This window comes from Extensimonas perlucida (genome assembly GCF_007655255.1).
In the GTDB taxonomy this organism is placed as follows: Bacteria; Pseudomonadota; Gammaproteobacteria; order Burkholderiales; family Burkholderiaceae_C; genus Extensimonas; species Extensimonas perlucida.
On sequence record NZ_VMYE01000007.1, the window covers coordinates 110,840 to 160,684 of the forward strand.

Here is a 49,845-nt window from a genome sequence, read left to right on the forward strand (position 1 = left end):
GTGCGCGCCAGCGCGAAGAGCCGATGCCGCCCTGCACGAGCGTGCATGCGCTGCTTGCGCCACACTGAAAAAACCCACCACCCCCGAAAGGAGCCGTCCCATGGAACCCCAGCTATCACCACAAGCGCAGGCGCTTGCTCTGCGCATCGCTCGCGAACAAGGCGACGCCGACTTCGAACTGAGCGACTGGCTCGCAAACCGCACCTACCCGTTAGAGCTGCTCGAGGCCGCCGCGCGCGGCGACGTTCAGGCGCTCGCCACGGTTCGAACCGAAGCAGGGCTTCCGATTTTTTCCTGAGAGAACCACATGACCACCGACCACGACACCCAGGACGCACACCCACCAATCCCAGCGCCATCGTTCCTTGCCGACCCGCAAATCTGGCAAGGCCCGCACCGCCTTTGGCTGCTGTACGACCGCGCGACAAAAACCTACGGATCGCTCATGCAGGCGTCCGACGGCGCAGTCTGGAAGCTCATGACCCCGGTCGAAGAATCCACTCTGGCCCGCTCGCTGCAGGCCGCGAACGCAGATATTCACGCCGCCCTGCGCGAGCACGCCAAAGCATCGAAAAGCCATTGAAATCAATGACTTGCGTGCTACAATGCCACCAGTTTCGAGCCGCTCGTGAGGGCTCTTGATGGTGATCCGGCATGGCTTCGCGCTGCCACCACCAGCAAGATGCACCCGAGCTGGTGGGAGCGCCGCAAAGGCGACTGGACAGAAACGCAGCCGACCCGGCAACGGGTTGTTTTGCGCCTGGCCAGTCGCTTTTTTCATGGCCTGGCGCTACCCACACAAGGAGCCCGAATTGAACCGCTCACCCCCGGCGCTAATGCAGCCCATGCGCCGCTTCCTCGAGCTGCAGGCCCAGCCCCAGTCCGCCGCGAACGACCGCGCGCTGACCTTCAGCTTCTCGTCCGAGCAGCCAGTGCAACGCTGGTTTGGCGACGAGGTTTTGAGCCACGCCCCCGGCGCTGCCGACCTCAGCCGCCTGAACGACGGCGCAGCTCTGCTCTTCAACCATGAGCAATCCGACGTCATCGGCGTAGTCGAGTCCGCCCGCATCGACACCGCAGCCCGCAAGGGCGTTTGCACTGTGCGCTTTGCCAGCACGCCACGCGCCGATGAGGTGCTCGGCATGGTGCGCGACGGCATCCTGCGCAACGTGTCGTTCATGTACCGCGTGGACAACTACACCGAGTCGCCCGACGGCAACTACACCGCCACATCCTGGACACCGCTCGAGGTTTCCATCGTCACCGTGCCAGCCGACCCGTCTGTCGGCATAGGCCGCGCACATCAACCCAATCCACGAAAGCCAACCATGAACAACCCCGAAACCACCACCACCTTGACCCGCTCGCAACGCCGCGCACTGACCGCCGACAGCCTTGCAGCTCAGGCCGCCGTCGAGGAAGAGCGCGCCCGCGTTGCCGAGATCACGGCCCTTGCCGCCGCGCACAAACTCCCCGAAGGCCTCACGCGCAGTCTCATCGAGGACGGAGCTTCGGTTCAGGAAGCGCGCGCCGCCGCGCTCGAGCTGATCCAGTCCCGCTATCGCGCACAGAGCGCCGCATCGCGGTCTATGCCCGTGCCCGAGTTCGTCGACCCGTACCAAGAGCGCGGACAGTCCTTCAGCTTGTCCCGCGCCATCTTGGCCGCAGCAACCGGTGATTGGCGCGCTGCTGGCTACGAGCGCGCAGTTTCCGCCGACCTTGCCAAGAAGCGCGGCAAGGACTCTGCTGGCCTGTTGGTGCCGACAAGCGTGCTTGGCCAGCGCGACGGCTACTCCACGCAGAGCGGCCCCACAGGCGGCGCGCTCGTGGCGACCAACCTGCAGGCAAGCGCCTTCATCGAAGTTCTGCGCAAAAAATCCCGCGTCCTTCAGCTTGGCGCCACCGTGCTCTCTGGCCTGGTGGGCAACGTAGACGTTCCCCGCCGCACTGCTGCAGGTCCTGCGCAGTGGATTGCCGAGGGTGAGGCGCTGACGCCTGGTCAGGGCGGCTTCGACGTGGTGAGCTTGCGCCCGAAGACCGTCGGCGGCTTGTCCTTCTTGAGCAGAAATTTGCTGCTGCAAGGCACGCCTGACGCTGAAATGCTTGTGCGCGCCGATATGGTTGCCCAGCTCGCCCTGGCCATCGACCACGCTGCACTCGCAGGCACCGGACAGAACGCCGAGCCGCTTGGCGTCCTCAAACTGCCTGGCGTGGGCTCTGTCGTAGGCGGAACCGCTGGCGCTGCGGTCACGTTCGACCACCTGATCGCGCTGCATGCCCAGGTGGCTGCTGCAAACGCTGACGGCGGTCAAATGGCCTACCTGATCAACTCTGCAACGCTTGCCGCCCTGATGCGGAGCAAGGCCACCACTGGGCAGTACCTTTGGTCTGGCCTAGGCGGCGCACAGGGCGAAAACTACGCGCCTGCAGGCACTGCGCCTGGCGCAGTGCAGCAGGGCACCGGGTACAGCTTCATGGGCCTGCCGCTGGCAGTGAGCAACAACGTGCCGTCCGACCTCACCAAGGGCGCAGCAACCGGCTTGAGCGCCCTGGTCTTCGGCAACTGGTCGGACGTGCTCATTGGCGAGTGGGGCGTGCTCGAAATTCTGCCGAACCCCTACGCGGCAGGCATTTACGAGGCTGGCGCTATCCAATTGAGAGCGCTGCAAACGATCGATGTTGCCGTGCGCCACCCGCAGAGCTTCGCGGTCATGACCGACGCGATCACAGCCTGATCCGTCGTACCGCAGCAACGGAACCCGCCCGCCGTGGCGGGTTTTTTTATGGGCGCACGCTTTGTCAAAAGGTAAGGCATGAGGTAAGACCGTAGCCTGCGCCAAAAGAAAAACCCCAAGTAAATCAATCACTTGGGGCTACATCCTGGCGGAGAGGGCGGGATTCGAACCCGCGGTGGGGATTAGCCCACACACGCTTTCCAGGCGTGCGACTTAAACCGCTCATCCACCTCTCCAAAAAGTTCTCTATTGTAGCAGTCAGCGTGCGGAAGGCTCCCCACAATTTGCTGCTTGTGGTGGTGGGCTTTGACGTCAGCAATGACGTGCTTCCTCATGCATTTTCGCCAGCAGCCAGGCGCTCGAGTGCTGCGTAGACGTCTTCCGCCACGAGCCTGTCGGACTTTGGGCGTCGAAAGCGAGAATGCGCCCCAGCGAGGTCAGTTTTTGCCGGATTCGCCGCCCCATAGTGGTGTCCGCGCTATGGGGCAAGAAGACGATAAAAAATGGGCCGCTGCGGCGCATTCGCAGCCGACGATTCCAAAGCCCGACAGGCTCCGAGGCTTCCACCCAGATTGTCCATTAGGCGGTGCTGCACACCTGCGCGGGTGCTGGTGGACGGCTGCCGGTCATTTTGGCCCCTGCTTCGGCGTCCATGGCAACGGCGATGGACTTCTCACCAGTGACCAAACTGCCACGCCAGCCGCCTCGCCATCATCCCGCGTCCTAATGAACAATCTGGGTTCAAGTCATTGACGAAAAATGACGGGGAACGATCATCCGCGTCCTAATGAACAATCGGGGTAAATCTGCTCGAAGCAACCCGGACGTGGCCGTGTACGCCCGCTGGAATACGATAGCGGCTTGCCGTGCGCTGAGGACTTGTTCCTGCCGCTCGCCCAGAGCCGCATGGCGCAAGGGGCAGGGCGGGGGCCTGTTGGCCCGTGTCCCGGCGCCGCCCCAATCGTCCGTACGCTTCGTCTGATGCCACATTCATCCGCCTCTGATTCCGCGCCCCCTGCCGAGCCTCTCACGGCGTCCGCGCCCGAACTCCTCGCACCCTGGCGCCGCTTTCGCGGGCTCGCGCCGTTTTTGCGCATGAGCGTCGCGGACGAAGACCTGCGGCCGCTGGCGCAGGCGCTGCTCGCGCAGGTGGATCGTTCGCCGGGCGACGCAACGCTGTGGCTGAACCTGTCGCTCGTCATGCAGTGTCTCGAGCAAGCCGAACTGGGTCTGGCCATGCAGGCGCAGGCGCTGGAATTGCAGCGCGTCTATCGCATCCACGCGACGTGCACGCCGCCCACGCGGCGCCTGCTGATGCTCATGGTGCCGGGCGACCTGGCTGCGAACACGCCGCTCGAGTGCCTGCTCGAGGGCAGCGACATCGAGCTGATCTTCTACTACCTGGGCAGCGCCGCGCAGCCGTTCGCCGCGCCCATCCCCGAACACGACGCGGTGCTCGTGGCGCTGGGCGACTCGGACGAAAATGCGCCGCTGCTCACGGCGCTCGAACAGGCGCTGGCGCAATGGGGCCGTCCGGTGCTCAACGCGCCGGCGCTGATTCCGCGCACGCGGCGCGACCGGCTCAGCGCGCTGCTGCAGGGCGCGCCCGGCGTCAGCATGCCGCCCATCGTGCAAGTGCAAAGGTCAAAACTCGCTGAAGTGGCCGCGCAGCGGGCGCAGGCAGCTACACTTTTTGCAGATTGCGCGTTTCCGCTGATCGTGCGCCCCGTGGGCTCGCAGGCCGGGCGCGACTTGGCGCGCATCACGCAGCCGCAGGAGCTGGCGGAGTACCTCGCGCGCGTGCCGGAGCCGGCGTTTTTCGTCGCGCCCTTCATCGACTACCGCAGCGCCGACGGCTTGTACCGCAAGTTTCGCATCGCCATGGTCGATGGCCGGCCCTATGTGAGCCACATGGCCGTGTCGGCGCACTGGATGGTGCATTACGTGAACGCGGGCATGTACGAGGACGCGGCCAAGCGCGCCGAGGAGGCCCGCTTCATGGACGACTTCGACGCCTTTTGCGCGCACCACCAAGCCGCGTTCGCGGCGATCCAGGAGCGCCTGCCGCTCGACTACTACTGCATGGACGCGGCGCAGGCGGCCGACGGGCGCCTGCTGGTCTTCGAGATCGACCACATCATGGTGGTGCACGCGATGGATTCTGCGGCGCTGTTTCCGTTCAAGCAGCGCCACATGGCCAAGCTGCGCGCGGCGGTGCGCGACTTGCTGCTGCGCCGCACGGGTGCGCTGCCAGGGGCGGCGCTTTCGGCCCCACCTGATTCTTCTGCTCCATCGCCCCAGCCATGAACCGCAACAGCCTCAATTTTTCCGGTGGGCCCGGTGCGCTGCCCGAGAGCGTGCTGCAACAAGTGCAGCAAGCCGTGCTCGAAGTGCCCGAGGTGGGCCTGTCGATTCTGGGCATCAGCCACCGCTCGGACTGGTTTGCCGCGGTCATCGCCGAGCTCGAGCGCAACATGCGCACGCTGCTCGCGCTGCCCGATGACTACCACGTGCTGCTGCTGCAAGGCGGCGCGACGCAGCAGTTTTCCATGGTGCCCATGCTGCTGCTGCACGGCGCAACGCAGCCCGCCGAATACCTGCACACGGGCTATTGGAGCGGCAAAGCCGTGCGCGCGGCGCAGCAGCACGGCCCGGTGCGCGTGCTCTGGAGCGGCGAGTCGGCGCAGTGGCGCCGCCTGCCGCGCGACGAGGAGCTGGCGTTTTCGCCCACGGCGCCGTACCTGCACTATGTCTCGAACGAGACCGTGGAGGGGCTGCAGTTCCACCGCGTGCTCGGCCTCGACGAGGTGCCGCGCGTGTGCGACATGTCCTCGGACTTCCTCTCAGCGCCCTGCGCGGCCGAGCGTTTTGCGCTGATTTACGCGCACGCGCAGAAAAACATCGGCCCCGCAGGCGTCACCGTGGTGCTGGTGCGCGACGCGCTGCTGGATCGCGCGCCCGAAGGTTTGCCCGATTTTCTCGACTACCGCACGCACGCCGCGGCGCACTCCAACTTCAACACGCCGCCGGTGTTCGCGATCTACGTGGTGCTGCTCGTGACGCGCTGGCTGCTGCACGAAGTCGGCGGCCTCGCGCGCATGGCCGAGATCAACCAGCGCAAGGCGCAGACGCTCTACGACCTCATTGATACGCACCCCGGCGTGTACCGTGGCCGCGCGGCGGTGGCCGACCGCTCGCGCATGAACGTGGTGTTCGAGCTGCCCGATGCGCAGGCCACACAGCGCTTTTTGGCCCAGGCGCAGGCAGCGGGCTTTTCCGGCTTGGCCGGACACCGCGCGCTGGGCGGCATCCGCGCCTCGCTCTACAACGGCCTCACGCTCGAAGCCGTGCAGCGCCTCGCGCAGTTCATGGAAGACTTTGCGCGCCGTGGCTGAAGCAGTTGTCAATGGGGGCACGCGGGCCCGGTGTGGGCGTGCCGATCGCTCGGGCTGCCATCGGGACTGCGATGAGGACTGCCAATGGGACTGCCATTGGGGCAACGACGCGGGCCGCTTCCCGTGCTGGCTGAAGGGACGCACATGAGCGCGCGCTGCGTCATGGTGCTCGGCACTTCGAGCGGCGCGGGCAAGAGCTGGCTCGCCACGGCGCTGTGCCGCCATTACGCCCGGCAGGGCCTGAAGGTGGCGCCGTTCAAGGCGCAGAACATGAGCAACAACGCGCGCGTGGTGCCCGACTTGGCCGGCGGCATGGGCGAGATCGGCGCGGCGCAATACTTTCAGGCGCTGGCCGCGCGCGCCGCGCCCGAGGTGCGCATGAACCCGCTGCTGCTCAAGCCCGAGGCCGACACGCACAGCCAGGTGGTGCTGCTCGGGCAGGTCAGCGCCGCACTCACCGCGCTGCCCTGGCGCGCGCGCAGTGCGCAGGTCTGGCCGCAGATCGCCGCTGCGCTCGACGCGCTGCGCGCCGACAACGATGTGGTCGTGATCGAGGGCGCGGGCTCGCCCGCCGAGATCAACCTGATGGACAGCGACATCGTCAACCTGCGCGTGGCGCGCCACGCGGACGCGCGCTGTCTGCTTGTGACCGACATCGACCGCGGCGGCGCGTTCGCGCACCTGTACGGCACCTGGGCGCTGCTGCCCGAGGCGGATCGCGCGCGCCTCCACGGCTTCGTGCTCAACAAGTTCCGCGGCGACGCAGCCCTGCTCGCCCCCGCGCCCGCGCAGCTCGAGCGCCTGACCGGCGTGCCCACCGTGGCCGTGCTGCCCATGCGCTTTGGCCACGGCCTGCCGGAGGAAGACGGCGTGTTCGACGACCGGCCCGTGGCCGCCGCACCGCCGTCCGCTGGTTTACAAGCAAAAATGGCATCTAACGCAGGTGTAGCAAGCGCTAGCAGCTACTTAAAAGATAGTTTTACACATTGCACACCGCGCCGCATCGCCATCGTCGCCTACCCGCGCATCAGCAACCTCGACGAATTCCAGCCGCTCAAAAACCTGCCCGGCGTGCAACTGGTCTGGGCTCGCACACCGGCGCAGTTGCACGGGGCCGACTGGATCGTGCTGCCCGGCAGCAAAGCCACCGCGGCCGACCTGGGCTGGCTGCGCGCGCAGCACCTGGACGCCGCCATCGCCGCGCACGCAGGGCAGGGCGGGGCGGTGCTGGGCATTTGCGGCGGCCTGCAAATGCTGGGCGAGGCGCTGATCGACCTGCACGGCGTCGAAAGCCAAGCCGGCATCGACGGCAACGCCCCCGGCCTCGGCCTGCTACCCTTGGTCACGAGCTTTGCCCCGCACAAAACCGTGCGCCGCACGCAGGCGCGCTTCGGCGCCGCCACGGGCGCCTGGGCGCCACTCGCCGGCGTGCCCGTGGCGGGCTACGAAATCCACAGCGGCCAAACCGCGCAACACCCCGCCATGGCCGCGAAAGGCGACCTGGCGCACGCGCTGATCCCCCGCATCGCCTGGCAAAACGCCGCAGGCAACGTGCTCGGCGTGTACCTGCACGGCCTGTTTGAGGATGCCGGCGTGCTGCAAGCCCTGTTCGGCGCGCAGGCGCCCACACTCGACGCGGCATTCGAGCGCCTCGCGGATGAGATCGAGCGCGCCTTCGCGCCAGGGGTGCTGCAGGCGCTCATCGCGCCATGAAAATTGGGGTCAGATTCCAATTATTTCCACGTCCGCCCGCAGCGCCAGAAATTGGAATCTGACCCCAATTTCTGACCCCAATTTCCCCTTTTTGGAAAGTGGAATCCTATGATCAAACTCGAAGGAGCAGCCCTGCAAGCCGCCTTGGCCCAGGTGCCCGCCTGGACGTTCGATGCCGAACGTCACGCCATCCGGCGCACGCTGCGCTTTGTGGACTTCAACGCGGCCTTTGGATTCATGGCGCGCACTGCCTTGGAGGCCGAACGCCAAAACCACCACCCGGAATGGTGCAATGTCTATCTCCGGGTGGAAATCCTGTTTTCCACACACGACGCCGGCGGTCTGACCGAGCGCGACATTAGCTTCGCGCGCTGGGTGGACGCGACTGCCTTGGCCATGGGGGCAAGCTGAAATTGGGGTCAGATTCCAATTAATTTTCGGTCGCCTGGCTCTGCCAGAAATTGGAATCTGACCCCAATTTCCCAACGTGTTGAGCCCAGCTTTTTCCTAATGAAAAGGGCCTGCAGTGCAGGCCCATCAAGCGCGAATAGCTATTGTTGCAGGGGCTTCAGGCGGCCCCTCACATGCCCACGTAGTTCGGCCCGCCGCCGCCTTCGGGTGTGACCCAGACGATGTTTTGCGTCGGGTCCTTGATGTCGCAGGTCTTGCAGTGCACGCAGTTTTGCGCGTTGATCTGCAGGCGCTGGGCGCTGCCGCCCTTGGACTCGTCCGGCACGAATTCGTACACACCGGCCGGGCAGTAGCGGCTCTCGGGGCCGGCGTATTTGGCCAGGTTGATGTTCACGGGCACGCTCGGGTCTTTGAGCGTGAGGTGCGAGGGCTGGTTCTCCGCGTGGTTGGTGTTGCTTAAGAACACGCTGGAGAGCCGGTCGAAGGTGAGCTTGCCGTCGGGCTTGGGGTACTCGATGGGGGTGCACTCTGCCGCGGGCTTGAGGTAGGCATGGTCGGGCTTTTCGCGGTGCAGCGTCCAGGGAATATGGCCGCGCAGCACGAATTGCTCAAAACCGTTCATCAGCGTGGCCGTGGTCAGGCCGTATTTGAACCAGTTCTTGAAGTTGCGGTCTTTGTTGAGCTCGGTGTGCAGCCAGCTTTCTTCGAAGGCCTTGGGGTAGGCGGTGAGCTCGTCGTGCTGGCGTCCGGCCACGATGGCGTCGTAGGCCGCTTCGGCTGCGAGCATGCCGGTCTTGATCGCCGCGTGGCTGCCCTTGATGCGGCTCACGTTGAGGTAGCCCGCGTCGCAACCCACGAGTGCGCCGCCCGGGAAGACGGTCTTGGGCAGCGAATTGATGCCGCTTGCGTTGATGGCGCGCGCGCCGTAGCTCAGGCGCTTGCCGGGTTTGATGCCTTTGGCTTCGTCGCCTTCGAGGTACCAGCGGATGTTGGGGTGCGTCTTCCAGCGCTGGAATTCCTCGAACGGGCTCAGGTAGGGGTTGGTGTAGCCCAGGCCCGTGACGAAGCCCAGCGCCACCTTGTTGTCCTCCATGTGGTAGAGGAAGGCGCCGCCGTAGGTTTTGTTGTCCATGGGCCAGCCGGCAGTGTGCATGACGAAGCCCGGCTTGTGGCGTGCGGGGTCGATCTCCCACAGCTCTTTGATGCCTATGCCGAAGCTCTGCGGGTCGCAGCCCGCGTCGAGCGCGTAACGCGCGATCAGCTGCTTGCCCAGATGGCCGCGCGCGCCTTCGGCAAAAATGGTGTATTTGGCGTGCAGCTCCATGCCAAGCTGGAAGTCGGGCGTGGGCTCGCCGTCCTTGCCTATGCCCATGTTGCCCGTGGCCACGCCCTTGACCTTGCCGTCCTCGGTGTAGAGCACTTCGGCTGCGGGAAAGCCCGGGAAAATCTCCACGCCCAGCCCTTCGGCCTGCTGCGCGAGCCAGCGCGTGACGTTGCCCAGGCTGATGATGTAGTTGCCGTGGTTGTGCGCAAACGGCGGCAGGAACATGTTGGGCACGCGAAACGAGGACTTTTCGCCCAGGAAGACGTAGGCGTCGTCGGTCACGGGCTGGTTCAGCGGCGCGCCCAGCTCCTTCCAGTTGGGGAACAGCTCGGTCAGGGCCCGCGGATCCATGATGGCGCCCGAGAGGATGTGCGCGCCGGGCTCAGAGCCCTTTTCGAGCACGACCACCGAGACGTCGGTGCCTTTTTCGGCGGCCAGCTGCTTGAGGCGGATCGCTGTGGACAGGCCCGCCGGGCCACCGCCCACGATCACCACGTCGTATTCCATGGCTTCGCGCGGGCCATACTGGGCGAGGATTTCTTCGTTCGTCATTTGTTTTGCGGGGCGTTGTTGAAAGGGTTGCAAAACCAGGCGCTCAGGTGCGCCAAGGGAAAGGAGGATGCAGAAAAGGCCGCCATTGTATTCCCAGCGGCCATGTATTGAACAAACGTTTGGTTAGTTTGCTGCGTGTGTGAGCGTCCTTTTCAGGCAGCAGCCTTCGGCAGCAGCAGCCCCTGCGTTTCGATGAAGGCCACCACTTCGGCCAGCCCCGCGAGGGTCTTGAGGTTGGTGAAGACGTAGGGCTTGAGCCCCTGCGCGCTGCGGCGCATGCGCTCGGTGTCGGCCTGCATCACGGCCAGGCTCGCGCCCACGTGCGGGGCCAGGTCGGTTTTGTTGATCACGAGCAGGTCGCTCTTGGTGATGCCGGGGCCGCCCTTGCGCGGGATTTTCTCGCCCGCGGCGACGTCGATCACGTAGACCGTGAGGTCGGAGAGCTCGGGACTGAAGGTGGCCGCGAGGTTGTCGCCGCCGCTTTCGACGAAAACCACGTCGGCATCGGGAAAGGCGCCGAGCATGCGGTCTATGGCTTCGAGGTTGATGGAGGCGTCTTCGCGGATCGCCGTGTGCGGGCAGCCGCCGGTCTCCACGCCCAGGATGCGCTCGGGCGGCAGCGCGCCGCTCGCGGTGAGCAGGCGCTGGTCTTCCTTGGTGTAGATGTCGTTGGTGATGGCCACGAGCTCGTAGCGCGTGCGCATGGTTTTGCACAGCATTTCGAGCAGCGTGGTCTTGCCCGAGCCCACGGGGCCACCGATGCCGACGCGCAGCGGCGGGAGTTTCTTGGTGCGGCCGGGGATGTGGTGTAGAGCAGTCATGAGCGGAAAAGGCGTGAATACTGGGTTTCATGCTGCGCCGAGAGGATGGCGAGCATGGGCGTGAAGGCCTGGCGCGCCCCGTCGGGCAGCGCGGCAGCCTGCGCCGCCGCGTCGGGGATCGCGACGGCCAGGCGCGCGAGGATGCGCTGGCCCGCGCTTTGGCCCAGCGGCATGGACTTGAGCGCGGCCTGCACCATGTTTTCGGCCCAGCCGAAAGCGTAGGCGCACAGAATCTCGCGCACCGGCGCCTGCGTGCGCGCCGCGGTCAGCGCAAAGGCCACGGGGTAGCTGGGCGGCAGCTGGGCCAGCGCGGCGATTTGCTCTGTGATGTGTGGCGGCGTGGCATCGGGCGGGTGCTGGTTGCGCAGCCACTCGCTGAGTGAGCGGCCCATTTGCTCGGTTTGCAGGCGCAGCTCGCTGCTTTCGCGCGTGTGCAGCACCCAGTCATTGAGGGCGCGCACCTGCGCCAGGTCGCCGCGCCGCCACGCGCCCACGGCCCGTGCGAGCACGGCCATGTCGCCGCGCGCCTGGCCCAGGTGCAGCTGGTCGAGCAGCCAGTCACCCACGGTGGCCTCGTCGCGCAGCAGGCCGTGCTCGACGGCGCTCTCCAAGCCCTCGGAATACGAAAAGCCGCCCACGGGCAGCGCGGGCGAGGCGAGCCAGATCAGCTGCAGCAGGCTCGCCGCCGGCAAGGGGCCGGGGCGCTCGCGCAGCCGGCGCGGGATGGCAGGCGGAAGAGGCGACGGGACAGGCTCAGTGCGCATGGCCGTCGTTGGCGTGGGCTGCATCGCGGCCGTGACCGTGAGGGTGGTCATGGGCCTGGTCGTGGTCTTGTGCGTGCGCCTGATCGTGGGAATGCTCATGGGAATGGCCATGCCCCGCCGCGTGCGCGGCGCCGTGGCCATAAGCGCCCGCTTCGGGCTCGAAGGCTTCATTGCGCTCCTGCACTATCAGGTGCATGGCGCGCAGCATTTGGGCCAGCACGGGGTCGGGCTCGATCTGCAGGTAGTCGGGCCGCAGTTCGACGGGCACATGGCGGTTGCCCAGGTGGTAGGCGGCGCGCAGCAAGTCCAAGGGTGTGCCATGCGCCAGGCAGGGCGTGATGCGCAGCACCGGCTGCGGCGCGGCCAGCACGCGTACGAGCGAGCCGTCTTCGGCCACCAGCACGTCGCCGCCGCGCACCACGCTGCCGCGCGGCAAAAACACCGCGAGCGCGCGGCCCGCAGAGTCGGTGGCGGCAAAGCGGCTTTTCTGGCGCACGCCCCAGTCGAGCGCGACGCTTGCGGCGCGGCGCAGCAGCACGGGGGCCAGGCCTTGGCCTTGGGGGAGCAGGCGGGAGACGGTGAGCATGGCGGGTGGGTTTGGTTAATATAACGATCGTTCTAACATCGAGGCTGCACCATGATCTCTCTCAAACTGACCCAGATCGGCAACTCCGTGGGCGTGATTCTGCCCAAGGAGGTGCTCGCGCGCCTGAAGGTGGGCAAGGGCGATACACTGTTCGTGACCGAGGCGGCGCATGGCGTGATGCTGACGCCGTACGATCCGCAGCTCGACGAGCAGCTCGAGGCCGGCCGTGCATTCATGCGTGAATACCGCGATACCTTTCATCAGCTTGCCAAGTGAGCGCTCGAGCCATGGCTGGCTGGAAGTGGGTGCACCGCCAGGCTTTGTTGCTGTTGCATGAGGAAAGCCTGGCCGAACATGGTGGCGCGAGCGGCCTGCGTGACGAGGGGCTGTTGGATTCGGCGCTGGCGCGGCCCTTGCACCTGGCGCTGTATGGGCAGCCGGACCTTGCAGCGCTTGCGGCGTCGTATGGCGTGGGCCTGGCCGCAAACCATCCGTTCGTCGATGGCAACAAGCGCGCAGCTTTGTTGGCCGTCGGTCTGTTTTTGCACGTGAACGGCCAGCGCCTGCACGCCACGCAGGCCCAAACCACGCTGACCATGCTGGCCGTGGCCAGCGGTGAACTCGATGAGGCGGGTTTTGCTGCTTGGTTGCGTGCGCATATCCGGCCGCGTTGATCGGTCAAAACAAAAGTTGTTGGCAGTAAAGCGGCTGCTCTGGTGCATGCCCCCGCCGAGCGCAAGGCACGCAGCTTGGCTCGGATCATGGCCAGCATGTCGTGCGAATGCGTACAATGAAGCTGTACGTAAAAAGAGGTGCATGATGACCATAGAAACCACTTACAGCCAGGCCCGCGGGCAGTTCAAGGCGCTCATGGATCGCGCGCTGCAAGACCGTGAGATCGTGCTGGTGCGCCGCCGCTCGGGGGATGCCGTGGCGATGATTGCCGCAGACGAGTTGCAAAGCCTGATGGAGACTGCGCATCTGCTGCGCTCGCCGAAAAACGCGCAACGCCTGCTCGAAGCCCTCGCGCGAGCGCGTGCGGGCGAAGTGGCGCCGACGAGCCTGCAAGCCTTGGAGCAGCAGTTTGGCCTCCAAAACTGAACCGGAGCGTGTCGCGGTCTTCCAGCCCGAGTTCCTCGAAGACCTGAGTTATTGGGTTGCCACGGAGCGCCGCACCGCCAAGCGTTTGCTGGAGCTCGTCAAAGCCACCCTGCGCGATCCTTTCGTGGGCATAGGCAAGCCCGAGCCTTTGAAGTACCTGGGGGCGGACCTGTGGTCGCGCCGCATCACGCAGGAGCACCGCTGCGTGTATCTGGTGAAAGCCGACAGGATCGAATTTCTGCAAGGGCGCTACCACTATTGATCTATTGATGTCTGCGTGCCGGGATGCGCACCAGATCAAAAAGCCCGTCTCAAAACAAAAAATACCGCTGCGCCAGCGGCAGGCTGTGCGCGGGCTCGCAGGTGAGCAGTTGGCCGTCGGCGCGCACGGCGTAGGTTTGCGCGTCGACCTCCATGCGCGGGGTGTAGGCGTTGTGCACCATGTGCGCCTTGCGCAGCGCGCGGATGCCGCGCACGGCCACGAGCGGCTTGGCCAGGCCGTAGCGCGCGCCTATGCCCGCGGCCAGCGCGGCCTGCGAGACGAAGGTGAGCGAGCTGCGCGCGAGCGCGCCGCCCAAGGCGCCGAACATGGGGCGGTAGTGCACAGGCTGCGGCGTGGGGATGGAGGCGTTGGGGTCGCCGATGGCGGCCATGGCGATGCTGCCGCCCTTGAGCACGAGCGCGGACTTGACGCCGAAGAACATGGGCTTCCAGACCACCAGGTCGGCCCACTTGCCGGCTTCGACGGAGCCGATCTCGTGTGCCATGCCGTGCGCGAGCGCCGGGTTGATGGTGTATTTGGCGAGGTAGCGCTTGACGCGGAAGTTGTCGTTGCGCGCCTCGCGTTCGACGGGTTCGGCACGCTCGGGCGGGGGCGCGAGCCAGCCGCGCTGCTGCTTCATCTTGTGCGCGGTCTGCCAGGTGCGCAGGATGACTTCGCCCACGCGGCCCATGGCCTGGCTGTCGCTGCTCATCATGCTGATGGCGCCCAGGTCGTGCAGGATGTCCTCGGCGGCGATGGTTTCCTTGCGGATGCGGCTCTCGGCAAAGGCCAGGTCTTCGGCAATGGCCGGGTCGAGGTGGTGGCAGACCATGAGCATGTCCACATGCTCGTCGAGCGTGTTCACGGTGTAGGGGCGCGTGGGGTTGGTCGAGGAGGGCAGCACATTCGCCTCGCCCACCACCTTGAGGATGTCGGGCGCGTGGCCGCCGCCCGCGCCTTCGGTGTGGAAGGTGTGGATGGTGCGGCCCTTGAAGGCGGCCACGGTGTCTTCGACGAAGCCGCTTTCGTTGAGCGTGTCGGTGTGGATCGCGACTTGCGTGTCGGTGTCCTCGGCGACGCCCAGGCAGCAGTCTATGGCCGCGGGCGTGGTGCCCCAGTCTTCGTGCAGCTTCAAGCCAATCGCACCCGCGGCGATCTGTTCGCGCAGCGCGCCGGGCAGGCTGGCGTTGCCCTTGCCCAGAAAGCCCAGGTTCATCGGCAAGGCGTCCGCCGCCTGCAGCATGCGTTCGATGTGCCAGGGGCCGGGCGTGCAGGTGGTGGCAAAAGTGCCCGTGGCCGGACCCGTGCCGCCGCCCACCATGGTGGTGATGCCGCTGGCCAGCGCTTCTTCGACTTGCTGCGGGCAGATGAAGTGGATGTGGCTGTCCATGCCGCCCGCGGTGACGATGCAGCCCTCGCAGGCGATGATTTCGGTGCCCGGGCCGATGACGATGTCCACGCCCGGCTGCACGTCGGGGTTGCCGGCCTTGCCTATGGCCGCGATGCGCCCGCCGCGCAGGCCAATGTCGGCCTTGACGATGCCCCAGTGGTCGAGGATCAGTGCGTTGGTCAGCACCGTGTCCATGGCGCCGCCGGCCTCAGGGCCGTTGCCCGCGCCGTCGCGCGTGCGCTGGCTTTGCGCCATGCCGTCGCGTATGGTCTTGCCGCCGCCGAACTTGACCTCCTCGCCGTAGCCGCCGGCGCGCAGCGTGTAGTCGGCCTCGACTTCGACGATCAGGTCGGTGTCGGCCAGGCGCAGGCGGTCGCCCACGGTGGGGCCGAACATCTCGGCATACGCGTGTCGCTCCAGGGTGGCCATGGGGTTTGCTCCGTAATGTGCTTATGTTTCGATAGCTGCTTGCGCTTGTATAGTCGGCGCAAAGTGCCGATTTGGCTTGAAATTGTTGACCCTCACAGCGCCCCTTGCACCAGGCCGCGAAAGCCATAGACCTGGCGCGCACCCGCGTATTCGACGAGCTCCACGGTGCGCTGCTGGCCGGGCTCGAAGCGCACCGCCGTGCCGCTGGCGATGTTCAGCCGCATGCCGCGCGCGGCGGCGCGGTCGAACTGCAGCGCGGCGTTGGTTTCGGCAAAGTGGTAGTGCGAGCCGACCTGGATGGGCCGGTCGCCCACATTGCGCACCACCACGGTGCACGTGCGCCGGCCGGGGTTGAGCAGGTGCTCGCCGGGGGCGGGGAGGATTTCGCCGGGGATCATGCGCGCTCCTGCATCCGGCTCACTTGCCGCTCCGGTGCCACCACAGCACCGCGCCGACTGCGAGCGCGAGCGCCACGAAGCCCCACAGGTCGGTGGCGTGCCAGTGGGGGCCGAGCAGGCCGTGGCCTTCATGGGCAAAAGCGGCTCCAGCGCTTGTTGCAAAAGCGCAAGCAGCTATGGATTTAAGAGTTTTGTGCAAAGGCATGGCGGTCTTTCGGCAGGGATTTGCGAAGGCTTCAGACGATGGGCTGGTGCACGGTGACGAGCTTGGTGCCGTCGGGGAAGGTGGCTTCGACCTGGATGTCGGGGATCATCTCGGCAATGCCTTCCATGACGTCCGCGCGCGTCAGCAGGCCGCGGCCTTCGCTCATGAGCTGCGCCACGGTCTTGCCGTCGCGCGCGCCCTCCATCACGGCGGCGCTGAGGTAGGCCACGGCCTCGGGGTAGTTGAGCCTGAGGCCACGCGCCTTGCGCCGCTCGGCCAGCAAGGCGGCGGTGAAGAGCAGCAGCTTGTCTTTTTCGCGGGGGGTGAGTTCCATGGTCGATATTCGCGGCCAGCGAGGCCGATGTCGGTGGGGCAGGTATGGTTCTGTCGCAATTCCAGCAAGCGGCGTGCCCGGCACAGTTGCGAAGGGTCGCCGGAGTGTGGGGCGAGCCTGGCTTTGATGCCGCCGCCTTTTGCGCTGCTCGAAGTCGCAGACTCGACGATGCGGCTGCGCAATGACTTCGGTGCTGGATTATTTTTGCGCGATGCGGTTGCGCTTCATACCGAAGCCGGATACGCAGGCATTGCGCGGTTGATGCACTGCGGTGGTGATTTTTGGTGGGCGAGTGCTTGAATATGCCCGAATTTGGTGCGGAGTCCAGGGGGTTTGCGAGTGGAGAAACACGATCAAGTGTGCCGCGTCGTTCATCCGCCGTCCCTGGAACTCGCGGGGCCAGATAGCGGAGTGCTTTTCTGGCGGAAGCGGTGAGATTCGAACTCACGAACGGTTGCCCGTTGCCGGTTTTCAAGACCGGTGCAATCGACCACTCTGCCACGCTTCCTGCGGTTTTTGCTGCCACTCACCCATGGGGTGAGCGAGGCGGCGATTCTACTGTGCCCGGGTGGGAGGGCGCAGGCCGCAGGGGCGGGCGATCTGCCCGACAATCGGTGCCATGAAAAACACTGCGGTTTTGCAATTGCCCGTGGCCCCGGATGTGAACGACCCGCGGCCCTTGATCATCTACCACGGGCGGCGCTGTCCCGATGGTTTTGCGGCGGCGCTCGCGGCCTGGCTGTTTTATGGTGCGCGGGCCGAGTTTCTGGGGCTCGATCATGGGGACGTGCGTTCGGTGCAGGACTTGCCCGCGCTCGAAGGGCGCGCCGTCTATGTGCTCGACTTTGCGTTTGCGCCCGAGCTGATCGCGGCAATCGAGGAGCGTGCGGCGCGGCTCGTTTTGCTCGACCACCACAAGAGCGCCGCCGACCAGTTGCGCAGCTACGTGTGCCGCTGCGGCGTGCTGCATTTCGACCTGCACAAGTCCGGCGCGCGCCTGGCGTGGGAGTTTTTCCAGCCGCAGGTGCCGCTGCCGGCGCTGGTGCGCTACATCGAGGATCGTGACATTTGGAAGTGGGAGTTTCCGGAGAGCGCGGCCTTTCTTGCTGCGCTCGACCTGGAGCCGCAGGATTTTGCGCGCTGGCGGGAGATCGCCGCGTTCACGCCCGAGCAGCTCGCGGCCTTCACGGCGCGCGGTGCGGCCATGGACGAAAAATTCCGCAAGCTCGCAGCCGACATTGCCGAGGGCGCGCAGCCGCTGGTGTTCAATGGCATCGAGGGGCTGATGGTGAATGCGCCGGGCATGTTCCACAGCCTCGTGGGCGACATGCTGTCGGCGCGCTCGCAGACCTTTGCGCTGCTGTGGAGCGCGAGCGACAAGGGTGTGAAGGTGGGCTTGCGCGCGCAGCGCAACTTCGACTGCATCCCGCTGGCCGAGAGCATGGGCGGCGGCGGCCACGCGCAGGCGTGCGGCTTTCGCATGGGCGTGGAGCGGCTGCCGGAACTGCTCAGCGGGCGCTTCGAGGCCGGGCATCGTGCGCCGCAGCGGGTTGAAATCAGCGCTGCGTCACCGAAATAGGCTGGGGCAGCGCTTCGCGGGTTGATTCCTCAGTCGCCGCAGCGGAACCTACGCGCCGAATACCGCTCTCATTGGCCTCAATGGCTTTTCGTTCGTCCCATCGCTTACCGAGGACACAAGAAAGAAGGTTCACGATGTTCCCAGCGCTTTGGAAAAAGTTTTCTGCTCTGGCCCTGGTTGCCATGTTCGCTGGCGCGGGTGCCGGCTTGCTTGTGCCGGTGAGCACGGCGCAGGCGCAGCCGGGGGCGGCAGCGCGTGGCTTGCCGGACTTCACCGATCTGGTCGAGCAGGTGGGGCCGTCGGTGGTCAACATCCGCACCTTGGAACGGGTGTCGCCGGGGTCGAACATGGCCATGGACGGCATGGATGAAGACATGCTGGAGTTTTTGCGCCGCTTCGGCTTTCCGATCCCGAACGCGCCGCGCCAGCAAAAGCCGCAGCGCCCGCAGCCGCAGGAGGAGCAGCCCGTGGGTCTGGGCTCGGGCTTCATCCTGAGTGCAGACGGCTACGTGATGACGAACGCGCATGTGGTCGAGGGCGCGGACGAAGTCATCGTCACACTCACCGACAAGCGCGAGTTCAAGGCCAAGATCATCGGCAGCGACAAGCGCACCGACGTGGCGCTGGTCAAGATCAACGCCACAGGCTTGCCCGCAGTGAAGGTTGGCGACGTGAACCGCCTCAGGGTCGGCGAGTGGGTGATCGCGATCGGCTCGCCCTTCGGGCTCGAAAACTCGGTCACGGCAGGCATCGTGAGCGCCAAGCAGCGCGACACGGGCGACTACGTGCCTTTCATCCAGACCGACGTGGCCATCAACCCCGGCAATTCGGGCGGGCCGCTGATCAACATGCGCGGCGAGGTCGTGGGCATCAACAGCCAGATTTACTCGCGCTCGGGCGGCTACATGGGCATCTCGTTCGCCATCCCGATCGACGAGGCCATGCGCGTGAGCGAGCAGCTGCGCACCTCGGGGCGCGTGATCCGCGGGCGCATAGGCGTGCAGATCGGGCCAGTGACCAAGGACGTGGCCGAGTCGATAGGCCTGGGCAAGCCCATGGGCGCGCTGGTCACGGGCGTGGAAGCGGGCTCGCCCGCGGACAAGGCCGGTATGGAGCCGGGCGACATCATCACGCGCTTTGATGGCAAGGTGATCGAAAAAGTCAGCGACCTGCCGCGCCTCGTGGGCAGCACCAAACCGGGCACGCGCAGCACGATCACAGTGTTCCGCCGTGGCAAAACCAAGGACTTGTCCGTGCTCGTGGCCGAGGTCGAGCCCGACGAGTCCGTGGCCCAGCCGAGCGAACGCGAAGGCAAGCCCTCATCGGCGGCGCAGCAGCTGGGCCTCACGGTGCGGCCTCTGACCGAAGCGCAGAAAAAAGAACTCAAGCTGCGCGGCGGCGTGCTCGTGGCTCAGGCCGAGGGCCCCGCGGCGCGCGCGGGCCTGCGCGAGGGTGACATCATCCTCGCGCTGGCGAACGTCGAAGTCCTGAGCGTGAAGGACTTCGAGGCCGTGCTTGCGCGCGCCGACAAGGGCAAACCGTTGAACGTGCTGTTCCGCCGCGGCGATTGGGTGCAATACACCTTGATCCGCCCAGCGAAGTGAGGGCGGCGGGCGAACGCCCGCGGGGCGTCTTGGGGTGATTGGGGGCGCTGGCCTAAAATGCAGCGCCCCAAGACGCATCGGCTGCAGTAACGCCGCAGCGCACAAGGGACAGTTCAGGGCGCGCCGCACCGGACGCGCCTTTTTTCTTGCATTTCTCGATGAACCACATTCGCAATTTTTCCATCATCGCGCACATAGACCACGGCAAATCGACGCTGGCGGACCGGCTGATTGCGCGCTGCGGCGGCCTGTCCGAGCGCGAGATGAGCGAGCAGGTGCTCGACTCGATGGACATCGAAAAAGAGCGCGGCATCACCATCAAGGCGCAGACCGCCGCGCTGCAATACCAGGCGCGCGACGGGCAGCTCTACCAGCTCAACCTGATCGACACGCCCGGCCACGTGGACTTTTCCTACGAGGTGAGCCGCTCGCTCTCGGCCTGCGAGGGCGCGCTGCTGGTCGTCGATGCCTCGCAGGGCGTGGAGGCGCAGACCGTGGCCAACTGCTACACCGCGCTCGATCTGGGCGTGGAAGTGCTGCCCGTGCTCAACAAGATGGACTTGCCGCAGGCCGACCCAGAACGCGCCAAGGAAGAGATCGAAGACGTGATCGGCATAGACGCCTCCGAGGCCATTCCGTGCTCGGCCAAGACCGGCATGGGCATCGACGGGATTCTCGAGGCCATCATCGCCAAGGTGCCGCCGCCGCGTGGCAACCCGCAGGGCCCCTTGCGCGCGATGATCATCGACAGCTGGTTCGACAGCTACGTGGGCGTGGTGATGCTCGTGCGCGTGGTCGATGGCGAGCTCAAAAAGGGCGAGCGCATCAAGCTCATGGCCACGGGTGCCGTGTACGAGGCGAACGGCCTGGGCGTGTTCACGCCCGCGAACCAGCCGCGCGAGGCGCTCAAGGCCGGCGAGGTGGGCTACGTGATCGCGGGCATCAAGGAGCTCAAGGCCGCGCGCGTGGGCGACACCATCACGCTCGAAAAAAAGCTGCCCAACAACGCCGGCCCGGCCGAGCAGCCTCTGCCGGGCTTCAAAGAAGTCAAGCCGCAGGTGTTTGCGGGCCTGTACCCGACCGAGGCTTCCGAATACGACGCACTGCGCGACGCCCTCGAAAAGCTGCAGCTCAACGACGCCGCGCTGCAGTACGAGCCCGAGGTTTCGCAGGCGCTGGGCTTTGGCTTTCGCTGCGGTTTTCTGGGCCTGCTGCACATGGAGATCGTGCAGGAGCGCCTGGAGCGCGAGTTCGACCAGGACCTCATCACCACCGCGCCCAGCGTGGTCTATCAGGTGGTGCGGGGCGACGGCGAAGTCCTCATGGTCGAAAACCCCTCGAAAATGCCCGAGCAAGGCCAGATCCGCGAAATCCGCGAGCCCATCGTCACCGTGCACCTTTACATGCCGCAGGACTATGTGGGGCCGGTGATGACGCTGGCGAACCAAAAGCGCGGCGTGCAGATCAACATGGCCTACCACGGCCGCCAGGTCATGCTGACCTACGAGATGCCGCTGGGCGAGATCGTGCTCGACTTCTTCGACAAGCTCAAATCCGTGAGCCGCGGCTACGCGAGCATGGACTACGAGTTCAAGGAATACCGCCCCTCGGACGTGGTCAAGGTCGATATCCTGCTCAACGGCGAGCGCGTCGATGCGCTCTCCATCATCGTGCACCGCTCGCAGGCGCAGTACCGCGGGCGCGCCGTGGTGGCCAAGATGCGCGAGATCATCAGCCGCCAGCAGTTCGACGTGGCCATCCAGGCGGCCATAGGCTCGAACATCATCGCGCGCGAAACCGTCAAGGCGCTGCGCAAGAACGTGCTGGCAAAATGCTACGGCGGTGACATCACGCGCAAGCGCAAACTTCTCGAAAAACAAAAAGCAGGCAAGAAACGCATGAAACAGATCGGATCGGTTGAAGTGCCCCAAGAGGCTTTCCTGGCCATTTTGCAGGTGGAAGACTGATGCCGTTCATGCAAACACTCACCGCTCTCGTGCTCGCGGCCTTTGCCGGCTACATGGGCGCCTGGTACTTTGGCGCCCTGGAGGGCGACTTCGAACTGCTGCTCTTTCTGGCCACGGTGGTCACGGCCGCATATTGGCTGGCCGAGCGCTTTTACTTCCTGCCGCGCCGCCGCCGCGCCGCGCAGGCGGTAGCCAGCACGGCAGCGCAGCGCCGCGCCGAGCTCGACCGCCTGGGTATCGAAAAGGTGGACCTCGACGTCGAGGAAACCCAGCGCAAGCTGCTGCGCCAGCCCTGGTGGCTCGACTGGACGGCGGGCTTGTTTCCGGTCATCGCAGTGGTGTTTCTGCTGCGCTCGTTTCTGTTCGAGCCCTTCAAGATTCCCTCGGGCTCGATGATTCCCACGCTGCTCGTGGGCGACCTCATCCTCGTGAACAAATACACCTATGGCGTGCGCCTGCCCGTGGTCCGCACGCGCCTCACGCAGGGCACGGCGCCGCAGCGCGGCGACGTGATGGTGTTCCGCTATCCGCCCAAGCCCAGCCTGGCCTACATCAAGCGCGTGGTCGGCGTGCCCGGCGACGAGGTGGCGTACCTCAACAAGCGCCTGACCATCAACGGCCAGCCCATCAAGACTGCGCCGCTGCCCGATTTTTTCGACGCGGATGCGATGCGCTACTTCCCGCAGTTCGAGGAACACCTGGGCGCGCGCCCGCACCGCATGCTCAACAGCCCCGAGGCGCCCGCCTTCGTGCAGGGCGCGAGCCAGTTCGCCTACCGCGACAACTGCCGCTACAGCATCGAGGGCGTGGTCTGCAAGGTGCCGGCAGGGCATTACTTCATGATGGGCGACAACCGCGACAATTCGCTCGATTCGCGCTACTGGGGCTTCGTGCCCGAGGCGAACATCGTGGGCAAGGCCGTCCTCATCTGGATGAACTTCAGCAGCCTCAAGCGCATAGGCACGTTCGACTGACTGGTTTGCAACCATCGATATGGAGGGAAGATATATGAAATTGCATAGCGCCAAGCGCCCGTACCGCCAGCGTGGAATCACCTTTTTTGGTTTGATTATTCTGGTGCTGTTCATCGTTGCGGCATTTGCGATCGGCAGCCAGTCGGTGCCCATTTTTCTCGAATACGTCGCGGCCAAGAAAGCCATAGAGAAAGCCAAGAATGAAACCACAGTGAAAGCGGTGCGCGATGCGTTCGATCGCGCCGCGGCGATCGACGACATCAACGCCATCAAGGGCTCGGACCTCGAGGTCACCAAAGTCGATGACAAGGTGCAGGTGTCGTTCAAGTATTCGCGCGAAGTCCACCTCACGGGGCCAGCGTACCTGGTGTATCGCTTCGAGGCGACGACGCGCGAAAAGTGACGCTGCACGCTTCCCTGGCCGATCTGCAGCAGCGCCTGCAGCATGTGTTCGCCGACCCGCGCCTGCTGCAGCGCGCGGTCACGCACCGCAGTTTTTCGGCCGACCACAACGAGCGCCTCGAATTCCTGGGCGACTCGGTGCTCAACCTGGCCGTGTCCAGCCTGCTGTACGAGCGCCTGGCGCGCCTGCCCGAGGGCGACCTCTCGCGCGTGCGTGCCAACCTCGTGCGCCAGGAGACGCTGCACCAGATCGCGCTGCGCCTGCGCCTGCCCGAGGTGCTGCGCCTGGGCGAGGGCGAGCTCAAGTCCGGCGGGCTGCGGCGCCCTTCTATCCTGGCCGATGCGCTCGAGGCGCTGATAGGCGCCGTGTACCTCGACGCCGGCTACGAGCGTGCGCAAGCGCTGGTGCAGCGGCTGTACGAGGGCGTGGAGATCACGCCGCAGATGCAGGCGGCTGCCAAAGACCCCAAGACGGCCTTGCAGGAGTGGCTGCAGGGCCGCAAAATGAGACTGCCGCTCTACGAAGTGGTGGCCACGGTGGGCGCCGCGCACCGCCAGAGCTTCGAGGTGGAATGCAGCATTGCGGCGCTGGGCCTGCGTGCGCGCGGCAGCGGCACTTCGCGCCGCGCCGCCGAGCAGGCCGCCGCGGCGGCCATGTTGCAGACGCTGAAAGCGAAAAATCCATGAAAGATGCTTCATCAAAAATAGCTGCTCACGCTGATGGCACGGGCACTAGCGGCCTAAAAGACTCCAAAAAATCGGCGCCGGCGGAGGCCGCCGCAACTGCCTCAGCGCAAACCCCGGCAGAACTCGACGCCATGCTCGCCGCCGCGCTGCACGGCAATGCGCAGAGTGCGCACGAGCCTGCGCCCGCCGCGCAAGATGCAGGCCACCACGAAGCGCCGGGCGCGGCACTGAATCTGGAGAGCGGCGCCACCCCAGGCCGCCAGCGCTGCGGCCTGATCGCCATCGTCGGCAAGCCCAACGTGGGTAAATCCACGCTGCTCAACGCACTCGTGGGCCAGAAGGTCAGCATCACCAGCCGCAAGGCGCAGACCACGCGCCACCGCATCACGGGCATACGCACGGTGGCGGACGGGCAGGGTGGCGGCACACAGTTCGTGTTCGTCGATACGCCGGGCTTTCAGACGCGCCACGCCACGGCGCTGAACAAGTCGCTCAACAAGACCGTGCTCGGCGCGATTGGTGAAGTCGATCTGATCCTGTTCGTGGTCGAGGCGGGCAACTTCACGCTGGCTGACGCCAAGGTGCTGTCGCTGCTGCAGCCCGGCATTCCCGTGCTGCTCGTGGCCAACAAGCTCGATCTGGTGCACCGCCGCGCCGAGATCGCGCCCTGGCTGCGCAGCATGCAAGAGCGCCACCCTTTTGCCGAATTCGTGCCCATGTCGGCCAAGAACAAGGCCGAGATCGAGCGCCTGCTCGGCATCTGCGCGCGCTACCTGCCCGAACAGCCCTGGTGGTACGGCGAAGACGAGCTCACCGACCGCAGCGAGAAGTTCCTTGCGGGCGAGATCGTGCGCGAAAAGCTGTTTCGCTTCACGGGCGACGAGCTGCCCTACACCTCCACCGTGCTCATCGACAAGTTCGACGAGGAGCAAAGCCGCCAGCACGCGCGCATGCTGCGCATCGCCGCGACCATCGTCGTCGAGCGCGAGAGCCACAAAGCCATGGTCATCGGCGAAAAGGGCGAGCGCCTCAAGCGCATAGGCACCGAGGCGCGCCAGGAACTCGAAAAGCTCATGGGCGCCAAGGTGTTCCTCGAACTCTGGGTCAAGGTGCGCTCGGGCTGGGCCGACGACGAGGCGCGCGTGCGTGCGTTCGGCTACGAGTGAGCGGCCGCGGGCGTTCGGGGCTTTCCCGCGGCTTTTTCGTCGTTTTCCCCTTCTGAGCCCCCTTCGTGGTCACGCGCATCAGCCATGAGCCGGCCTTCGTGCTGCACAGCTACGCCTGGAGCGAATCGAGCCTGATCGTCGAAGCCTTTTGCCGCCACCAGGGCCGCGTGGCGCTGGTGGCCAAGGGCGCCAAAAAGCCCAGCTCCAACTTCCGTCCCGTGCTGCTGCCGCTGCAGCCGCTGCAGCTCAGCTACACCGGCGCGGCCAGCGCCGATGCCGACTTGCACACGCTCAAGGGTGCCGAATGGCAGGGCGGGCATGTGATGCCCACGGGCGACGCGCTGCTCGCGGGCTTGTACCTCAACGAGCTGCTGCTGCGCCTGCTCGCGCGCGCCGACCCGCACCCGGCGCTGTTCGACGCCTACGCGGGCACGGTGGCCGTGCTTGCCACCGTACGCGGCGAGGCGCTCGAACCCGTGCTGCGCAGCTTCGAACTGCTGCTGCTGCGCGAGATCGGCCTGCTGCCCAGCCTGGACGCGCAGACGCTCACGCTGCAGCCGCTGCAGCGGGACGAGCGCTACGCCCTGGTGCCCGAAGGCGGCCTGCGCGTGGCGGGGGAGGGCGAGCGCGCGAGCCTCGCGGGTGCGCAGTGGCTGGCGCTGCAGCGCGCGCTCGACGAGCCCACCCAGTCCGCGCGCTTCGCTGCCATCTTGCGTGCCTGCGGTGACTTGGCGGGCGAGCTCAAAATCCAGCTGCGCACGCTGCTGCAATACCATTGCGGCCAGCCGCCCCTGCGCACGCGCCAGCTGTTGCGCGACTTGCAGGCGCTGTGAGCGCTCCGGGCGTAGTCACCGTTTCCGTCCTTCGCTTTTTCGTCCATCCTTTTTCGCTCCCTCGACTGGCTTTTCATGTCTTCTGCCACCGCACCGCAGCGCACCGCCTTGTCGGTCAACGTCAACAAAATCGCCCTGCTGCGCAACACGCGCCACCTGGGCATCCCCAGCGTCACGCGCGCGGCGCAGCTGTGCCTGCAGGCCGGGGCGCACGGCATCACCGTGCACCCGCGTCCCGACGGGCGCCACATCCGCGCGCACGACGTGGACGAGCTCGCGGCGCTGCTGCGCGCCTGGCCGGGGCGCGAATTCAACATCGAGGGCAACCCCACGCAAAACCTGATGGGCTTCATCCGCAGCGTGCGCCCCGACCAGGCCACCTTCGTGCCCGACAGCGAAGACCAGTTCACCAGCGACCACGGCTGGAACCTGCCGCAGGACGCTGCGCGGCTCGCGCCCCTGGTGGCCGAATGCCGCACCCTGGGCGTGCGCGTGAGCCTGTTCATGGACCCGATTCCCGAAGCCATGGCCGCAGCGCGCGCCGTGGGCGCCGACCGCGTCGAGCTCTACACCGAACCCTACGCCGCCGCCTGGCCCGACCCCGCCGCGCGCGCGCAGCAGCTCGCGCGCTACCGCGCCGCCGCCGAGGCCGCGCACGCCGCCGGGCTACAGGTGAACGCGGGCCACGATCTGAACCGCGACAACCTCAGCGACTTTGTGCGCGCCGTCCCCGGCGTGGCCGAAGTCTCCATAGGCCACGCGCTGATCGCCGACGCGCTCGAACTGGGTTACAGCGCCACGGTGCAGGCCTATCTGCGCTGCATAGATGCGGCGTACGCGCACGACGGCGAAGATTGACCCGGCGGCGGGTCGTGTTTGGGCGCTTTTTTGCATAAATCCCGTGACGCTTTGCCGCTAAGATGCACCGTGCTGTGCTCCTGTTCTGGCAGCGCCCTTCCGAAATGTCTTTTCCCAGCTGGAAACTCCACCCCCAACATCGCAAGGGCCTGCGCCGTGCGTTAGCGGTGCTGGCCGCGCTGGCGCTGTTGTGGCTGCTGGCACTGTGGTACTTGTCGGCGCCGACGCTCAAGCATTTGCCGTGGCATCTGGTGCTGCACTCACTGCTCGAAGGTCTGGCCATCGTGATCGCTGCGCTGGTGTTTGCTGTGGGCTGGAACGCCTGCCGCATGAACGTCCAGCGCAATGTGCTGCTGCTCGCCTGCGGGTTCCTGGGGGTGGCGCTGCTGGACGCAGCACACACGCTGTCGTACCAGGGCATGCCCGATTACGTCACGCCCAATTCAGTGGCCAAAGGAATTTTGTTCTGGCTGCCGGCGCGCTACCTGGCGGCGGCGGTGTTGCTGGCGGCCGTGCTCATTCCCTGGCGCGCGCTGCAGCCTGGGGCCATGCCGAAAGCGCAGCGCTGGGGTTCGCTGGCCCTGGTGCTCGCAGGCGTGGCCTTTGTGCACACGTTGGTGATTTTCTTTTCCGATGCTTTGCCACTGGTGTACGCGCCACCCGCGGGACTCACGGACTTCAAGATCATGGCCGAGTACGGCGTCGTGGCGCTGCACCTGCTCACGCTGGGCGTGCTGCTGTGGCGCATGCGCGGGCCCACGGCCTTCGACGCGCCCGCGCTCTTCGCGGCCGTGGGCATCATGGCCCTGGGCGAGGTGTTTTTCACGCGCTACGTGAGCGCCTCCGACCAGTTCAATCTGCTGGGCCATGTTTACAAGGTGCTGGGCTATTTGTATCTGTACCGTGCGATTTTTCAGGGCACCATAGAGGCGCCATACCGGGCGCTCGCGCAGTCGGAGCAAAAATTGCAGACCGTGCTCGACGCCATCCCAGACCTGCTGTTCGAGCTCACCCGCGACGGACGCTATCTGCGCGCCCCGCGGCAGCGTGAGGAATTGCTGGCTGTGCCCGTCAGCGAAATACTCGAGCGCAAGGTGGACGAGGTGCTACCGCCGCCGGCCGCAGCGACAGTGCATGCCGCCTTGGACGAGGCGCACGCCCGTGGCCGCAGCGAGGGACACCAGTTCACGCTTCAGCTGGCCGACGGCGAACACTGGTTCGAGATTTCGGTGGCGCGGGTGCAGACGGATGACTGGGAGGAGCCGCGCTTCGTGCTGCTCTCGCGCGACATCACGGCGCGCGTGCAGGCGCTGGAAGAGCGCCGGCGCAATGAAGAGCGCATCCGGCATCTGGCGAATTTCGACGTGCTCACGGGCCTGCCCAACCGCAGCATGTTTGGGTCGCGTTTCGTTCAGGCGCTGGCGCTGTCACAACGCAGCCATGCGCACCTGGCCCTGCTGCACGTGGACCTCGATCGTTTCAAGACCGTGAACGATTCGCTCGGCACTGATGCGGGCGACGCCCTGCTGATCGACATCGCACGGCGCCTGCAGGCGCAGATGCGGCCTGAAGACACCGTGGCGCGCTACGGCGGGGATGAGTTTTTTGTGGCGCTGCCGCTGACGAATGCGCAGGAGGCCGCGCAACGGGCCGAAGCGCTGCTGGCCGAGTTGCGCAAGTCCAGCCAGATTGCAGGGCAGGCGCTCGTGGTCACCTCGTCGATCGGCATTGCCATGTACCCCGAAGACGGGCAGGACATGCAAACGCTGATGCAGCGTGCCGAGGCTGCCATGGACAAGGCCAAGGCGCTGGGGCGCGACCACTACTGCTTTTTCTCGCCCGAAATGCAGACCGCGTCGGCGCACGTGCTGCGCATCGAAAATGCCTTGCGCACGGCGATTGCGCAAGGGCAGCTTTCGCTGCACTTTCAGCCGCAGTGGCGCCTGCAGGACGGGCGCCTCGTGGGGGCCGAGGCGCTGCTGCGCTGGACGCACCCCGAGCTGGGCCGGGTGAGCCCGGCCGAGTTCATCCCCGTGGCCGAGGCCAGCGGGCAGATCATTGCGATCGGGCAATGGGTGCTCGACACGGCGCTCGCGCAATTGCGCCGCTGGCGCGACGCGGGCCACGGGGAGCTGACGCTGGCAGTCAACCTCTCGCTCATGCAGTTCCGCCAGCCCGACTTGCTCGCCGTGGTGCAGCAGGCCCTGGCGCGCGTCGGCGTGCCCGCGCAGGCGCTGGAGCTCGAACTTACCGAAAGCATCGCCATGCAGGAGCCCGAAAAAGCCATTGCCACGGTGCAGCAGCTGGCGGCCGCGGGGGTGCACCTGTCCCTGGACGACTTTGGCACCGGCTATTCCTCGTTCAGCTACCTGCAGCGCCTGCAGGTGCACTGCCTCAAGATCGATCATTCCTTCGTGAGCCACATCGAAGCGCCGCGCGGTCTTGCCGTGGTGCGCGCCATCATCGACGTGGCTGCGGGCCTGGGCCTGCAAACCATTGCCGAAGGCGTGGAGACGCCCGCGCAACTCGCGGCTTTGCGCACGCTGGGCTGCGACATGGCGCAGGGCTATCTGCTCGCGCGCCCGCTACCGCAGGCCGAGTTCGAAGCCTTGCTGGCGCGCCAGGCGAGCGGCCAGGTGCTGATCGACTTGTGATATCAAAAGAATAGCTTCTTACGCAGGAGGATACTGCGTAAAGTGGCAAGAACCATCAGATTTTGCTGCGCCGTCGGGCGCGACTTTGTACGAGCTCTCTCGCATGTCTCCCCATAGCTTCCTCTGGCACGACTACGAAACCTTTGGCACCGACCCGCGGCGCGACCGGCCCGCGCAGTTCGCGGCGCTGCGCACCGACGCCGAGCTCAACGAAATCGGCGCGCCGCTGATGTGGTACTGCCAGCCCACGAACGACTACCTGCCCGATCCGCAGGCCTGCCTGATCACCAGCATCACGCCGCAGCAGTGCCTGCAGCGCGGCCTGCGCGAATACCAGTTCGCCGCACGCATCGAGGGCGAGCTCGCGCAGCCCGGCACCATAGGCGTGGGCTACAACAGCATCCGCTTCGACGACGAGGTCACGCGCTTTCTGTTCTGGCGCAACCTGATCGACCCCTATGCGCGCGAGTGGCAAAACCAGTGCGGGCGCTGGGACTTGCTCGACGTGGTGCGCATGGCCTACGCGCTGCGTCCCGAAGGCATCGTGTGGCCGCGCAACGGCGACGGGCAGCCGAGCTTTAGGCTTGAGCACCTGACGCAGGCCAACGGCCTCGCGCACGAGGCCGCGCACGACGCGCTCTCGGACGTGCGCGCGACGATCGCGCTCGCGCGCCTGGTGCGTGCGCGCCAGCCGCGCCTGTTCGATTTTTGCCTGGCCCTGCACAAAAAAGAGCGCGTATTGGCCGAGCTGGGGCTGCCGCTGAGTCCGGCCACGGCGCGCCCCTTTTTGCACGTCTCGGGCATGTTTCCGGCCGAGCGCGGCTGCCTGGCCGTCATGTGGCCGCTCGCGAGCCACCCCGTGAACAAGAACGAGCTGATCGCCTGGGACCTGGCGCACGACCCGCGCGAATTGGCCGACCTGAACGCCGAGGCGATCCGCACGCGCCTCTTTACCCGCGCCGATGCACTGCCAGAAGGCGTCGCGCGCCTGCCGATCAAGACCGTGCACCTGAACAAATCGCCCATGGTGGTCGGCAAGCTCAAAACCCTGCGGCCCGAGCTCGCCGAGCGCTGGGGCATAGACCTGACGCAGGCGCTGGCCCATGCGCAGCATGCACGCGCGCTGCCCGACATGAGCGCGATCTGGCCCGAGGTGTTCGCGCGCCCCGCCGAGCCCGCGCCCGACGTGGAGCAGGACTTGTACGGCGGCTTCGTGGGCACGGCCGACCGGCGCCGCCTGGAGCAGCTGCGCCACCTGAACGGCGCGCAACTGGCCGCCGCGCACCCACGCTTCGACGACCCGCGCCTGCCCGAGCTCGTGTGGCGCTACCGCGCGCGCAACTTCCCCGAAACGCTCACGCCCGCCGAGGTGCAGCGCTGGGACGCGCACCGCGCTGCGCGCCTGCTCCACGGCGCGGGCGGCGCGCGCACCGTGGAGCAGTTCTTCAGCGCGATCGACACCCTCTCGGAAACCGCCGACGCACGCGGCGAGGAGATCCTTGGCGCTTTGTACGATTGGGCCGAGCAGATCGTGCCGGAGCAGTGAAACTCCGCCGTTCACCTAGTTGGTAAATTAATCCAAAAGGTTAAAATCGAACATGGAGAAAGGTACCCCGCACTGCAAATTGTCCATCGTCAAAGTCCTGGTCGAGGCTGGCAAGGTCAAGGCGACGGCCAGTGCCTACCAGGGAGCACGTGAGCTTGGCATCAACGATCTGGCTGGGATGTGCGCCATTGTGTTGGCACTTACGCCTGCGGACTTCTATAAGAGCATGACAACCCATGCCGATCACACGGTATGGCAAGACGTGTACCACGCCACGACGGCAAACGGCGATGGGGTGTACCTGAAGTTGACGGTCGTCGACGATGTGTTGATCGTGTCTTTCAAGGAGCTATGACCATGAAATGTCCATGCTGCGGCGCGGCGGAGCTGATTTACGACACGCGCGACATGCCCTACACCTACAAGGGCGAAACCACCACGATTCCGGCGGTGACAGGCTACTTCTGTCCTGCTTGCGGTGAGGTCGTGTTGGATCGCGAGCACGGCGATCGCTACAGCGAATTGCTGGGTCTGTTTCAACGCCAGGTGAATGCTGCCTACATTGATCCCGACTACATCGCCAAGGTGCGCCGCAAGCTCGACCTCGACCAGCGGCAGGCTGCGGAACTTTTCGGCGGTGGCGTGAATGCCTTTTCGCGCTACGAAAATGGTAGAACAAAGCCGCCACTGTCACTTGTTAAACTGCTCAAATTGCTCGATCGACATCCTGAGTTGCTCAGCGAAGTCAGAGCCTCCTGACAAAGCTTTCATGAGTCATCCCATTCCGGCCCCCACCCAAGCCCCCACGCCCCATTTCACCACCCGCATCGTGCACGCCGACCGCTGGGGCGGCGCCGAGCATGGGGCGATCCACCAGCCGCTGCACACCTCGGTGCAGTACGGCTTCGAGCGCGTGGAAGACCTGATCGCCGTGTTCCAGGGCACGGCGGCGGGTGGTTTCAACTACGCGCGCCAAGGCACGCCGACCACGGCGGCGCTCGAATCCATGCTCACGCAAATGGAGCAAGGGCAGGGTTGCGTGAGCTTTGCCACGGGCATGGCGGCGATCTGCGCGGTGTTTCTCACGCTGCTCAAGGCGGGCGACCACCTCGTGGCGAGCCAGTTCGTGTTCGGCAACACCAACAGCGTGCTCGGCACGCTCGCCGATCTGGGCGTGGAGGTAAGCGTGGTCGATGTGCGCGATGCTGCCCAGGTGGCCGCCGCGCTGCGCCCGAACACACGCATGGTGTTCGTCGAAACCATCGCCAATCCCGGCACGCAAATCCCCGACCTCGAAGGCATAGGCGCGTTGTGTGCCGAGCGCGGCTTGCTCTATGTGGTGGACAACACCGTGGCCTCGCCCTACCTGTTTCGGCCCGCGAGCGTGGGCGCCGGGCTGGTCGTCCATTCGCTATCGAAAAGCATAGCTGGGCAGGGCGATGCGCTGGGTGGTGCGGTCATAGACACGGGGCTGTTCGACTGGAGCCGCTACCCCAACATCTTTGCCGCGTACCGCAAGGGCAACCCCAAGGGCTGGGGCCTGCAGCAGGTGCGCAAGAAGGGGCTGCGCGACATGGGCGCGACGCTCTCGGCCTACGCCGCCCACCAGATCGCGCTGGGCGCCGAGACGCTCGCGCTGCGCATGGAGCGCAGCAGCGCGACGGCGCTCGCGCTCGCGCAGTGGCTGCAGCAACACCCGGCCATCGCGCGCGTGCACTACCCGGGCCTGCCCTCACACCCGCAGCATGCGCGCGCGCAGCAGCATTTCAAGGCGGGCGCGTGGCTGCTCTCGTTCGAGCTGCGCGACGCCGCGCAGTGCCTGCCGCTGTGCAACCGCCTGCGCCTGCCCATCAAGGCCACGGGCCTGGGTGACACGCGCACGCTCATCATCCCCGTGGCGCACACCATCTTCTGGGAGGCCGGCGCCGCAGTGCGCGCGGCCATGGACATCCCGGACGGCATGATCCGCCTGTCCGTCGGGCTCGAAGAACTCGAAGACCTGCGCGCAGATTTCGAGCAGGCGCTGGCGTAGTGAAAAGCTGCGCGTATGCGGCGGGCGACAGGTTCAGGAAGTGTGAATGAATCCGGCGTGCATGGCGGGTTCGTTCGCACCTCCTCAGTGCTGGTGTTTGATGGACGACCCCGCGCTCTTCGCATTCCGGGCGCTTTCGTCCATTTTTCCGAGGAACAAACGCACGAAGAAAACGCCCATGCCAATCATGAACAGGATACCGATGATGCTCATCAGGCCATAGTCGGTGGAAAAAAGGTCGGTCAGCAGTTTCATGAAACCCTCCTTGGAACATGGATGCCTCACTATCGCGCGACAGACCTTGGTGCGGGTTGACTTGCGTCAGAAAGGGGCTATCTTGGGCGCCCTTCAGCGCGGTGGCGGATGCAGGTACAGCTTGTCCGACCAGGTGGCGAGCCATTCGGGTTTGAAGGCAACGAAAATCGCCGCGAACATGCCGGTGATGAAGCCATCGCCCCAGGCCATGAGCCAGTGCCCGACGAGCGAAAGACCCTCATCGACGCCGGGCAGCGTGTGGCCGCTCCATTGAGCCAGCATGGCGGAGGCGAATACGCACAGCACCGTGCCCAGGAACGCGCGGCCCAGCACATAAACGAAGATCCATTCGCCTATGAAGCGCCGTATCAGCGCGCCCAAAAACAGCGCAAAGGTGGCCGGCACCACGCCGAGCCAGGCGATGGTGCCCAGCGCCTGCGCCCAGTCCATGGCGGGCGAAAACCAGCACGCGAGCACGCCCACCGCCACCAGCGTCAGCACGGCGAGCGGCCAGCCCAGCATCAGCACCACCAGGCAGGCGCCCGACCATTGCAGTTGCAGCGGCATGGCGTGCAAGGTGGGTAGCGCCCAGACCCAGGGCAGCAGCACGAGCGTCGCGAGCAGCGGCGAGATGAGCGGCGAGAGCGTGCGTTCGCGCCCGGGCGCGGCGGGCCACACGAGCATGCGCCACGGCGCGAGCCACAGCGCCACGAGTATGGCCAAGGTCACGAGGGTGGCTTCGAGCAGCATGAGATCGACAAAAAAGTGGTAGGGATGGGGTCATTGGAGCGGCATCAGGCCAGCCAGTTGCTCACCTGCAAGCCGGGCACGCGCGCAAAAGCGGCGTCGGCGCTGACCACCGTGGCGCCCATGGCAAGCGCTTGCGCGGCGATCGGCAGGTCGTTCGCCCCCATGGGGGTGCCTTGGGCATTGAGCACGGTGCGCAGTCTCGCATAGACTGGGCTGAGGCTGGCTTCGATGGGCAGCACCGTCAGTGTTTCCAGAATGTTTTCATAAGCAGCCGTAGGGGGAGTGTCAGAATTTCTGTGTGTGAGGGGTTTGGAAATTTTTTATCGAGGCCCCTGCCAGGCCGCCACAGGCCCCGCCGGCAGGCATGCTGGGCCAGCGCGCACGCCAGCCATGACTTGCCCGCGCCAGTCGGCCCGGTGATCCGCACTGCATGACCACGGCTGACCCATTTACCCAATGCCAAGCTCATCACCGTGCTGCGCTCCAGGAGTGTTATTCAACAAGGTATGAGCCTGAAGCCCGTCCCGTGACTCCAAGGAAGCGCGGCTGCGCCTGGGCGGCTGGCTTCGTGCATTGGTACAACCATGCGCATCGGCACAGCGGCATCCGTTACGTCAGCCCCGCGCAGCGCCATGCGGGCGAGGATCACGTGATCCTGGCAGCGCGGCACCCACCCTGGGCGAGCACGTTCAGCGTGCTTGGGGCGCGCGCAGTGGCCTCAGGTCTGCTGCGCCGTGTCCTGGAGCGCCTGCAGCGCCGCAGCCACTTCGTCCTCCGTCACGCCTGCCACGGGCGTGAATTGGGCGGCAAGAGCCTGTAGCGCCGGCGCGCCTTGCTGCTGCAGTTGCGCAATCGCCTGGCCGGCGGCGCGCGGGCTGTCAAAGCCCGTGCTCTGCAGCAGCAAGCGGCCCTGGGGCGAGACGAGTTTGAAGTAAAACTTGCCGTCGGCTTCCCGGTATTGTTTGAAAGAGGGCAAGGCGGCTTTGCCCGGTTTGGCGGGCTTTCCGGTCTGCTGGGCCGTGCCTTGGGCAAGGCTGCGCAGTCCCACGGCGTGGCGTAACTCGCGCAAAAAGGGCGTGGCGATCGCGCGTGCGCGTTCGGCACCGGCGCGCAGCGTGGCTTCGATGCGCGCGGGGTCCTGGATCAGCGCCTCGTAGCGCGCGCGAAGTGGCGCGAGGGTCTGGTCTATGCGCTCGAACACGAGCTGCTTGACTTCGCCCCAGGCGATGCCTTGGGCGTAAGCTGCACGCAGGGCTTCGGTTTCCTGCGGGCGCGCAAACGCCTGGTAAATCTGGAACAGTGCCGAGCCTTCGACCTCCTTGGGCTCGCCAGGTGCACGCGAGTCGGTCACGATGCTCGCGACGAGCTTGCGCAGCTGCTCGCGCGGCGCAAACAGCGGGATGGTGTTGTCGTAGCTCTTGCTCATCTTGCGCCCGTCCAGCCCCGGCAGCGTGGCCACGTGTTCTTCAATCTGGGCTTCGGGCAGCACGAAGTGCTCGCCGTACAAGTGGTTGAAGCTCGCGGCCATGTCGCGCGCCATCTCGATGTGCTGCACCTGGTCGCGCCCCACGGGCACCTTGTGTGCCTTGAACATCAAAATGTCGGCGGCCATGAGCACGGGGTACATGAACAGGCCCGCGCTCACGCCGTCGTCCGCGTCGCGGCCTGCGGCGGTGTTTTTGTCCTGCGCGGCCTTGTAGGCGTGGGCGCGGTTGAGTAGCCCCTTGCCGGTCACGCAGGTGAGCAGCCAGGTGAGCTCGGGGATTTCTGGGATGTCGGACTGGCGGTAGAAAAAGACCTGCGCCGGCTCCAGCCCCGCAGCGAGCCAGCTCGCGGCGATTTCGAGCGTGGAGCGCTGGATGCGCGCCGGGTCTTCGCACTTGATGAGCGCGTGGTAGTCGGCCAGGAAGTAAAAACTCTGCACGCCGGGTTCGCGGCTCGCCGCGACCGCGGGGCGGATGGAGCCTACGAAGTTGCCCAGGTGGGGCGTGCCCGTGGTGGTGATGCCGGTGAGAAAACGTGTCGTCATGCGATCGATGCAGCGAAAAATGCGGGCGTCAGCGCAGCAGCAGCGCAAGCGGGCTGAGCAGCAGGTTGACGATCCAGTAACCCAGGGCCATGAGCGGGCGCAGCCAGAAGGTGCTCACTACGCCCGCGATCACGAGCGCCATGACGATGAAAAAGCCATAGGGCTCGACGCGCGAAACGGCCTGCGCCTGCTTCCAGGGCAGCAAGCCTACGAGAATGCGCCCGCCGTCGAGCGGCGGCAGCGGAAACAGGTTGAAGGCCCACATCACGAGGTTGACCGCCACGCCGGCGCGCGCCATCTGGATGAAAAAGCGCTCGTCTATGCCCAGCAGCGCGAGCACGATCAGAAACAGCGCCCACAGCAATGCCTGCAAAAAGTTGGACGCAGGCCCGGCGAGCGCCACCCACACCATGTCGCGCTTGGGGTTGCGCAGGCGGTCGAACTGCACGGGCACGGGCTTGGCGTAGCCGAACAGAAAAGCGCCCGAGGTCGCGAAATACAGCAGCAGCGGCATCAAAACGGTGCCGACAGGGTCGATGTGCTTGAGCGGGTTGAGCGTGAGCCGCCCCATCATGGCGGCGGTGTTGTCGCCGAAGTGGCGCGCGGCATAGCCGTGTGCGGCTTCGTGCACGGTGATGGCAAACAGCACCGGCAGGACGTAGATCAGGATGGTTTGGATGAGGTTGGCGTCGTTCACGCGCGGATTGTCTCAGAAGGCGTGGGCGGTCGAAGTGGGCAAACCCGTTCTCAACGGGCGCGGCGCACGCGCAGCAGCTCGTCAAGGATCAGGCAGGCTGCGCCCACGGTGATCGCGGAGTCTGCGACGTTGAACGCCGGAAAGTGCCAGCCGTGCCAGTGGAAGTCGAGAAAATCGACCACGTAGCCGTGCACGACGCGATCGATCACGTTGCCCACGGCGCCGCCCAGGATGCTCGCGAGTGCGAAGCAAAACAGCTTTTGCCCTGCGTGCGCGCGCAGCTGCCAGACGATGAACACGGCGGCGGCCACGCCCAGCGCGGTAAAGAACCAGCGCTGCCAGCCGCCCGCCGCAGCCAGGAACGAAAAAGCCGCGCCCGTGTTATGCGCCCGCACGATGTTGAAAAAGCCCGTGACCGGCGTGGTATCACCCAGGTGGTAGAAGCCGAGGATCATCGTCTTGGTGAACTGGTCGGCGAGCAGCACCACCAGCGCCCAACCCATCCAGCCCCACAGGCTTGCGCCAGCAGCCCCGCCGCTGCCCGGGCGGCGCGGTGCGGCGCTTTTGCCGCGCGCCATCAGGCCACCTTGCGCGGCTCGCCCGCGCCGAAAAGGTTGCTCGTGCAGCGGCCGCACAGCGTGGGGTGTGCAGCGTCATGCCCCACGTCGGCGCGGTAGTGCCAGCAGCGTTCGCATTTGGCATCCGTGCTGGGCTGCACTTCGATGTGCAAGGCGTCGCCTGGCACCAACTCGGCGGCCGAGGTGATGAAGACGAACTTCAAATCCTCGCCCAGGCTCGCGAGCAGTGCGTAGTCGTCCGCCGCGGCCGTGAGGCGCAGCGTGGCCTGCAGCGAGGAGCCGACCTGCCCTGCGGCGCGCAGGGCCTCGATCTCTTTGTTCACGAGGTCGCGGATCGCGCGGATTCTTGCCCATTTTGCGAGCAAAGCGCCGTCTGGCCTGCCGAAGCTGCTATAAGTTTCGAGGAATATCGACTCCGAATCGCCGAACACCTTCCAGGCTTCTTCGGCCGTGAAGCTCAAAAAAGGCGCCATCCAGCGCAGCATGGCGTGCGTGATCTGGTACAGCGCCGTTTGCGCGCTGCGGCGTGCGTGGCTCTTGGGCGCGGTGGTGTAGAGGCGGTCTTTGAGCACGTCGAGGTAGAACGCGCCCAGGTCTTCGCTGCAATAGACCTGCAGCTTGGCGACGACGGGGTGGAATTCGTATTTTTCGTAGTGCGCAAGAAAGTCGGCCTGCAGTTCGGCGGCGCGCGCGAGTGCATAGCGGTCTATCTCGAGCAGTTCTTCCTCGGGGACGGCGTCTTTCGCCGGGTCGAAGTCGCTCACGTTGGCCAGCAAAAAGCGCAGCGTGTTGCGAATGCGGCGGTAGGCATCGACCACGCGCGCGAGGATTTTGTCGTCTATGCCCAGGTCGCCCGAGTAATCGGTGGCTGCGCACCACAGGCGGATGATTTCGGCGCCGAGCTTTTCGCTGATGGTTTGCGGCGCGACGACGTTGCCCAGGCTCTTGCTCATCTTGCGCCCCTGGCCATCGACGGTGAAGCCGTGCGTGAGCAGGCCGAGGTAGGGTGCGCGCCCGTACATCGCGCAGGCCGTGAGCAGCGACGAGTGGAACCAGCCGCGGTGCTGGTCGTGCCCTTCGAGGTAGAGGTCGGCCTCGGGGCCGTTTTCGTGGCCCGCGCCGGGGTGCGAGACCTTGAGCACCGTGGTGTGCGTGGTGCCCGAGTCGAACCAGACTTCGAGAATGTCGTTGCTCTTGCTCCAGCGCGCGGGCGCGCTCTTGTCGCCGATGCGCTGCAGGATGTCCGCGACGCTGAGCTTGCTCCAGGCCTCGATGCCGCCGTCCTCGACCACGTCGGCGGCCAAATCGATGATCTGCGGCGTGCGCGGGTGCGGCTCGCCGCTATCAACATCGAGCAGGAAGGGCAGCGGCACGCCCCAGCTGCGCTGGCGCGAGATGCACCAGTCGGGGCGGTTGGCGATCATGTCGCGCAGGCGGGTTTTGCCGTTTTCGGGGTAAAAGTGGGTCTGCTCGATCGCCGCGAGCGCCATCTGGCGCAGGGTTTGCGGCGCTTTGTCCTTGGTGAAGATGCCTTCGCCTTCGTCCATGCGCACGAACCATTGCGCGGCGGCGCGGTAGATCACGGGCGTCTTGTGGCGCCAGCAGTGCGGGTAGCTGTGCGTGATCTCGTGCGTGGCAAACAGGCGCCCGGCGTTGCGCAGCGCGTCGATGATGAGGGGCACGGCCTTCCAGATGTTGAGGCCGCCAAAGAGCGGGAAGTCGGCCGCGTAGCTGCCGTTGCCCTGCACGGGGTTGAGGATGTCCTCGTAGTGCATGCCGTGCGCGACGCAACTGTTGAAGTCTTCCACGCCGTAGGCTGGCGCCGAGTGCACGATGCCGGTGCCGTCCTCGGCGGTGGCGTAGTCGGCGAGATAGACGGGGCTCAGGCGTTTGTAGCCGGGATCGAAATCGTACAGCGGGTGCTTGAAATGAATCAGCGCCAGCTTTTCGCCGCGTGCCGTGGCCAGCACCTGGCCGCTGAGCTGGTAGCGCGCGAGGCATGGTTCGACCAAGCTCGCCGCGAGCACGAGCAGGCCCTGCTCTGTTTGCACGAGCGCGTAGTCGAGCTCGGGGTTGAGGTTGAGCGCCTGGTTCGCGGGGATGGTCCAGGCCGTGGTGGTCCAGATCACGGCGTAGGCGGGCTGCGTGAGCGCAGGGACGCCGAACGCCGCGGCGAGCTTGTCGGGCTCGGCGCATTCGAAGCCTACGTCCAGCGTGGTGCTCTTCTTGTCCTGGTATTCGATTTCGAACTCGGCCAGCGACGAGCCGCAGTCGAAGCACCAATAGACGGGCTTCAAGCCGCGATAGACGAAGCCGCGCTCCATCACGCGCTTGAATGCGCGGATTTCGGCCGCCTCGTTGACGAAGTCCATGGTTTTGTACGGGTGCTCCCACTGCCCGAGCACGCCCAGGCGCTTGAAGTCGGCCATTTGCAGCGCGATCTGCTCGGTGGCAAAGGCGCGGCTCTTGGCCTGCATCTCGTCACGCGGCAGGTTGCGGCCGTGGAGCTTTTCGATCGCGTTTTCGATCGGCAGGCCGTGACAGTCCCAGCCGGGGATGTATTGCGCGTCCAGGCCCTTGAGCTGGCGCGCCTTGACGATCATGTCCTTGAGGATTTTGTTGACCGCGTGGCCGATGTGGATCTGGCCGTTGGCGTAGGGCGGGCCGTCGTGCAGCACGAACTTGGGCGCACCCAGGCGCGCGTAGCGCAGCTTGCGGTATAGGCGTTTTTCTTCCCACTCCTTGACCCAGGCCGGCTCGCGCTTGGGCAGGTCGCCGCGCATCGGAAAGGGCGTGTCGGGCAGGTTCAGCGTGCTGCGGTAGTCAGGCTTGGGGCTCGCGGGGTCGGTGGGCTTGGCAGGCTTGGACATGAGGGGCCTTGGAGGGCGAGGCAGGCCGCAGGGGCCGGCAATCGGGATGGGATGAAAGAGGGCGGCGAAAGCACTAAGGGCCTGGCGCGCAGGCTGGCCTGCGGCGCGGCGTGCGCCCTCAAATTCGGTCGCGCGTGGTTTGGCGGCGGGTTTCGGCGTGGGAGGTGCCGGCGGTCTCGGGCTCGGCGGCAGCGAAGAAGGCGCGCGCGTCGGCGCAATCTTGCGCTATGCCGGCGGTCAGCGCGGCCAGGCTGTCGTACTTGCGTTCGTCGTGCAATTTGTGTAGCAGTTCCACGCAGATAATTTTACCGTAGGCCTCTTCGGGCCCCAGGTGGGACGGCCAGGTCAGACAATGCGTTTCGAGCAGCACGCGCCCGCCGTTCACGTCGGCCGGGTCGAGCGAGGGGCGCACGCCGAGGTTGGCCACGCCGGGCAGCGCCACATCGGTAAGACCGCGCACGCGCACGGCGAAGATGCCGCTCGCGGCGGGCTTCCAGTGGGTGAAGCGCAGGTTGAGCGTGCGAAAGCCGTCGCCCGCGTCGTCCGCGCTCGCGCCGAGCGCGCGGCCGAGCTTGCGCCCGTGTACCACGTGGCCACTGATGCTGTAGGGTCGCCCGAGCAGCCGTGCTGCGTCTTCCATGCGCCCCTGCGCGAGCGCAGCGCGCACGGCAGAGCTCGACACGCGCAGGCTGTGTTGGGCGGCTGCAGCGCTGGCCGCTTGCGGCGTGAGCAGGTCAGCGGGCATGGGCACTTCGTAGCTGTTCATGCGCGCAACCTCGAAGCCCTGCGCCTGGCCCGCGGCTTCGAGCATGGCGTAGTCGCCCGCGCGCCGCGCGCCGAAGCGAAAGTCGTCGCCCACGAGCACGTAGCGCACGCCCAGGCCGCGCCGCAGCACCTGGTCGATGAAGTCCTGCGGCGACTGCGCGGCCAGGCGCGCGTCAAAAGGCAGCACCACGGTTTGCTGCACGCCGCAGCGCGCGAGCTCGGTGAGCTTGTCGCGCAGCGTACCTATGCGCGCAGGGGCGATCTCGGGCTTGCGCTGCGCGGCAGCAAAGTAGTCACGCGGGTGCGGCTCGAACGTGAGCACACAACTCGGGATGCCGCGGTGCGCGGCTTCGCTGTGCAGCAGCGCGAGCATGGCCTGGTGGCCACGGTGCACGCCGTCGAAGTTGCCAATGGTCAGCGCGCAGGCCGGCGCGATGTCGGGGTGGTGGAAACCACGAAAGATTTTCATTGGTTTGTTATGGTTTTAGTAGCTGCCTGCGCTCGCGGACAAAGCGCAAAGTGGCAATTTGTCATCAAATCGGAGTATATTGTGCCCAAGCCGTATCCAGGAGGCGTCTCGTGAAGGTACTGAAGCTCTCGGCCCAGGGCTTGCCCCAGGCGTGGATTTCGCTCGAACAGGCGGTGCTGCACTATGCCGCAGATGAAGTGCGCTGGGAGTCCGGCGCGCAGGTGGCGCTGTTTCGCGGCGGGCACAACGCGGTCACGGGGGCGCAGTCGGTCATTGCAGTCAACAGCATCATAGGCACCAAGGGCGTGCCGGGCATCAACCCCTTCAACCTCAAGTCCAGCCTGACCAACGCCAAACTGTTCGCGCGTGACCGCAACGTCTGCGCCTACTGCGGCGGTCACTGCGACGAAGAAGACCTCACGCGCGAGCACATCGTGCCGCTTGCGCAGCGCGGGCGCGACCATTGGATGAACGTGGTCACGGCCTGCCGCGCCTGCAACCACCGCAAGGGTGCGCGCACGCCCGAGCAGGCGCGCATGCCGCTGCTGTATGCGCCCTATGTGCCCAGCCTGTGGGAGGATTTCATTTTGCGCAACCGGCGCATCCTGGCCGACCAGATGGAGTTCTTGCTCGCGCATGTGCCCAAATCGTCGCGGCTGCTGGTTTGAACCCAGATTGTCCGAGCCCAGATTGTCCATGAGGCGGCCCTTCGGGCCTACGCGGGCGCTGGCGGACGGCTAACGGCTGACGGTCATTGTGGCTGCGGCGTTCATGGCTCGGGGCATCTGCGATGCCGAGCCTGGGATAATCGCGCCCCCATGAAAAACATCGTGATCCTGATCTCGGGCGCGGGCTCGAACATGCAGGCCATCGTGCGCGCGGCGCAGCAAGAGCGCTGGGAGCAGCGCCTGGGCGCGCGCGTGGCCGCCGTGCTCAGTAACCAGCCCGAGGCGCCGGGCCTGGCCTGGGCGCGCGCGCAAGGGCTGGCCACCGAGGCGATCGCGCACCAGGGTTTTGCGCGCCGCGAGGACTTCGATGCCGAGCTTCAGGCCCGCATCGACCGCTACGCGCCCGCGCTCGTGGTGCTCGCGGGCTTCATGCGCATCCTGACGCCCGGCTTCGTCGCGCACTATGCGGGCCGGCTCGTGAACATCCACCCTTCGCTGCTGCCGGCCTTCAGCGGCCTCAACACGCACGAGCGCGCCATCGCCGCAGGCTGCAAGTTTGCCGGCGCCAGCGTGCACTTGGTCACAGCCGAGCTCGACGCCGGCCCCATACTCGAGCAGGCCGTGGTGCCGATTTTGCCGGGCGACGACGCCGCAGCGCTGCGCGCGCGCGTGCTCTCGCAAGAGCACATCATCTACCCGCGGGCGATTGCGCAGTTGCTTTTGAAACAGTAGCTGCTTGCGCTTGCCATATAAGCGCAAAAGCCCAATTTGACTAAAAATGTTGGCGCCCCCAAAAGTGCGCCCAATCGTCTATGCACCCCAAAGCCTTACTGGACACTTGCGCCGATCTCGTGCGCCGCACGCTGCGCTTCGAGCACCCGGCCGACGCCGTGGTGTCGCGCTTTTTTCGCGAGCACCGCAACCTGGGCCCGCGCGAACGCGCGACGCTGGCCGAGACCGTCTATGCCGTGCTGCGTAAAAAGCTGCTGTTCGAATACCTCGCGCGCTCGGGCTCGGGGCCCAAGGAGCGGCGCCTGGCGATTTTGGGCTTTCATGGCCCGCGCGACTTTCTCTACAGCGCCTTGAACATGCAGGAGAAAAGCTGGCTCGAAGCCTGCAATGCGGTCGATCCCGCAGATTTGCTCGAGCCGCATCGTCACAACCTGCCCGAGTGGATCGCGCAGCCGCTCAAGGCGCAACTGGGCGGCGAGTTTTGGCCGCTGGCCGAAAGCCTGCTGCAAGGCGCGCCGCTCGATCTGCGCGTCAACATTTTGAAAGAAAAACGCGAACAAGTGCAGGCGGAGCTTGCGCAAGCAGCTATTCAATCAGTAGTGACACCGTATTCGCCATGGGGCTTGCGCGTGCAAGGCAAGCCCGCGCTCGCGCGCTTGCCGGCCTTCGAGCGCGGCGCCTTTGAAGTGCAGGACGAAGGCTCGCAGCTGCTCGCGCTGCTGCTGGACGCACGCCGCGGCGAGATGGTGGTCGATTTTTGCGCCGGCGCGGGTGGCAAGACGCTCGCGCTGGGCGCGGCCATGCGCAACACGGGGCGGCTTTATGCCTTCGACACCTCGGCGCACCGGCTCGACGCGCTCAAGCCGCGGCTCGCGCGCAGTGGGCTCTCGAACGTGCACCCGGTGGCGATCGCGCACGAGCGCGACGAGCGCGTCAAGCGCCTGGCGGGCAAGATCGACCGCGTGCTCGTCGATGCACCGTGCTCGGGCCTGGGCACGCTGCGGCGCAACCCGGACTTGAAGTGGCGCCAGTCACCACAAAGCGTGCAGGAGCTCACGCACAAGCAGGCCGCGATCCTGGCGAGCGCGGCGCGGCTGCTCAAGCCCGGCGGACGCCTGGTCTATGCGACCTGCAGCCTGCTGCGCGAGGAAAACGAAGCCATCGCCGAGGCTTTCGGCGCTGCGCACCCCGAATTTGCGCCGCTCGACGCGGGCGAAGCGCTCGAACAGCTCAAGCTGGTGCAGGGCAGGGCATTGTGCAGCGGTGGCGCCACGGGCTCGGCCTACCTGCGCCTGTGGCCGCACAAGCACCAGACCGACGGCTTTTTTGCTGCGGTGTGGACGCGCCAGTGAGCGCGTAAGAGGGCGGGCGCGCAGCGCGCAAGGCCAGCGCTGTCACCATGGTTTTCACGCATGGCCTGCCGCCAGCGCGTCTCTACAATGGCAAGCACTCGCGCAGTGGAGATATCTTCGGAGCTCCTTGGCGCGAGTGCGGCTTGTCTCTGGGTGACTGGAGGATGCCGCGAGGCAATGTTTGTTTTGGAGTGTTATGTCTTTTGTGGATGGGGCTGCGTTCAGTGCAGCCATTGACTGGCTGGGCCACGGCTTGTGGCATCTTTCCTGGTGGCAAATCGTTTTTTACACGCTGGCGACCACGCATGTGACCATCGTCGCCGTCACCGTGTTTTTGCACCGCGCGCAGGCGCACCGCGCGCTCGATCTGCACCCGATTCCCGCGCATTTTTTCCGCTTTTGGCTCTGGCTGGGCACGGGCATGGTCACCAAACAATGGGTGGCGATCCACCGCAAGCACCACGCCAAGTGCGAAACCCCCGACGATCCGCACAGCCCGCAAACGCGCGGGCTCGACGCCGTGCTCTGGCGCGGCGCCGAGCTGTACCGGGCCGAGGCCAAAAATGAGGAAACGCTGCGCAAGTTCGGCCACGGCACGCCCGACGACTGGGTGGAGCGCCACATTTACAGCCGCTACCCTTGGCAGGGTGTGGGGCTGATGCTGCTGCTCGACCTTGCGCTCTTCGGCGCGCTCGGCGCTGCCGTGTGGGCCGTGCAGATGGTGTGGATTCCGTTCTGGGCGGCGGGCGTGGTCAACGGCGTGGGGCACTTCTGGGGCTATCGCAACTTCGAATCACCCGACGCGAGCACCAACCTCGTGCCCTGGGGCATTGTGATAGGCGGCGAGGAGCTGCACAACAACCACCACACCTACCCGACGGCGGCCAAGTTCGCAGTCAAGCCATACGAGTTCGATCTGGGCTGGTGCTACATCTGGCTGCTGCAGAAATTCGGCTGGGCCACGGTGAAAAAGCTGCCGCCGCGGCTGCGTTTTGGCGCCGTGCGCCCCGTGGCCGATGAGCAAACGCTGGAGGCGCTGATTGCGCACCGCTACGAGGTCATGGCGCGCTACGCACGCAGCATGCGCTGCGAGCTCAAGCGCCTGCAGCCCGACGCCTCGCTGCGCACGGTGCGCCGCTGGCTGCACCGCGACGCCGAGAAGCTGCCGGCGGCGGCGCTGCCGCAATTTGCGCAGGCGCGCGCCGCGCACCCGGTGCTAGACCAAATGCTCACCATGCGCGAGGAGCTGCGCCAGCTGTGGCTCAGCACCACGCACACACGCGCGCAACTCACGGCCGAACTGCAAGCCTGGTGCCGCCGCGCCGAGGGCAGCGGCATCGCCGCGCTGCGCGACTTTGCGCTGCGCCTGCGGGCCTTGCATGCCTGAGACGCCGCATCGCCATATCCGCCTTCAATAAAAAATCCGCCCGGCACCTTGGTGGCACCGGGCGGATTTTTTAAGGAACTGGAGAAGCGGCTTTGCTGCGGCTTACTTCAGCTTGGTTTCCTTGTATTCGACGTGCTTGCGCGCCTTGGGATCGAATTTCATGATCACCATTTTGTCGGGCGTGGTCTTTTTGTTTTTGGTCGTGGTGTAGAAGTGGCCGGTACCCGCGGTGGATTCCAGCTTGATTTTGTCGCGTCCGCCTTTGCTTGCCATGGTGCTCTCTCCTTCTTAAGCCTGGCCGCGTGCACGCAGGTCTGCAAGCACGGCATCGATGCCCTTCTTGTCGATCAGGCGCAAGGCCGCGTTGGTGATGCGCAGGCGCACCCAGCGGTTTTCGCTCTCGACCCAGAAACGGCGGTATTGCAGGTTCGGCAGGAACCGGCGCTTGGTTTTGTTGTTGGCGTGGGAGACGTTGTTTCCCACCATGGGCTTCTTGCCCGTTACGTCGCAAACGCGTGCCATGAGGCAACTCCGATATCGATCACGGCCGCCTGCAGCTGCCAAGAAGATGAGCGGCGGTGCGCTTTTTCTTGCTGTGCCTGCGGCCTCACCTCGCCAGAAAGGGTGGCGGTAACCCATCTTTGCCTTGTGACAAAGCAGTATTGCAACTGCTGCCAAGTGTGGCAAAGCCCGCGATTATAGCCGGATGGGGCTTTTTTGGTGGTCTATTCCTGGGAATTTTTTCGGGCGTTTCTGTGCTGTGCGCCGCAACGCCTCACGCGGGCAATGTCAGCGCCGCCGCGCCCAGCGCACGCCGGCCACGCTCGCGACGATGCCCAGCACCTTGTTCAGACGGCCGGCGTCGCTGACTTCGACCGTGAAGGTCATCCAGGCCGTGCCCTTCACGGACTGGGTCTGCACGCCGATGACGTTGGTCTTTTCGCGCGCGAACACGTCCGAGATGTCGCGCAGCAGACCCTGGCGGTCGGCGGCTTCGATGGCGACGTCGACCGGATAGACGGGGGCAGCCGCCTTGGGTGTGCCCCATTCGACCTCGATCACGCGCTCGGGGTTGCGCACGGCCAGTTCGCGGAAATTGCTGCAATCGGCGCGGTGCACGCTCACGCCCTTGCCGCGCGTGACGAAGCCGCCGATGGCGTCGGGCGGCGCCGGCTTGCAGCATTTGGCGAGCTGCGTCATGAGCGAATCGACGCCGACCACGAGCACGCCGCTTCTGTGTGCCGAGGTGCTGGCGCGCGCCTTTTTGAAGGCGGGCAGGTCTTGCGGCGCGGCTTCGGGCTCGGCGGGCGGTGGGCGCAGCAGGTTTTCGATGTTGCGCAGCGAGTATTCGTCCTTGCCCACGACCTCGAAGAGCGCATCGGCCGACTTGAAGCCCAGCTGGGCGGCGAGCTCGTCGAGCCTGAGGGCTGTCTTGCCTTCGCGCTGCAGCAGCTTTTCGACGGCCTCGCGCCCGCGCGCGATGGTTTCGTGTGTGGCCTGGGCGTTGAACCAGGCGCGCACCTTGGCGCGCGCGCGTGGGCTCGTGAGGTAGCCGAGCTCGGCGTTGAGCCAGTCGCGCGAGGGGCGCTCCTCGTCCTTGGCGGCGATGATCTCGACCGTCTGGCCGTTGTGCAGCGGCGTGTTGAGCGGCACCATGACGCCATCGACGCGCGCGCCGCGGCAGCGGTGGCCCAGGCTGGTGTGCACCGCGTAGGCGAAGTCGACGGGCGTGGCGCCCTGCGGCAGCTCGATCACGGCGGCGTCGGGCGTGAGCACGTAGATGCGGTCTTCGAACAGGCTGCTGTGCCGGGCCTCGCCGACGAGGTCGCTTTGCCAGGCCAGCAGCTGGCGCAGCACGGCGATCTTGGCGTCGTATTCGCTGTCGGCAGACACACCGGCGTAGCCCTTGCTGCCGGCCTCTTTGTAGGCCCAGTGCGCGGCCACGCCGTGCTCGGCGTGTTCGTGCATGGCCTGGGTGCGGATCTGGACTTCGATGGGCTTGCCGCCAGCACCGCGCACCACCGTGTGCAACGACTGGTAGCCGTTGGGCTTGGGGCGTGCGATGTAGTCGTCGAACTGCTCAACCATGGGTGTGAAGCGCTCGTGCACCCACGAGAGCGCGGCGTAGCAGTCCTTCACGGTGGGCACGATCACACGCAGCGCGCGGATGTCGAATACCTGGTCGAAGTCGAGCGACTTGCCGCGCATCTTTTTGACGATGCTGTAGATGTGCTTGGGGCGCCCCTGCACGGTGGCGCTGATGCTGTGCGCGCGCAGGTCGGCTTCGAGCTGCGCGCGCAGCTGTTCCATGGCGAGCTCGCGCTCGGCGCGCTTTTCGTCGAGCAGGCGGGCGACCTGCTTGTAGGTGTCGGGCTCGAGGAAGCGAAACGAGAGGTCTTCGAGCTCCCACTTGATCTGCCAGATGCCCAGGCGGTTGGCAAGCGGCGCAAACACCTGCAGCGATTCACGCGCCAGATTGGGCGAAACCGGGAGCTTGCTGGCCGCGTGAAAGCGCAGCGTTTGCAGGCGCGAGGCCAGGCGCAGCATCACCACGCGCAGATCGCGCGAAAAGGCGAGCAGCATCTTGCGCACGTTTTCGGCCTGCAGCGCGGGGTCGTCGAGCTGCTGCGCACCGCGCGCCTGGCGCTGCACGCGCATGAGCTTGGTGGTCTCGACGGCCAGCTTCGCAAAGTCGGCGCCGAAGGCTTTGGCGATGGTCTCTTCGGGTTTGGTGAGGTGGTCGCAAGCATAGACCAGGTAGCTCGCGGCCTGCATGGCCTCGGAGCCGCCCAGATTTTTGAGGACTTCGGCCACGGCGTCGGCGTGCGCGAGCGTGTTTTCGCCCGAGTCCAGCGTCTCGCCGGCCAGCAGCGGCTCGGCAAACAGGCGCGCGCGCCCGAGCGCGCCGATCTGTTCGGCCAGCGTGTGCCGCGTGGCTGCGAGCAGGTGCGGCAGCTGCCCTGATGGCGGTGCAGGCGACGGTAAAGGAGATGGGCGTGCCGACATGGTGGTGGGTGATTTCATCCGGCGGCGCGCTGCTCGGGGGCGAGCAGAAACTCGACCACGGGCCCGATCTGCTCGGGCGTGACCAGCGTGGGCGCGTGGCCCACGCCGGGGAATTCGACGATCTGTGCGCGCGGCCCGCGCTGCGCCATGGCTTGTGCCGTCTCGGCCGAGAGGATGTCGGACTCGAGGCCGCGCAGCAGCAGCGTGCGCGCGCGGATGCGGTCGTACAGCTGCCACATCAGCGCCTCGCCCTCGGCCGCGGCACCTGGCGGCGCGGCGCGGAAGGCTTGGGCGATGTCCGGGTCGTAGTGCAGCATCAGCCCACCCTCGGGTGCGGGGCGCAGCATGTGGCGCGTCAGCGCGAGCCAGTCTTCCTGCCGGTGTGGGCCGCTCAAGGTCGGGCGCAGTGCTTCGGCGGCCTGCTCTAGCGTGTCGAAGCGCACGGGCTGGCCCAGGTACTCGCCAATGCGCTGCAGGCCGAGTGCGTCTATGCGCGGGCCGATGTCGTTGAGCACGAGCCGGCGCACGGGCACGGCGAGTGGCCAGTGGCTGCCCATGGCCTGGTCGCTGGCGTTGGGGTCGTCGGGGATGCAAAGCCCAGGCTGGCCGCAAACGGCCATGCCGATCAGGCCGCCCATGCTGGTGCCGACCCAGTCCAGCGTTTGGATGGGCGCCTCGCGCTGCAGCTGCGCGAGCAAGGAGAGGATGTCGGCCGCGTACTGCGGCACGGCGTAGGCCATGGGGTCGGCAAGCCAGTCACTGCGCCCGCGCCCGGGCATGTCGGGGCAGACCACGCGCGCGTGCGGGCTCAAGGCACGCGCCAGCGCGTCGAAGTCGCGCCCCTGGCGCGAGAGGCCATGCACGCACAACACCACATGCGGGTGCGCGGGGTTGCCCTTTCCATTCGGCTCCCCGTTCCATTCCCAATAGGCCATGCGGTGCTGCCCAGGTGCGGTCGCGGGCGCGTCAAGGGTAACCAGGGGGCTGCGCGGCGAAGCGGCGCCAGGGCAAAGGACGTAGTTCAGGCGGGGTTCAGTCATGGGAAAACCTGCTGACGGTGGTTGGTAGAGGCCAGAGCCGTGACCTGCATGATCCTAATCCAAGCCATGCAAGGACGCTGTAGGCCTTCCATTGCCGCAGTAAAACACCTGCGGCAACTGTCGATGAGGGCGCTGCAGGCAGAGCAAGCGGCTTTTCATTGCTCTGTGAAAGAGAGCTGTTTGCGCTCTTGTATCAAGGGCAAACGGCCATTTTTTTACTGAAAATCAGCGCATCTGCACTTCCCCGGACACCTGCGCGCTCACCTGGGCCTTGCCGGCCTCCACGGGGACGGCGGCGTCCTCGAGCGCGCCCGCTTTGGCCGCCATGGCGAGCATGCGCGGCTGTGGGGCAGGGAATTGACCGCTGGTGCTCACGGTCACGCTGCGCAGCGTGTAGCTGTCCAGTCCCGGACGATCATAAGGCCGCCGATGGAACAAATGAGGGTATGAATCGTACCACCCACTCATAGCCTGCATAGGCGTCTTGCTCTGCAGGGCTGATTGGGGCAAGTGGTGGTTGTAGAG

The 49,845-nt window shown here is 66.0% G+C and carries 50 protein-coding genes, 2 tRNA genes and 2 pseudogenes (1 of these 54 running past the window's edge); 31 read left to right on the top strand and 23 right to left on the bottom strand.

Features of this window, described 5'->3' with window-relative positions; all coding sequences use genetic code 11:
• The 4 genes from FK527_RS08320 to FK527_RS08335 form a co-directional block, all read left to right on the top strand.
• Positions 1–68 carry the 3' portion of a hypothetical protein gene (locus FK527_RS08320; RefSeq protein ID WP_144732317.1) on the top strand. 172 nt of this gene lie to the left of the window's left edge, so only the last 68 of its 240 coding nucleotides appear in the window; the start codon falls outside the window, past its left edge; its stop codon occupies positions 66–68.
• A gap of 32 nt (positions 69–100) precedes the next feature.
• Positions 101–298 (top strand): hypothetical protein, encoded by a 198-nt coding sequence (locus tag FK527_RS08325; RefSeq protein WP_144732320.1) that lies wholly within the window; start codon positions 101–103, stop codon positions 296–298.
• Positions 299–307: 9 nt separating this feature from the next.
• Positions 308–583 carry a hypothetical protein gene (locus tag FK527_RS08330; protein ID WP_144732323.1) on the top strand — a complete coding sequence of 92 codons (276 nt, stop codon included), beginning with the start codon at positions 308–310 and terminating at the stop codon, positions 581–583.
• 229 nt (positions 584–812) lie between these two features.
• Entirely contained in the window at positions 813–2,735 is a 1,923-nt protein-coding gene (locus FK527_RS08335) for a phage major capsid protein (protein WP_186298412.1), read from the top strand.
• Positions 2,736–2,881: 146 nt separating this feature from the next.
• Here the strand turns inward: FK527_RS08335 and FK527_RS08340 are convergent.
• Positions 2,882–2,971 (bottom strand) — tRNA-Ser (locus FK527_RS08340).
• A 745-nt stretch (positions 2,972–3,716) separates the two neighbouring features.
• Here FK527_RS08340 and FK527_RS08345 point away from each other — a divergent pair.
• The 4 genes from FK527_RS08345 to FK527_RS08360 all read left to right on the top strand — a co-directional run bounded on the left by FK527_RS08345 (position 3,717) and on the right by FK527_RS08360 (position 8,254).
• Positions 3,717–5,042: an ATP-grasp domain-containing protein gene (locus FK527_RS08345; protein WP_222116141.1), complete on the top strand. Its 1,326-nt coding sequence runs from the start codon at positions 3,717–3,719 to the stop codon at positions 5,040–5,042.
• Positions 5,039–6,130 (top strand): phosphoserine transaminase, encoded by a 1,092-nt coding sequence (locus FK527_RS08350; protein WP_144732329.1) that lies wholly within the window; start codon positions 5,039–5,041, stop codon positions 6,128–6,130. Before FK527_RS08345 ends, FK527_RS08350 begins: the two co-directional genes overlap by 4 nt.
• 144 nt (positions 6,131–6,274) lie before the next feature.
• The gene (locus FK527_RS08355; RefSeq protein ID WP_144732332.1) at positions 6,275–7,843 is read left to right on the top strand and encodes a cobyric acid synthase; all 1,569 of its coding nucleotides are present in this window, start codon (positions 6,275–6,277) and stop codon (positions 7,841–7,843) included.
• Positions 7,844–7,951: 108 nt separating this feature from the next.
• On the top strand, positions 7,952–8,254 hold the full coding sequence (locus FK527_RS08360; protein ID WP_144732335.1) for a 4a-hydroxytetrahydrobiopterin dehydratase: 303 nt from the start codon (positions 7,952–7,954) through the stop codon (positions 8,252–8,254).
• A 169-nt stretch (positions 8,255–8,423) separates the two neighbouring features.
• Here FK527_RS08360 and FK527_RS08365 read toward each other — a convergent pair whose 3' ends face one another.
• From FK527_RS08365 to ureE, 4 genes are all read right to left on the bottom strand, one after another.
• A complete protein-coding gene (locus FK527_RS08365; protein WP_144732338.1) occupies positions 8,424–10,130 on the bottom strand; it encodes an electron transfer flavoprotein-ubiquinone oxidoreductase in 1,707 nt (568 codons plus the stop codon).
• Between the two features lie 152 nt (positions 10,131–10,282).
• On the bottom strand, positions 10,283–10,951 hold the full coding sequence (gene ureG / locus FK527_RS08370; protein ID WP_144732341.1) for an urease accessory protein UreG: 669 nt from the start codon (positions 10,949–10,951) through the stop codon (positions 10,283–10,285).
• A complete protein-coding gene (locus tag FK527_RS08375) occupies positions 10,948–11,715 on the bottom strand; it encodes an urease accessory protein UreF (RefSeq protein ID WP_144732474.1) in 768 nt (255 codons plus the stop codon). The genes ureG and FK527_RS08375 overlap by 4 nt, the downstream gene beginning before the upstream one ends.
• On the bottom strand, positions 11,705–12,301 hold the full coding sequence (gene ureE / locus FK527_RS08380) for an urease accessory protein UreE (protein ID WP_144732344.1): 597 nt from the start codon (positions 12,299–12,301) through the stop codon (positions 11,705–11,707). Before ureE ends, FK527_RS08375 begins: the two co-directional genes overlap by 11 nt.
• 51 nt (positions 12,302–12,352) lie before the next feature.
• Here ureE and FK527_RS08385 point away from each other — a divergent pair, with 51 nt between their 5' ends.
• The 4 genes from FK527_RS08385 to FK527_RS08400 all read left to right on the top strand — a co-directional run bounded on the left by FK527_RS08385 (position 12,353) and on the right by FK527_RS08400 (position 13,664).
• A complete protein-coding gene (locus FK527_RS08385) occupies positions 12,353–12,577 on the top strand; it encodes an AbrB/MazE/SpoVT family DNA-binding domain-containing protein (protein ID WP_144732347.1) in 225 nt (74 codons plus the stop codon).
• Positions 12,578–12,588: 11 nt separating this feature from the next.
• The gene (locus FK527_RS08390; RefSeq protein WP_144732477.1) at positions 12,589–12,975 is read left to right on the top strand and encodes a type II toxin-antitoxin system death-on-curing family toxin; all 387 of its coding nucleotides are present in this window, start codon (positions 12,589–12,591) and stop codon (positions 12,973–12,975) included.
• Between the two features lie 142 nt (positions 12,976–13,117).
• Positions 13,118–13,402 carry a type II toxin-antitoxin system Phd/YefM family antitoxin gene (locus FK527_RS08395; protein WP_246072731.1) on the top strand — a complete coding sequence of 95 codons (285 nt, stop codon included), beginning with the start codon at positions 13,118–13,120 and terminating at the stop codon, positions 13,400–13,402.
• Positions 13,386–13,664: a Txe/YoeB family addiction module toxin gene (locus FK527_RS08400; protein ID WP_144732350.1), complete on the top strand. Its 279-nt coding sequence runs from the start codon at positions 13,386–13,388 to the stop codon at positions 13,662–13,664. The genes FK527_RS08395 and FK527_RS08400 overlap by 17 nt, the downstream gene beginning before the upstream one ends.
• A gap of 49 nt (positions 13,665–13,713) precedes the next feature.
• Here the strand turns inward: FK527_RS08400 and ureC are convergent, their stop codons facing one another.
• The 3 genes from ureC to FK527_RS08420 form a co-directional block, all read right to left on the bottom strand.
• Complete coding sequence (gene ureC, locus FK527_RS08405) at positions 13,714–15,483, bottom strand: urease subunit alpha (RefSeq protein WP_144732353.1); 1,770 nt, start codon at positions 15,481–15,483, stop codon at positions 13,714–13,716.
• Positions 15,484–15,575: 92 nt separating this feature from the next.
• A complete protein-coding gene (locus tag FK527_RS08410) occupies positions 15,576–15,881 on the bottom strand; it encodes an urease subunit beta (protein WP_144732356.1) in 306 nt (101 codons plus the stop codon).
• 236 nt (positions 15,882–16,117) lie between these two features.
• The gene (locus FK527_RS08420; RefSeq protein WP_144732362.1) at positions 16,118–16,420 is read right to left on the bottom strand and encodes an urease subunit gamma; all 303 of its coding nucleotides are present in this window, start codon (positions 16,418–16,420) and stop codon (positions 16,118–16,120) included.
• 126 nt (positions 16,421–16,546) lie between these two features.
• On the opposite strand from FK527_RS08420, the gene FK527_RS17250 reads away from it, so the two are divergent.
• Positions 16,547–16,720, top strand: a complete 174-nt coding sequence (locus FK527_RS17250; RefSeq protein WP_186298413.1) for a hypothetical protein — start codon at positions 16,547–16,549, stop codon at positions 16,718–16,720.
• A 120-nt stretch (positions 16,721–16,840) separates the two neighbouring features.
• Here the strand turns inward: FK527_RS17250 and FK527_RS08425 are convergent.
• Positions 16,841–16,928, bottom strand: a tRNA-Ser gene (locus tag FK527_RS08425).
• 111 nt (positions 16,929–17,039) lie between these two features.
• Between FK527_RS08425 and FK527_RS08430 the strand changes: the two genes are divergently transcribed.
• The 14 genes from FK527_RS08430 (at position 17,040) to FK527_RS08495 (ending at position 32,722) form a co-directional block, all read left to right on the top strand.
• Entirely contained in the window at positions 17,040–17,999 is a 960-nt protein-coding gene (locus FK527_RS08430; protein ID WP_144732365.1) for a DHH family phosphoesterase, read from the top strand.
• 134 nt (positions 18,000–18,133) lie between these two features.
• Complete coding sequence (locus tag FK527_RS08435) at positions 18,134–19,603, top strand: DegQ family serine endoprotease (protein ID WP_144732368.1); 1,470 nt, start codon at positions 18,134–18,136, stop codon at positions 19,601–19,603.
• Between the two features lie 158 nt (positions 19,604–19,761).
• Entirely contained in the window at positions 19,762–21,570 is a 1,809-nt protein-coding gene (lepA, locus tag FK527_RS08440; RefSeq protein ID WP_144732371.1) for a translation elongation factor 4, read from the top strand.
• Positions 21,570–22,544 carry a signal peptidase I gene (lepB, locus tag FK527_RS08445; RefSeq protein WP_144732373.1) on the top strand — a complete coding sequence of 325 codons (975 nt, stop codon included), beginning with the start codon at positions 21,570–21,572 and terminating at the stop codon, positions 22,542–22,544. Before lepA ends, lepB begins: the two co-directional genes overlap by 1 nt.
• A gap of 34 nt (positions 22,545–22,578) precedes the next feature.
• The gene (locus tag FK527_RS08450; protein WP_144732375.1) at positions 22,579–22,947 is read left to right on the top strand and encodes a DUF4845 domain-containing protein; all 369 of its coding nucleotides are present in this window, start codon (positions 22,579–22,581) and stop codon (positions 22,945–22,947) included.
• A gap of 2 nt (positions 22,948–22,949) precedes the next feature.
• Positions 22,950–23,633 (top strand): ribonuclease III, encoded by a 684-nt coding sequence (gene rnc / locus FK527_RS08455; protein WP_144732483.1) that lies wholly within the window; start codon positions 22,950–22,952, stop codon positions 23,631–23,633.
• Positions 23,634–23,764: 131 nt separating this feature from the next.
• Entirely contained in the window at positions 23,765–24,799 is a 1,035-nt protein-coding gene (gene era / locus FK527_RS08460; protein ID WP_144732378.1) for a GTPase Era, read from the top strand.
• A 65-nt stretch (positions 24,800–24,864) separates the two neighbouring features.
• A complete protein-coding gene (gene recO / locus FK527_RS08465) occupies positions 24,865–25,632 on the top strand; it encodes a DNA repair protein RecO (protein WP_144732381.1) in 768 nt (255 codons plus the stop codon).
• A 75-nt stretch (positions 25,633–25,707) separates the two neighbouring features.
• Complete coding sequence (locus FK527_RS08470; protein WP_144732384.1) at positions 25,708–26,490, top strand: pyridoxine 5'-phosphate synthase; 783 nt, start codon at positions 25,708–25,710, stop codon at positions 26,488–26,490.
• A gap of 104 nt (positions 26,491–26,594) precedes the next feature.
• On the top strand, positions 26,595–29,144 hold the full coding sequence (locus tag FK527_RS08475) for a bifunctional diguanylate cyclase/phosphodiesterase (protein WP_144732387.1): 2,550 nt from the start codon (positions 26,595–26,597) through the stop codon (positions 29,142–29,144).
• A 103-nt stretch (positions 29,145–29,247) separates the two neighbouring features.
• Positions 29,248–30,690 (top strand): exodeoxyribonuclease I, encoded by a 1,443-nt coding sequence (gene sbcB / locus FK527_RS08480; RefSeq protein WP_144732390.1) that lies wholly within the window; start codon positions 29,248–29,250, stop codon positions 30,688–30,690.
• A 52-nt stretch (positions 30,691–30,742) separates the two neighbouring features.
• Complete coding sequence (locus tag FK527_RS08485) at positions 30,743–31,045, top strand: type II toxin-antitoxin system MqsR family toxin (RefSeq protein WP_144732393.1); 303 nt, start codon at positions 30,743–30,745, stop codon at positions 31,043–31,045.
• 2 nt (positions 31,046–31,047) lie between these two features.
• Positions 31,048–31,449, top strand: a complete 402-nt coding sequence (locus FK527_RS08490; RefSeq protein WP_144732397.1) for a type II toxin-antitoxin system MqsA family antitoxin — start codon at positions 31,048–31,050, stop codon at positions 31,447–31,449.
• Positions 31,450–31,459: 10 nt separating this feature from the next.
• Positions 31,460–32,722, top strand: a complete 1,263-nt coding sequence (locus tag FK527_RS08495) for a cystathionine gamma-synthase family protein (protein WP_144732400.1) — start codon at positions 31,460–31,462, stop codon at positions 32,720–32,722.
• An 84-nt stretch (positions 32,723–32,806) separates the two neighbouring features.
• Here the strand turns inward: FK527_RS08495 and FK527_RS08500 are convergent, their stop codons facing one another.
• The 9 genes and pseudogenes from FK527_RS08500 to FK527_RS08545 all read right to left on the bottom strand — a co-directional run bounded on the left by FK527_RS08500 (position 32,807) and on the right by FK527_RS08545 (position 41,135).
• Positions 32,807–32,977, bottom strand: coding sequence for a DUF3149 domain-containing protein (locus tag FK527_RS08500; protein ID WP_186298414.1), 171 nt, complete (start codon positions 32,975–32,977; stop codon positions 32,807–32,809).
• A 93-nt stretch (positions 32,978–33,070) separates the two neighbouring features.
• Positions 33,071–33,727, bottom strand: a complete 657-nt coding sequence (locus tag FK527_RS08505) for a hypothetical protein (RefSeq protein WP_144732402.1) — start codon at positions 33,725–33,727, stop codon at positions 33,071–33,073.
• A gap of 44 nt (positions 33,728–33,771) precedes the next feature.
• Entirely contained in the window at positions 33,772–34,044 is a 273-nt protein-coding gene (locus FK527_RS08510; protein WP_342778965.1) for a PIN domain-containing protein, read from the bottom strand.
• A gap of 32 nt (positions 34,045–34,076) precedes the next feature.
• Positions 34,077–34,202: pseudogene (locus FK527_RS17780) on the bottom strand (ATP-binding protein); the annotation flags it as partial.
• A gap of 243 nt (positions 34,203–34,445) precedes the next feature.
• Positions 34,446–35,756 (bottom strand): tryptophan--tRNA ligase, encoded by a 1,311-nt coding sequence (locus tag FK527_RS08525; protein WP_144732411.1) that lies wholly within the window; start codon positions 35,754–35,756, stop codon positions 34,446–34,448.
• A 28-nt stretch (positions 35,757–35,784) separates the two neighbouring features.
• Positions 35,785–36,453 carry a site-2 protease family protein gene (locus FK527_RS08530; protein ID WP_144732414.1) on the bottom strand — a complete coding sequence of 223 codons (669 nt, stop codon included), beginning with the start codon at positions 36,451–36,453 and terminating at the stop codon, positions 35,785–35,787.
• Between the two features lie 50 nt (positions 36,454–36,503).
• Positions 36,504–37,031 carry a signal peptidase II gene (gene lspA / locus FK527_RS08535; RefSeq protein WP_144732417.1) on the bottom strand — a complete coding sequence of 176 codons (528 nt, stop codon included), beginning with the start codon at positions 37,029–37,031 and terminating at the stop codon, positions 36,504–36,506.
• Positions 37,031–39,901, bottom strand: coding sequence for an isoleucine--tRNA ligase (ileS, locus tag FK527_RS08540; RefSeq protein WP_144732420.1), 2,871 nt, complete (start codon positions 39,899–39,901; stop codon positions 37,031–37,033). Before ileS ends, lspA begins: the two co-directional genes overlap by 1 nt.
• 118 nt (positions 39,902–40,019) lie before the next feature.
• A complete protein-coding gene (locus FK527_RS08545; RefSeq protein ID WP_144732423.1) occupies positions 40,020–41,135 on the bottom strand; it encodes a bifunctional riboflavin kinase/FMN adenylyltransferase in 1,116 nt (371 codons plus the stop codon).
• Between the two features lie 110 nt (positions 41,136–41,245).
• Between FK527_RS08545 and FK527_RS08550 the strand changes: the two genes are divergently transcribed.
• From FK527_RS08550 to FK527_RS08565, 4 genes are all read left to right on the top strand, one after another.
• Entirely contained in the window at positions 41,246–41,803 is a 558-nt protein-coding gene (locus FK527_RS08550; protein WP_144732426.1) for an HNH endonuclease, read from the top strand.
• 150 nt (positions 41,804–41,953) lie between these two features.
• Positions 41,954–42,535: a phosphoribosylglycinamide formyltransferase gene (purN, locus tag FK527_RS08555; protein WP_144732429.1), complete on the top strand. Its 582-nt coding sequence runs from the start codon at positions 41,954–41,956 to the stop codon at positions 42,533–42,535.
• A gap of 80 nt (positions 42,536–42,615) precedes the next feature.
• Positions 42,616–43,887 (top strand): RsmB/NOP family class I SAM-dependent RNA methyltransferase, encoded by a 1,272-nt coding sequence (locus tag FK527_RS08560; RefSeq protein WP_144732432.1) that lies wholly within the window; start codon positions 42,616–42,618, stop codon positions 43,885–43,887.
• Positions 43,888–44,083: 196 nt separating this feature from the next.
• Positions 44,084–45,274, top strand: a complete 1,191-nt coding sequence (locus tag FK527_RS08565; RefSeq protein ID WP_144732435.1) for a DesA family fatty acid desaturase — start codon at positions 44,084–44,086, stop codon at positions 45,272–45,274.
• Positions 45,275–45,376: 102 nt separating this feature from the next.
• On the opposite strand, the gene rpmG is transcribed toward FK527_RS08565, so the two are convergent.
• From rpmG to FK527_RS08590, 5 genes and pseudogenes are all read right to left on the bottom strand, one after another.
• Positions 45,377–45,547 (bottom strand): 50S ribosomal protein L33, encoded by a 171-nt coding sequence (gene rpmG, locus FK527_RS08570; protein ID WP_114483712.1) that lies wholly within the window; start codon positions 45,545–45,547, stop codon positions 45,377–45,379.
• Positions 45,548–45,562: 15 nt separating this feature from the next.
• Positions 45,563–45,796 (bottom strand): 50S ribosomal protein L28, encoded by a 234-nt coding sequence (gene rpmB / locus FK527_RS08575; protein WP_114483713.1) that lies wholly within the window; start codon positions 45,794–45,796, stop codon positions 45,563–45,565.
• Positions 45,797–46,063: 267 nt separating this feature from the next.
• Positions 46,064–48,280 carry a RelA/SpoT family protein gene (locus FK527_RS08580; protein WP_246072734.1) on the bottom strand — a complete coding sequence of 739 codons (2,217 nt, stop codon included), beginning with the start codon at positions 48,278–48,280 and terminating at the stop codon, positions 46,064–46,066.
• A 14-nt stretch (positions 48,281–48,294) separates the two neighbouring features.
• Positions 48,295–49,320, bottom strand: a complete 1,026-nt coding sequence (locus FK527_RS08585; protein ID WP_144732441.1) for an alpha/beta fold hydrolase — start codon at positions 49,318–49,320, stop codon at positions 48,295–48,297.
• 396 nt (positions 49,321–49,716) lie between these two features.
• Positions 49,717–49,845, bottom strand: a pseudogene (locus FK527_RS08590) (IS481 family transposase); the annotation flags it as partial.

Excerpts from the sequence above, each read along its gene's own strand:
- lspA (WP_144732417.1), bottom strand. The coding sequence starts at position 37,031 with ATGGCGCGCGGCAAAAGCGCCGCACCGCGCCGCCCGGGCAGCGGCGGG.
- lepB (WP_144732373.1), top strand. The coding sequence starts at position 21,570 with ATGCCGTTCATGCAAACACTCACCGCTCTCGTGCTCGCGGCCTTTGCC.
- FK527_RS08410 (WP_144732356.1), bottom strand. The coding sequence starts at position 15,881 with ATGATCCCCGGCGAAATCCTCCCCGCCCCCGGCGAGCACCTGCTCAAC.
- FK527_RS08450 (WP_144732375.1), top strand. The coding sequence starts at position 22,579 with ATGAAATTGCATAGCGCCAAGCGCCCGTACCGCCAGCGTGGAATCACC.
- FK527_RS08385 (WP_144732347.1), top strand. The coding sequence starts at position 12,353 with ATGATCTCTCTCAAACTGACCCAGATCGGCAACTCCGTGGGCGTGATT.
- FK527_RS08490 (WP_144732397.1), top strand. The coding sequence starts at position 31,048 with ATGAAATGTCCATGCTGCGGCGCGGCGGAGCTGATTTACGACACGCGC.
- FK527_RS08475 (WP_144732387.1), top strand. The coding sequence starts at position 26,595 with ATGTCTTTTCCCAGCTGGAAACTCCACCCCCAACATCGCAAGGGCCTG.
- FK527_RS08560 (WP_144732432.1), top strand. The coding sequence starts at position 42,616 with ATGCACCCCAAAGCCTTACTGGACACTTGCGCCGATCTCGTGCGCCGC.
- FK527_RS08375 (WP_144732474.1), bottom strand. The coding sequence starts at position 11,715 with ATGCGCACTGAGCCTGTCCCGTCGCCTCTTCCGCCTGCCATCCCGCGC.
- FK527_RS08495 (WP_144732400.1), top strand. The coding sequence starts at position 31,460 with ATGAGTCATCCCATTCCGGCCCCCACCCAAGCCCCCACGCCCCATTTC.
- purN (WP_144732429.1), top strand. The coding sequence starts at position 41,954 with ATGAAAAACATCGTGATCCTGATCTCGGGCGCGGGCTCGAACATGCAG.
- FK527_RS08435 (WP_144732368.1), top strand. The coding sequence starts at position 18,134 with ATGTTCCCAGCGCTTTGGAAAAAGTTTTCTGCTCTGGCCCTGGTTGCC.
- ureC (WP_144732353.1), bottom strand. The coding sequence starts at position 15,483 with ATGGCCACCCTGGAGCGACACGCGTATGCCGAGATGTTCGGCCCCACC.
- era (WP_144732378.1), top strand. The coding sequence starts at position 23,765 with ATGCTCGCCGCCGCGCTGCACGGCAATGCGCAGAGTGCGCACGAGCCT.
- ureE (WP_144732344.1), bottom strand. The coding sequence starts at position 12,301 with ATGCTCACCGTCTCCCGCCTGCTCCCCCAAGGCCAAGGCCTGGCCCCC.
- sbcB (WP_144732390.1), top strand. The coding sequence starts at position 29,248 with ATGTCTCCCCATAGCTTCCTCTGGCACGACTACGAAACCTTTGGCACC.
- FK527_RS08525 (WP_144732411.1), bottom strand. The coding sequence starts at position 35,756 with ATGACGACACGTTTTCTCACCGGCATCACCACCACGGGCACGCCCCAC.
- FK527_RS08585 (WP_144732441.1), bottom strand. The coding sequence starts at position 49,320 with ATGACTGAACCCCGCCTGAACTACGTCCTTTGCCCTGGCGCCGCTTCG.
- FK527_RS08500 (WP_186298414.1), bottom strand. The coding sequence starts at position 32,977 with ATGAAACTGCTGACCGACCTTTTTTCCACCGACTATGGCCTGATGAGC.
- ureG (WP_144732341.1), bottom strand. The coding sequence starts at position 10,951 with ATGACTGCTCTACACCACATCCCCGGCCGCACCAAGAAACTCCCGCCG.
- ileS (WP_144732420.1), bottom strand. The coding sequence starts at position 39,901 with ATGTCCAAGCCTGCCAAGCCCACCGACCCCGCGAGCCCCAAGCCTGAC.
- FK527_RS08355 (WP_144732332.1), top strand. The coding sequence starts at position 6,275 with ATGAGCGCGCGCTGCGTCATGGTGCTCGGCACTTCGAGCGGCGCGGGC.
- FK527_RS08430 (WP_144732365.1), top strand. The coding sequence starts at position 17,040 with ATGAAAAACACTGCGGTTTTGCAATTGCCCGTGGCCCCGGATGTGAAC.
- rpmG (WP_114483712.1), bottom strand. The coding sequence starts at position 45,547 with ATGGCAAGCAAAGGCGGACGCGACAAAATCAAGCTGGAATCCACCGCG.
- FK527_RS08420 (WP_144732362.1), bottom strand. The coding sequence starts at position 16,420 with ATGGAACTCACCCCCCGCGAAAAAGACAAGCTGCTGCTCTTCACCGCC.
- FK527_RS08580 (WP_246072734.1), bottom strand. The coding sequence starts at position 48,280 with ATGTCGGCACGCCCATCTCCTTTACCGTCGCCTGCACCGCCATCAGGG.
- FK527_RS08390 (WP_144732477.1), top strand. The coding sequence starts at position 12,589 with ATGGCTGGCTGGAAGTGGGTGCACCGCCAGGCTTTGTTGCTGTTGCAT.
- FK527_RS08350 (WP_144732329.1), top strand. The coding sequence starts at position 5,039 with ATGAACCGCAACAGCCTCAATTTTTCCGGTGGGCCCGGTGCGCTGCCC.
- FK527_RS08360 (WP_144732335.1), top strand. The coding sequence starts at position 7,952 with ATGATCAAACTCGAAGGAGCAGCCCTGCAAGCCGCCTTGGCCCAGGTG.
- FK527_RS08395 (WP_246072731.1), top strand. The coding sequence starts at position 13,118 with ATGATGACCATAGAAACCACTTACAGCCAGGCCCGCGGGCAGTTCAAG.
- FK527_RS08470 (WP_144732384.1), top strand. The coding sequence starts at position 25,708 with ATGTCTTCTGCCACCGCACCGCAGCGCACCGCCTTGTCGGTCAACGTC.
- FK527_RS08485 (WP_144732393.1), top strand. The coding sequence starts at position 30,743 with ATGGAGAAAGGTACCCCGCACTGCAAATTGTCCATCGTCAAAGTCCTG.
- FK527_RS08565 (WP_144732435.1), top strand. The coding sequence starts at position 44,084 with ATGTCTTTTGTGGATGGGGCTGCGTTCAGTGCAGCCATTGACTGGCTG.
- FK527_RS08330 (WP_144732323.1), top strand. The coding sequence starts at position 308 with ATGACCACCGACCACGACACCCAGGACGCACACCCACCAATCCCAGCG.
- FK527_RS08545 (WP_144732423.1), bottom strand. The coding sequence starts at position 41,135 with ATGAAAATCTTTCGTGGTTTCCACCACCCCGACATCGCGCCGGCCTGC.
- FK527_RS08505 (WP_144732402.1), bottom strand. The coding sequence starts at position 33,727 with ATGCTGCTCGAAGCCACCCTCGTGACCTTGGCCATACTCGTGGCGCTG.
- lepA (WP_144732371.1), top strand. The coding sequence starts at position 19,762 with ATGAACCACATTCGCAATTTTTCCATCATCGCGCACATAGACCACGGC.
- FK527_RS08365 (WP_144732338.1), bottom strand. The coding sequence starts at position 10,130 with ATGACGAACGAAGAAATCCTCGCCCAGTATGGCCCGCGCGAAGCCATG.
- FK527_RS17250 (WP_186298413.1), top strand. The coding sequence starts at position 16,547 with ATGCCGCCGCCTTTTGCGCTGCTCGAAGTCGCAGACTCGACGATGCGG.
- FK527_RS08345 (WP_222116141.1), top strand. The coding sequence starts at position 3,717 with ATGCCACATTCATCCGCCTCTGATTCCGCGCCCCCTGCCGAGCCTCTC.
- FK527_RS08325 (WP_144732320.1), top strand. The coding sequence starts at position 101 with ATGGAACCCCAGCTATCACCACAAGCGCAGGCGCTTGCTCTGCGCATC.
- rpmB (WP_114483713.1), bottom strand. The coding sequence starts at position 45,796 with ATGGCACGCGTTTGCGACGTAACGGGCAAGAAGCCCATGGTGGGAAAC.